Here is a 56,315-nt window from a genome sequence, read left to right as displayed (position 1 = left end):
TGTTTTATCTATTGCAATGCCCGGCGTAGTTCATGCTGCGAAAAGCGTAGCGGTAAAAGCAGACAAAAATCATCGATTGGCGAAGTCGGCAAGGAGCGCAGTGCGCTTACCTAAACATGGAGCCATTCAGGCGACCAAGGCCAAGGCTGTTCGTCAACCTGCCAAATTAAATAAAAGCGCTGGTGGCAACAATCTTAAACCCGTTTCTGGCGAGCATGGGCACTTACATACAGCCCATGCGGAGCGACACATCCAGCATGACTCTCGCGTGAGAGATATTTACACAGGCAAAAAGCAGCACGTAAACACTGCCTCCTACCGTGCTAATCGTCATGGTAATCAGGGCGGTAGAGCGCAGTCGATTATTCAACCGGCGCCAAGAGAAGCATTCATGGAGCCAAGCCAAGACTCGCTGTTCTTGGCTGATCACGGTCGTTTTGCGACTCATCGGGCCTTGGCGTTTCAAAATCCGCACACTGGGGACAAATTGAGTCTGACCTATTTTGAAAGAGGCCGTTACCTTAGCGATGCGTTGAATGAAATCAGCTTTTTGTTGCGCGATTATCGCACCGACGATGTGCATCCTATCGATCCGGAATTACTGGATCAATTACACGATTTGAAACAAATCTTGGGATTAAATCAACCGTTTGATGTTATCTGCGGTTATCGTTCGCCATTGACCAACGCTAAATTGCATGCCGAGAATTCCGGTGTTGCCAATAACAGTTTCCACATGCATGGTCGCGCGGTGGATATTCGCATTGAGCGTTTTGATCTTCGGCGTATTCATAGTGCGGCGCTGGCTATGCACCGTGGTGGAGTGGGTTATTACCCTGACTCGAACTTTATCCACCTGGATACCGGCACCTTCAGAACCTGGAAATTGTAGAGTCGTCCACTCATAAAAAAAGCGCCATTTGCGGCGCTTTTTTTATGCCTGCTCGATTTTGCGGCTTATGGATTGGTGCCGACGTCCGTACTTTTACTCATCACCAATTGATTATTCGGAGTCGAACTGGCCGTCGTCGGCGCATGGATTTTGTTCAAGGCCTTCTTCAGTTGCTCGTCCTGTCCGTAGACGTCCGGGTAGAAACGTAACTGGTTTTGGTGATCGACAAATGTCGTGCCGTAGTAAAACAGCACCGGTACCGCGCGCTTTAGCGTGACATGGCGGGTTTTGGGTGCCGACATCGCTTGTTTGATGGATTCTTTATCCCAACCGGCCTGGTCGCCCAGCACGAATTGTGCTAGTTGCTCGGGCGCCGATACCCGCACGCAACCATGGCTTAAATCGCGACGTGGGCGGTTAAACGCGGCGTGACCTGGGGTGTCGTGTAAATACACGTCCGCAGTATTTGGAAAGACGAATTTAACGCGGCCCAGCGGGTTTTTCTTGCCCGGGCGCTGGCGCGCGCGCAAATAGCTGCCGCCGCCTTTTTCTTCGCTGTTTTGGTGTCTTACCAGTTCTATGTCCTGGCTGGCTAAATAGCCTTCGTTGTTTGCCGCTTTGGGTAGAATTTCCTTCTCATAAATGGTTTTTGGAATGTTCCAGTAAGGCATAAATTCCAGATATTTCATTTCTTCCCAAAGTACCGGTGTTTGGTTGCTCTGGGATTTGCCTACTACCACTTTCATATTTAGCGGATTGGGATCGTCAATTGAATTGAAGGCCCATAACTCAAAGGCCGGGATATTAACCACAATCATTGGTCCGTCGGTAGTGTCCGGAATCCAGCGCGCGCGCTCCATGGCCAACGCGATTTGGGCGATTTTTTCGCTCGAAGATTGATTGAATAATGCAGCAGTTGCCGAGCCAATCACGCCATCGGCCGTTAAACCTTGCTGTTGCTGGACTTTTTTCACAGCAGCAACCAAATCGTTGTCGTAAGTTTTACTATCCGCGGCATTATTGTCCAGTAGGCCCATGTCCCGCAGCCGTTGACGCAGATAAACGATATGCGGATGCTTATCACCGGGACGCAGCATTTTGCCTGGCTTGAATTCCTGCGACCCCGTTTGATTCCCCAACTGCTGCAAGCGGGTCAAAATTTGTTTGAGTTGCTGGTATTGCTTGGCTTTAGGCTCAAACTGCCCGACCACCTCGGTCAACGTTTGCGATGCCAAGTGTTGTTTCAACAAACCGGCCAAATCCAAAGCGGGTTTGGGGGCAATATGTACCGGATACTCAACATCGCGGGGATCTACTTGGCCTTGCCGCAAATCGTGCAGATAACGTACCAAGGACACGGTCAAAGCCACATCGTAACCCGCAACGGCAGTGTTATCCTGATTTGGGCTGCTGATCAGCTGTTTCAGGCGGTCAACGTCATAATTGGCCGGATTCAACGCATCGTTGGATGCATTGTTTAATATGCTCAGCAAGTCGTTTAGGTTTTTTTCCGAGCGATTAGCGGTAAACCAGATCGGTTGAAATTGGGTGTTCAGATAGATTTGGCTAACAAGCTCGCTAACGCGGCTAAAATCGGCGCGCAACAACAGTGGATGTTGTTTACTGAGCAGAATGGCGCCAATCGGGTTGTCGGCGGGAATAGGATTAACGATCTCGGAAACGCTGTTTATCGAAGGTAGGCTGGTTTCCGGCGCTACAGCAGGCATATCTGCGCTCAATGCCTGCTCTGTTCCGGCATAATAAATACAGGCCGCCAACGCTAACCGAGCATACCTATGGCGCGAATCTTTTTGGGCGTGCGATTTAGTTATCATGGTTACACGAATAGGGTTCGAATTTGAAGTTTATCGTATGCTCCACGGTTAAGACAGACCGCCAAGCCAATCAATATAATATTAGTCTAATTGTACCCTGTTATGACAACAATTGACGCGGAAAGCTTGGCAAGGCTTTATCTGTTGAGTTTCTGGAGTTAATTACAGAGTATGTCATTTCTCCGGCGACTGTAACTGCCCAACCTTAAACAATGGCCAATCGGATGAGTTGGGCGGCCATTCAAGTTCAATAGCGCCGGTTTATTCTCCTCAAAATCTATATCTGCTTTAAGTTTCAAAAGACAATTTATCGGCAAATACTGTCTGCCAGTCATGACTGAATTTCTCAACGGCTGCGTCGGTGGCTGGAGTAGTCAAGATTTGCTGGGCAATATCCAGCGGCAAGGTTACGGCGCCAACGCCTAGTTTTAGTACTTGTAATACCTGATTAACGTTTTTGAAGCTGGCAACCAAAAGTTTGCCGGGCAATTGGTAGCGGTCGATCAAGGCTTGCAGATCGGCGACTACAGCAATGCCGTCAAAGCCTTGATTGTCGATGCGGTTGAGATACGGAGCCAGGTAGTCCGCACCATGCAACGCCGCAAGCATTCCTTGCTGGACATTGTAAATTGCTGTAGCCAATAGCGGGATATTATTCTTCTTCAGCTGTTTGATAGCAGTTAAGCCTGTGGTATGCGCGGGTATTTTGACGATAATGTCGAACGGCAATTCCTGGAGTTTGCGCGCTTCCGCGATGATTCCGTCAACCGAGTTATTAACCACTTGCACATGAAACCGCGCTTGCGGGCCGATGATGTCTGTCAGCGCCGTTAACAGTTCCTGTAGTCCGATACCGCTAGCCGCCATAATCGACGGATTGGTGGTAACGCCCGCCAAGGGCAAAGCTGGGCAAAGATTTTTGATGCCGGCAATGTCGGCGCTGTCTAAATATATTTCTAACATGGAACCAGGATTGTGATTTTGCTGATAAAGGCGACCAGTATAACCAGTGCTGTTAGATGGCTTTAGAAAATTACCTCGGTAAAGCGCGCGTTTGGGGTCAGTACTTGCAGTTTTGCCAGTTGATCCAGCGCGATTTTCCCATTGGGGTTTTGGTCCAACAACAGAATTTCGCGCTTTTCTTCGGTCACGATATTCAGTGCCCGGCCCTCGACGATTTTTTTGTCCTTTAAGGTCAATCTAACCTGATAGCCGTAAAGACAGGCAATTTCGATATAGTCGTGCAAATCGCAAGCGATACGGCATTCGCTCATGGCTATCTCCCCTTGAGTTTTTTGCTGATCGATCTTACCCTCGGCGTTTCTGATTGCCAATCATGTGGGGCAAATTACTTTGGATAGCGATTCATCTTCAAGACGCTTGGCGTCTATCGACATCTTGCGCGGCCTGGTCATGGTGTTGATGACACTGGATCATACCCGCGATTTTTTCAGCGACAGTCATTTCAGCCCGACCAATCTGGATAAGACTTCAGTGGCCTTGTTTCTGACCCGCTGGATCACGCATTTCTGCGCTCCGGTGTTTGTGTTTTTGGCCGGCACCAGCGCCTATCTGTGGCAGAGTCGCCGGGGAGCGGATGCGCCGTTGAGCCGGTTTTTGCTGGAGCGTGGTCTGTTGCTGCTGGTTTTGACGTGCACAGTGGAAGCCTACGCATGGAATTTTCGCGCCGATCTACGGCACATTGATGGCGGCGTGTTATGGGCAATTGCCTGGTCGATGATCGCGCTGGCCGGGCTGGTGAAGTTACCGCTGGGTTGGTGTGTGGCGCTGGGTGCGACGATGATAGCGGGGCATAACGCCTTCGATGCACTCAAGCCTGCCGACTTGGGTGGTTTTGGTCCTTGGTGGGCAATACTGCATACGGGTGATGACGTGGCATTCGGCGACGGTTGGTTACTTAATCCCTACTACCCGCTGATTCCGTGGATAGGCGTGATGGCGGTTGGCTTCGGTTTTGGAAAAGTATTGACTAACAACGTCTGGCGCATGCCGCGCCGGCTTTTTACTTTCGGTCTAACGCTGTTAGGGATGTTTTTGGCTTTGCGTTTCAGTAACGTTTACGGAGATCCCAAGCCATGGCAAAGCTATCCGGACCCGGTATTTACCGTATTATCCTTTATCAACTGTCATAAATATCCGCCGTCCTTGTTGTATCTGTTAATGACCTTGGGACCGGCGCTGCTGGTCTTGGCGCTGGCCGAGGGCAAGGCGGCGGAACGCTTCGGTTTTTTGCAAGTATTCGGCAGGACCCCGCTGTTCTTTTATCTGCTGCACTTGTACCTGATTCATGGTCTGGCAGTATTGATGGTTGCCATTACCGACGGACCGGTGGCCGCAATAATCGGCGGCGGTATTTGGTCGCCGGAATTACCGCAAGACTACGGCTATGGTTTGCCGGTGGTTTATAGCATTTGGCTGTTTATGGTGCTAACGCTGTTTCCCATCTGCCAGGGCTTTGAAACCTTAAAAGCTCGCAAGCCGCATTGGCGCTGGCTCAAATACCTGTAAATCGTATGGAGTGTTTTCCTTGGAAGCCGGCGCGCAACCAGTGGCGGCAGCTTTACTTTTTGATGTGAATGCAATAGTTTGCAAGCGACTTTACTGTCGCAATTAATCCCTTTTGGAGGTTGTATGAAATGCACTATCGGCTGGATTATTCCTACTTTGCTGACAACAGCAGCTTTGCAAGTGCAGGCTGACGAGCGGGAGGCTAGGGGGATTAACGTTGCTTTTACCGATTGCACCGAGTTTGTCGGGGTTACACCGGTCCCTGAGAGTAAAGCTCGGGCTTTGGTGCCTAGCCAATATCAATTGGTCGTGGATGACGCCGGGGCAAAATTGGTGGTGCGCATTGCCCATTGCCAAGGTGTGGCGGTGAATAATCGCCCAGCCCAAGCCGGCACGGTGGCCCACCTTGGCATCATGCTGTATTCGCCGGACGGTACCGGAACCGATCCCAATACTGCAATCAATAATTACACCCTCACCTATGCCAGCAATGTGCCTGCTTTGGTCAACGGTTTACGCAAACAAGGCGTACCTGCACAATGGGATGGCAATTTGACCTATGAAGTGACGCCGACAAGCGCAACAAACGAGTTTTACGCCGCGGTTTCTCCCGACGGTCCCGGCACTATTACATGGTTTTTACATGGGGCCGTAACCGAGCCGACCATTGCCAGCGAGTTTCTGGCAAATTGGTGGTCTTATTCCAAAAAAGGCGAAGTCAAAATGGCGACCAGCATAGGGCAGATATATTTTGACTTTGGTTCAACAGTCTCTTTCTTTACAGCCAGAGATAGCGTCATCGGCGACTTGCTTGGCGGCAATAGCGTTGCAAATTTTGCCTTAAGTTTTCGCGGCAAGTTTTCGAGCGGTCAAATGGCTGTGACCCGTACGCGGTAAAATTTTAAACAACCATTAAGCAGGTGTAGTTTCCTTGGTCTGCTTTTGTTTATTCAACTGAGTTAAAAAATAGCTTTGATAGTTCCAGCCTGGACGAGGCGGTGGTGGTTGGTGAGCGAATGGCATAATAAACCTCTGTGGTGCATTGATTAGGGATAAAAGATGCTCCCGCCGACTCAGCAACGATGCGCTCTATTGCTTTAATCGAGTCTGCGGGAGCATTAACTAGGAAATATTGAAACTAATACACTGCGAGGAAGAATCTACCAGCGAAAAGCCGACAAGCAAGAGCGCGTAAGATTTTACTGCGATGAAATACAGTCCAACTGTGCCTCGCCGTTCCGTTAGTCGATAAAGTGACTGACGGAACGGCGAGGTGTCCTAGGTTTCGTTCACCAATGTAACTGTTCGGTGAGCGTGGATTGACGTAACTTAAGCGGCCGCGAAGCCGTCTACTTGCTCGCGGGGTATTTGCAGGCCGATTAGTTTTTCAACTAAGCGCAAGGCTTGATATTCGTCTTGCGATACCAGCGAAACCGCCTGACCGTTTTGCCCGGCCCGACCGGTTCTACCGATGCGGTGTACATAATCGGCGGACGAGCGTGGCAATTCGAAATTAACCACATGCGGCAATTGGGCAATATCGATGCCCCGAGCTGCCACGTCAGTGGCTACCAACACGCGAATCTCACCGGCTTTGAAGCCGGCCAATGCGCTGGTTCTAGCGCCCTGGCTTTTGTTGCCGTGAATCGCGGCAGCCTTGATATTGGCGATGTTCAGTTTTTCGGTGAGTTTGTTCGCGCCGTGCTTGGTACTGGTAAACACCAGTACTTGTTGCCAGTCTTTGGTTTTCACCAAGTGGGTCAACAAGGCGGTTTTAGCGGTTTTGCTGACCGTATAAACCCGTTGATCAATCAGGTCGGCGGCGGCATTTTCGACGGCCACTTCAATTTTGACCGGATTAACTAGCAAATCGCCGGTTAACTTGCGAATATCGGCGGAAAAAGTCGCCGAAAACAACAGGTTTTGGCGCTTTTTCGGCAGCATGGCCAGGATTTTGCGAATGTCTTTGATAAAGCCCATGTCCAACATGCGGTCAGCTTCGTCCAGCACCAACATTTCTACTTTATCCAGTTTTACTGCGTTTTGACTGACCAAATCCAGCAGACGCCCCGGCGTTGCGGTCAGAATGTCCACGCCGCCGCGCAAACGCATCATTTGCGGATTGATTTTTACGCCGCCGAATACGACTTCGGATTTTAAGCGTGGTTGCTGATGCGCGCCGTATTTGGCAACGGATTCGGCAACTTGCGCGGCCAGTTCGCGGGTAGGCGTCAGGATCAGTGCGCGCACGGGCCGATTGCGGCCATGGTCGGTTTGCGCCAAGCGGTGTAGGATCGGTAAAGTAAAGCCGGCGGTTTTGCCGGTGCCGGTTTGCGCGGCGGCGAGTAAATCGCGGCCGGTTAATACGGCGGGTATGGCTTTACTTTGAATGGGGGTAGGGGTGGTGTAGCCGGAATCGGCAATAGCTTTTATTAAAGCCTCGGATAAACCGAGATTGGAAAATGGCATTAAGGTCTCAATGGGGAAAATAAGGGGAGAAATCTGTGTTCGGCAGTACTGCTGTCGCGATGTCCGCCCGGGGACTAATGGAATTACATATTGAAGATGAACTTTCAGCGGGCAGTCTATCACGGTTATTGGTTTAAGGTTAGGAAACCGGCGCTAGCCTGATTGAACGGCTGCTCGCGGCAGTGAAATTGATGCGCAAAAGCCGTGTTCAAATAGCCAAACTGGCCAGATCGAGTACTATGCCGCCGATTTTTTCCGCGGCGCCTAAATGGTTGGCAATACGTATGTCGATTTGCGGATGTGTGTCGCGAATCCTTTGTACTTGTTCGGGAATATCGATGCTGACGTGGCGTCCCGCTGACAGGAAATAAGGCATCACGATTATCTGCCGCGCGCCCTGGGCTATTTGTTGGCGTAAGCCTTGCTCGATAGTCGGTTCGGCGATCTCCAGAAAAGCACAGTCTATTGCCGCGAAGCGAGTAGTCATCAGCCGCAGTTTTTCTATCAGCTCGCGAATCTCAAGGTTGGAATGCTCCCGACGGCTGCCGTGCGCCACCACTAACAAATGTGTCACCGGCGTGCCTTATTCGATGTCGATATGTATTTCGTTGCGGCGCAAGGCTGGTAAAGTCCAAGGCGGATCGTATGCCGCCGAACGCGGGGCAGATAGGGGTGTGAGCTGTTGTTGTTCGAGCCAGGCCATCAATAGCTGGCTTTTTTCGTTAATTTTTTCCAGGTTCAGACTGCCGGAATAGCGCAGCACCGCGACTTTTTTCGCGGATAAGGCTTTGATGGTCACTTGGGGGTCGATTGGAGTCGGTAATGTTTCGAGACTGTAGCCTGCCGGCATCACGAAAGCCATCGTCCATTTGTTATCGACTGCCTGCTGCAACACAGGCGCGGTCATCGCAATTTGTTCGCCGGCATTTTCGCGAAATACTGGGGCGGTCATAGCCATCCGCTGCTTTTGCTGATTGCCACCAAAAATATAGCCCGCTAAGCGGTTGAAACCGATATTGCCGGCTTGCGCGTAATCCTCGTCGATGACGGTTTCGGCGATCAACAAGGGCGGATACTGCCTGATTTGCAGGTCTCCCTGTTCGGAGAGCAACTGATATTGCGGTTCGGCGCTGCTTCTAATGCCCATTACCGTGCATCCAGTTAAAATTACGCTGAGCAACGCTGCAAAAGGGTTTTTCATGTTTTTCCATGTTCGGAGCGAATGCTGCAACGTGCATCTTGACAGGCTTTGGCGCCGAACAAGGCGCCGAGCCCCAAACGGTGCCGGGCAAACCAGGCATAGAGGCTATCGAATAGCGGTCTTAGCAGCGGCCAGCGGGTAGGAGCCATCAGCCATCCTAATCCGACAGCGCTGTATGCAGCGTAAAATACCGGCATCCCCTTGATCAGCCGGCCATCAGCGCATACGCCATGGATTTCCGCCATCAATTCGTCCAGCGATTTGTCATAGTGAGCCGGGTTGAAATCCTCGGCATGAATATCTTGCAAACCCAGTTTGTTTTGCTGGTTTCGCGAGCGCAACCACGCCACTTCCTTCCGGCAAATGGGGCAGCGGCCATCGTAAAGCAGAGTGAATTCGTGTTTGCTGTTCATCGAACTATTCTGGGAAATGGCGCTAGCGTGCTTGAAATGCTGCGACTGGCACCTTGATTCATAGTCATGCAAGTCTGTATTAGTTTGTGTTCTAAGTTCACAGTTCTTGTATCGCTTTCTTGCAAAAAAAGTCCCCTCGCGATGCGCGGGCCTCGCAGATGGCGAGATACTCGCATCGAAGGGGATTGTGGGCTATGGAGCACCCCTCTGAGGACGGAACGTGTGTCAGTAATCAACAAACTTAGCACTTTGCAATGTACCAGCAGATGCGGCGTAAGCAAGGGGGCGAATGCTAAAAAACGGTAGTGTGATCTCGTCACATTCTCGCTTTCGAAGCGGCAATGGCGAATTGGCGTTTTCGTTTAAAGAGTTATGAACAGGCTATCCCGGCAATAGTTCCTGTTTTATTGTTTACCATAAAGGAATTATGAATAACGTAAATGGCTAATTGTAAATTTTCGACAGGGGATTATAGTGAAGTCGTCCTTTAAATCGACTGCAAACGGTCAAGGCGGAACAGATGAACGCTCCAGGTAGTTTTAGGAAAGACAGTAGTGCCGGTATTCAGTTTGCTACCGGTATTTTGAACTTTTCGGTGGGTGAGTTTTTGATATCTACGCTTTTGTTCGGTGCTGCGTCCATTTGTAGTACTTCGATTTTGTTGGACCCGCTAGTGCTTTAAGTTTTATGTGTGACCTCCCTCGTTGTTAAGCAGTGACTCCGGCGCTGCACACTCTATAGCCTCTATCGTTGTATTCGGTAGAGGCTTTTTTTATTTACATCGAAAGTCTATTTGCACCGCACGCGGTAAATGGCGTAGCCGGCAAAAGCCATGGTTAGAAGGTAAATTGTCACTGTAATCATTTTGTACTCCTGGTTATCTTTATTGTTGTGCGCCATTTATAACAGAAATCCGGGCACAGAAGCCTACATTTGCGTTGGCAACAGTTTTCGCATGTTAGTGACGTTGTGGATGAACGCGGTTTTCCACAAAAACTGTGGATAAGCTTGTTGGTATGCTGATAAAAGTAAGTGCAAGTCGCTGTATTTACGGAGGCGCTGTCAAATTGGCTAAAAATTGACCACGGTTACTTGATTGATCAAGTTGTCAGCACCGAAAATCGATAGCCGCAATAACCGTTTGTCGATCACTTTGCCGGAAATTTTTTCTGAGCCCTTAGTCGCTCTTCGCCTAGAATGTTCAGTCTCCGTGGCAAACTTTCAGGACATGTTATGCAAATTCTTGGTGTGGATATTGGCGGTTCAGGTATTAAAGGTGCGATTGTCGATACCTTGACGGGCGAACTGGTTTCGGAACGGCATAGAATCGATACGCCGCAGCCTGCAACACCGGAGGCGGTAGCAGCGGTTCTGGCGCAATTAGTCTTGCATTTGGGCTGGACTGGACCCGTCGGTTGCGGTTTTCCAGCGGCGATTCAACAGGGCGTGGTGCGCACAGCGGCGAATATATCCAAGGCTTTTATCGGCACCAATATCGATAAATTGTTTTCCGAAGCCACCAACTGCGAGTGCCACAACCTAAACGATGCCGATGCCGCCGGTATCGCGGAAATGCATTTTGGCGAGGGCGCCGGTCAAGCCGGCGTGGTCTTGTTAATTACCATCGGCACCGGTTTGGGAACCGCGCTGTTTACCGACGGCAACTTGCTACCCAATACAGAACTAGGGCATGTGTATCTGGAAAATGGTCTGGAGGCCGAGCGCTTCGCATCCGACGCCGCCCGAAAGCTGCAAGATTTGGGTTGGAAATCTTGGGGTAATCGCTTCAATATCTATTTGAATACGATGGAAAAACTGTTCTGGCCCGATCTGATCATTTTGGGCGGCGGTGCGAGTAAAAAATTCGATAAATTTAAAGAGCAAATAGCCATAAAAACCCCGGTTAAGCCGGCGGCGTTTTTAAACCAGGCGGGTATTGTCGGCGCGGCGCTATATGCCAAATCCAAAGTTGTCTGATCGATGGCACTTGAGTCAGTAAACCTTGTGAGCAGAAACAGCAAAACAAGGACTTTTTCAAATAGCTGTAGATATTTCCATCCTCGATAAAAATTCTGTTTTCAAGCAGACTTGACTATCTAATTACCCGCGGTAACCTCTATTGCATGAGGTTGCCGGTGGTGAAAAATTCAATTTTTTCCGTGAGAGCAATCAGACAAGATAGTCGGTAACCTCATATTTTCCGTATGCTGTAAAAGTTGATTATTCTGCCTTGTTGCATGGCAACCAGCAGGTGATTAGCGCAAATCATGGGTGGTGCTGGTGACGCAAGCTTCTAGGTCGGGAGATAGCTAGAGGCCCGTCATCAGTATCATTCCTGGTCTTCATCAATATCCCAAACAACTAAAGCTACTAGCCACCAGTGCTTCAGCTTGTTTCGAGGCCAAGCGCCTTTACTGCCCAATCCCGCCCGTGTACCATGCCGAGAACTATCGCGCCGATGTGGTTGATGAATGTGCCGGCGCCGTTATCAACTGCCGACTGAAGCGAGAAAACTCATGACGACGCTTAATATCAACGGTAAAAGCCGCAAGATAAATCTGCCGGCTGACACGCCACTGCTTTGGGCGCTGCGCGACCAACTGGGTTTGACCGGTACCAAGTACGGTTGCGGCATGGCACTATGCGGTGCCTGCACGGTGCATATCGACGGCGAGCCGACCCGTGCCTGCGTCACGCCTATTTCGGCTGTGGTCGGCAAAAAAATTGTCACTATCGAAGCTATAGAGCAGGATCAGACCGGTAAAAAGGTCCAGGACGCCTGGCTGAATCTGGGAGTACCGCAATGCGGCTACTGTCAGGCCGGACAAGTCATGGCAGCTACCGCACTGCTGAAACAGCATCCACAACCCAGCGACGCCGAGATTGATAAAGCCATGAGCGGCAATCTGTGCCGCTGCGGCACTTATCCGCGGATTCGCGCCGCGATCAAGCAGGCCGCCGGTTTGCCGGAGGGGCAATCATGAGAAACTCAGCCGAATTTCTGCAAGCAAATACCGATCAGAGCAATGCCGACGACGCTTATGTGATCGACAATGTCAGCCGCCGGACTTTTATCAAACAGTTCGCGTTGAGCGGCTTTGTGTTGGCCGTGGGCCTGCCTACGCTGCTGAGAGCGGATGAAACTGCCGAGCCGGCCGCGGCCGGCAAGTTCGGTGCTGATGCGATGCCGCACGGCTGGGTGGATAATCCCCTGGTATTTGTGGCCATTGCCGCCGATGGCGCGGTAAGCATCATCTGTCACCGTTCCGAGATGGGGCAGGGCGTGCGTACCAGCTTGCCGATGGTGGTAGCCGATGAACTGGAAGCCGATTGGTCCAGGGTGCGTGTCGTGCAAGCGCCCGGCGACGAAAAACGCTTCGGCAATCAAGACACCGACGGCTCGCGCAGCATGCGCCACTTTTTTATGCCTATGCGCCGGGCCGGCGCGGCTGCCAGACAAATGCTGGAAGCCGCCGCCGCCGCGCGCTGGCGCGTGCCGGTAACGGAAGTGCGCGCCGAGCAACACCAAGTACTGCACGTGCCCAGCGGCAAAACCTTAGGCTACGGCGAATTAGCCAAAGCGGCGGCAAAACTGCCGGTGCCAGACCGAGATACGTTGCGTTTGAAGAGTTCGACGGAATTTCGCTACATCGGCAAAGGCCGGCAAGGCGTCTACGATGGCCGGGATATTGTGACCGGACGCGCCATGTATGGCATCGATACGCAGTTGAAGGGCTTGCTTTATGCCGTGGTGGCGCGGCCTCCGGTGTTGGGTGGCAAGCTGTTAAAATTTGATGCCAGCGCCGCTCTCAAAGTGCCGGGTGTCGTAAAGATCGTTGAACTGCCCAGCAGTCCGCTACCCGCGGAATTCAACCCGTTGGGTGGTGTTGCGGTGATTGCCATCAACACCTGGGCGGCGATTCAGGGCCGCAACGCCTTGAAAATCGAATGGGACAACGGCATTCACGCCAGCTACGATTCGCTAGCCTACAAAGCCGAACTGGAAGCCGCTGTCCGCCAGCCGGGTAAAGTGGTGCGCCAACAAGGCGATGTCGATGCCGCATTGCAAGGCGCGGCCAAACGCCTGGAGGCGGAATATTATTTGCCGCATCTGGCCCAGGCGCCGATGGAACCGCCGGCGGCGACGGCTCGCATCGTCAAGGGACATTGCGAAATTTGGACCTGTACCCAGGCGCCGCAATTGACGCGGGATAAAGTCGCCAAATGGCTGAAACTGCCGGAAGATAAAGTGACGGTCAACGTAACTTTATTGGGCGGCGGTTTCGGGCGTAAATCCAAACCCGATTATGTTATCGAAGCGGCCTTGTTGTCGCAGGCGATGCAAGGCAAACCGGTGAAACTGACCTGGACCCGCGAGGACGATTTACACCATTCCTATTTTCATACCGTATCCTTGGAGCGGCTGGAAGCGGGTTTGGATGCGCAGGGCAAGCCGGTAGCCTGGCTGCATCGAACGGCGGCGCCGAGCATTTCCTCCACATTCGGGCCGGACAGCAAGCAACAGATGCCGGTGGAATTGGGGATGGGCGTGATCAACGTGCCGTTCGCAATCGATAATCTCCGCATTGAAAACCCGCCGGCTGCGGCGCATACCCGTATCGGCTGGTTTCGCTCGGTGTCCAATATTCCCCATGCCTTTGCCGTGCAGTCTTTTGTGGCTGAACTGGCGGCGGCGGCGGGACGCGATCATCGGGATTTTCTGTTGGACATCATCGGTCCGGCGCGGCGCATCGACCCGGCTAGTTTGAGCGATACCTGGAACCAGGGCGAATCGCCTGTGCTTTACCCGGTCGATACCGGCCGTTTACGCCGGGTGATCGAAACGGTGACCCGCGAAGCCGGTTGGGGCCGTCAGCTAGCCAAGGGCCAAGGTTTGGGGCTGGCCGCGCATTACAGCTTCGTGACTTATGTGGCTATCGTTGTGGAGGTCGCGGTCGATGACGCGGGTAAATTGAGCATCCCTAGAGTCGATGTGGCTGTCGATTGCGGTCCGCAAGTCAACCCCGAGCGGATTCGCTCGCAGATCGAAGGCGCTTGCATCATGGGTGTCAGTTTGGCGACGCTGGGCGAAATCAGCTTTAAAAACGGTGCGGTCCAACAGGACAATTTTCACGCGTACCAGCTCACGCGCATCGACGATGCGCCGCGCGAAATTAAAGTGCATTTGCTGCCGTCCGCCGAATTCGATACTCCTTTGGGCGGTGTTGGCGAACCGGGCGTGCCGCCGACTGCGCCGGCGCTATGCAATGCGATTTTCGCGGCCACCGGTCAGCGCATACGGCAATTACCGATACGGGATCAGCTTTTGAAGGATTGAGGACTTTTCTGGATGGCGGCCAGCTAAATTGGCTTGCCGTCCCCGGTTTTTTCCGGATCGTGAAAGCTTAAGTCCGCCGTTTAAAGCTTTGGCAAAACCGGTCGATAACCGGATGCCAGCCGAAACATGGCGGGTACTATTCAATCCAGAGGAGATAAACCATGTCATCCGTATCGGGAGTGGGTTCAACGCCGTATTTCCCCATAACCAATCAACCGAAACAGCCCGCAGCCAATCAGCAAACAGCAACGCCGCCAGTGCAAGCTGTTGTGAAAGATGCAGATGGCGATAATGATGCAAGAAAAGGCAGCAAAATCGATACCTATGCCTGATAGCGTTAGCGGTTCCAAGCAGTAAGAAAAAGCCGGGTAACACCGGCTTTTTCTTGTGTGCAATGTGTTGGAGGCAGCGAATTAGGGAGTCTGTAAAAAACGCTGCTTGGCCTCGTTTTCTTCCCGCGCTGCGTCTATCTCGCGGATGACGCTGCGCAAATCGGCCGGTTTAGCGTTGTCCTCGAAATGGCCGGTCAGGTTGGTTTCAGGATGCAAATCGCCGCTTTGATAAAGCTTCCACATTTCCTTACCAAAGTTAGTCTTCAATAACTCCGGCGCGAACTGGCCGAAATAGGCGGCCATATTGGCAACGTCCCGTTCCAGCATCGCGCGGGCGTTGTTATTGCCGGCGGCATCGACGGCTTGTGGTAAATCGATAATCACCGGCCCATCGCTGCCGACCAGCACGTTGTATTCGGATAAATCGCCATGTACCAGACCGTCGCAGAGCATACGCACGATCTGGCCGATCAGAAACGCATGGTATTGGCGCGCCAATTCTGCCGGCATTTCCAGATCGTTGAGCCGGGGTGCCGGGTGGCCGTCCGCATCGGCGACCAGTTCCATCAGCAGCACGCCGTCGATAAAGTTATAGGGTTTCGGTACTCGGACGCCGGCGTCGGCCAGACGGTATAAGGCGGTCACTTCGGCGTTTTGCCAAGCCGATTCCTGCTCTTTACGACCATAGCTGCTGCCTTTTTCCATCGCGCGAGCGCGGCGGCTGTTGCGGACTTTGCGGCCTTCCTGGTACAGAACGCTTTGCTTGAAGCTGCGCTGGTCTGCGTCTTTGTAAACTTTGGCGCAGCAGATTTCGGCGCCGCAACGCACTACATAAACGGCTGCTTCCTTGCCGCTTTTCAATGAGCCAATGACTTCGTCGACCAGGCCGCTATCGATTAAAGGTTCGAGTCTTTTCGGTGTTTTCATGAGAGTTATTATGCCGTGCTGGCTTGAGTTTAGCTCAATACTTCGACAAATTGATGGCGCCGAGCCACCGGAAACGGGCTTTCCAGCTTTAAACAGTAGAAATAGATAGCCGTCTGGCAGCAGCGAATGGTTTAAATCAGATAGGGTTCACGTCTTTATGATGAGCATGTTGACGCAAATTTAACCCGGTCTGCTTGGCCTTATTTCGGTTCGAAACTGCCAAGTGGCTCACTTTTGCCGTTTTGCTGGTACATTAGCCGGTTTTAAATAAAATGCTTCGGCAATAACCGATTTACAATCAGACATGGCCAATTCCAAACACATCATCATCGTCGGCGCCGGTCCGGGCGGCTTATGCGCCGGCATGTTATTGAGCCATCGCGGCTTTAAAGTCTCCATTTTCGATAAACATCCTAATGTTGGTGGCCGTAATCGGGCCATCACCATGGATGGTTTTACGTTTGATACCGGTCCGACCTTTTTGCTGATGAAAGGCGTGCTGGATGAAATGTTTGAATTATGCGGCCGGCGCAGTGAGGACTACATGCAGTTCATGCCGCTGAGTCCCATGTACCGATTGCTGTACGACGACCGCGAGATCAATGTCTACTCGGACCGGGAAAATATGCGCGCCGAACTGGAGCGGGTATTCGACGAAGGTAGCGCCGGCTATGAGCGTTTCATGGATAACGAGCGCAGCCGTTTCAACCGTTTGTACCCTTGCATCACGCGAGATTACTCCACGATGGCCTCGTTTTTCTCGCTGGATTTGATCAAGGCCTTGCCTTGGTTGGCATTTCCGAAAAGTGTCTTCAAAAACTTGGGCCAGTATTTCGATAAGGAAAAAATGCGCTTGGCATTTTGTTTTCAATCGAAGTATCTGGGCATGTCGCCCTGGGAATGTCCGGCGTTGTTTACCATGTTGCCTTATCTGGAACACGAATACGGCATTTACCATGTGGCGGGCGGTTTGAATCGCATTGCCTCGGCGATGGCGCAGGTGGTGACCGAGTCCGGCGGCGAGATTCATTTAAATGCCGAGATTGCGTCTTTGATTGTCGAGGATGGGGTAGCGAAAGGCGTGAAATTGCAAAACGGCGAGGAAGTGCGCGGTGACGAGGTTATCGTCAATGCCGATTTTGCGCATGCCATGACTCATCTGCTGGAACCGGGCACCTTGCGTAAATACGATCATCAACAGCTGGAAAAGCGCGAATATTCGTGCTCGACCTTTATGCTCTATCTGGGCTTGGACAAGCAATACGATTTGCCGCATCACACTATCGTGTTTGCTAAGGACTACCGTACCAATATCAGCAATATATTTAGCAATAAAACCTTGACCGAGGATTTCTCGTTTTACGTGCAAAACGCTTCGGTCACCGATGCCAGTTTGGCTCCGGCAGGCAAATCGGCTTTGTATGTGTTGGTGCCGATGCCCAATAACGACAGCGGTGTCGATTGGCAAGCCCATTGCGCCGATGTGCGCGAACAAGTGCTGGATACCCTGGGAGCGCGTCTGGGTTTAACCGACATTCGTGAACATATCGAATGCGAAAAAATCATCACCCCCGGCACCTGGGAAAGCGACGAGCACGTCTACAAAGGCGCAACCTTTAGTCTGTCGCACAAGTTTAGCCAGATGCTGTATTGGCGACCGCACAATCGTTTCGAAGAGTTGGATAACTGCTATTTGGTAGGCGGTGGTACCCATCCGGGGAGCGGCTTACCCACGATTTATGAGTCGGCGCGGATTTCCTCGAATCTAATTTCCCGCAAACACCGGGTGAATTTCCATGAAATCCAGCAAAGCGCCTGGTTGAAGAAAGCCAAGGCCTAAACGATGGCAACGATGCAGGCCGTTTCACCGGTTGATGGCAGAGTGCTGGGCGATTTTCCGGTTAGTCAGGCGGCGGAGATTCAGCAGCAGATGCTGGCTGCGCGTTCAGCCGCGCAAATTTGGGCCAAGCGTCCTGTGGCCGAGCGGGCCAAAATCTTAGCCAAGCTGGCGCCCTTGTTAATGGCTGAGCTGGATTCGATTTGCGAATTAATCAGCCTGACCACCGGTAAAGTCCGCACCGAAGCGTTGTTGGGCGAAATTTATCCTGTTTTGGATTTGGCGCGTTACTACCAAAAACATGCCGCGAAAATCTTATCCTATCGAGGTATCCCCACCTCGCCGTTTGCGTTTCCTGGCGCTACTGCGGGGATCGAACGTCGGCCCTTTGGCGTGGTGGCAGTGATTTCGCCATGGAATTATCCGTTCCAACTTTCTATGGGGTCGATGCTCACAGCCTTGTTTGCCGGCAATGCGGTGATCCTGAAACCTTCCGAATTGAGCTTGCCGGTCGGGCAACTGGTAGGCGACTTATTTAAACAACTGGATTTACCTGAAGGCCTGGTGCAATGGTTGGTTGGCGACGGCGAAATCGGCGCACAACTAATCGATGCCGTCCCGGATTTGGTATTTTTTACCGGCGGCTTGAATAGTGGCAAAGCCGTGATGCAGCGGGCCGCGCAGCATCCGATTCCGGTATTGTTGGAGCTGGGCGGCAAGGACCCGATGCTGGTGTTCAATGACACGCAAATGCAGCGCGCCGCTGATGCAGCCTTGTATGGGGCGTTTTGCAATAGCGGTCAGGTGTGCGTATCGGTGGAGCGCTTGTATGTCCAGCAAGACTGTCACGATCCGTTTTTAAAGCTGTTACAGGACGGAGTTGCCCAGTTGCAGGTTGGTCACAACCCGCAAGGCGATCTGGGGGCAATGACTACGGAACGGCAGATTGCGCTTGTCGAAGCGCATTATCAGGACGCCATCGCCCAAGGCGCGCAAGCCTCCGGGCCGCTGGAAAGGCAGGGTAATTATCTCAAGCCGGTCGTGCTGTGGAATGTGCACCATGGCATGCGAGTGATGCGTGAAGAAAGCTTCGGGCCTTTATTGCCTGTGATGGCTTTTGCCGATGAAGACGAGGCAATTCGTTTAGCCAACGACAGTGAGTTTGGCTTGAATGCCAGCGTCTGGAGTCGAGATATTACTAAAGCGGAGCGGGTCGCGAGCCAACTCGAAGTAGGGAATTGGGCGATCAACGATGTCATCAAAAATATCGGCCATCCTGGCTTGCCGTTTGGCGGCGTCAAAAAAAGCGGCTTTGGCAGGTATCACGGCGCGGAAGGTTTACGCAGTTTTACCTATCCGGTGGCTGGCATGACCAGTCGCAGCCATTTGCCCAAGGAACCGAACTGGTTTCCGTACTCAGAGCAGCGCTATCAAGACTTCAAAGGCTATATGGACTTTGTCTATGGCGAAGGTTCGCTGATACAGCGCATCAAACGCAATTGGCCGGCGCTGCAAGCGTTTAGGGAATATTCAGCCTTCGATTTAACGCAACGCTGGCAAAATCTTAAATTACTGTTGTCATGGAAACGGGACTACTGATGAAGCAAAACAATACTAAGCGCGTCGTCATCATCGGCGCCGGTCTGGGCGGTTTGTCCGCAGCGATTTCGCTAGTTAGCGAAGGCTTCGCGGTGGAGTTGGTCGAGAAGAACGATAAGGTCGGCGGCAAGCTGAATATCATGACCAAAGACGGCTTTACCTTTGATTTGGGGCCGTCGATCCTGACCATGCCGCATATCTTCGAGGCCTTGTTTACCAAAGTCGGCAAAAACATGGCCGATTATGTTGGCATCGAAAAAGTCGAACCGCACTGGCGCAATTTCTTTGAAGACGGCACGACCATTGATTTATGTGAAGACGAACAAAATCAGCGCCGTGAGTTGGACAAACTCGGGCCAAATACCGCCGCCGAGTTTGCCCGCTTCATGGCCTATTCCAAAAAGCTGGGTACCGAAACCGAAGCCGGCTATTTTGCCAAGGGCCTGGATACCTTCTGGGACTTGCTGAAGTTTTACGGCCCTATTCGTGCCTTGAATTTCGACGTGTTCCGCTCGATGGATCAGGGCGTCAAACGCTTTATTTCTCATCCCAAACTGGTCGATATTCTCAATTACTTCATCAAATACGTCGGCTCTTCGCCTTACGACTCGCCGGCCTTGATGAATCTGATGCCGTATATTCAATACGAATACGGCTTGTGGTATGTGAAGGGCGGTATGTACGGCCTCGCGCAAGCCATGGAAAAACTGGCGATCGAGTTGGGCGTGGCAATACGCTTGAACACCGAAGTCGAAGAGATCCAATATCAAGGCGGGAAAGCCACCGGCATTAAGCTGCAAGGCGGCGAGGTACTGGAAGCGGACATCGTGGTGTCGAATATGGAAGTGATTCCAGCGATGGACAAACTGCTGCATAGCTCGCCCGCTGAACTCAAAAAAATGCAGCGCTTCGAGCCAACTTGTTCGGGCCTTGTTTTGCATTTGGGGGTAAATCGGCTTTATCCGCAATTGGCGCACCACAACTTCTTTTATTCCGATCATCCGCGTGAGCATTTCGATGCGGTGTTTCATAGCGGTAAACTGTCCGACGATCCGACCATTTATTTGGTAGCGCCCTGCAAGACCGACCCGAGCCAGGCGCCGGACGGTTGCGAGATCATCAAAATCCTGCCGCACATCCCGCATATCAACCCGGATAAACCGCTGTCGGCGGAGGATTATTGGGCGCTCCGCGAGCGGGTGTTGGCCAAGCTGGAGCGGATGGGCTTGACTGATCTGCGCAAGCACATCGTCACCGAGGAATATTGGACTCCGTTGGATATTCAGGCCAAATATTATTCCAACCTGGGCTCGATTTACGGCGTGGTCGCGGACCGATGGAAAAATTTGGGCTTTAAGGCGCCCCAACGCAGCAATCAGTTATCGAATTTGTATTTCGTCGGCGGGAGTGTCAATCCCGGCGGCGGCATGCCGATGGTGACTTTGTCCGGGCAGTTGGTGCGGGATAAGATTTTGGCGGATTTGGGGCAAGCCTAACCCTGGCAGACAAAAAAATCTGGATTTGCATAAGCCCATTAAATTTAAGCCTACACTTAGTCGGCATTGTGCATGGCTCAGGTTTTGAGCCCGGCATAAATGCATCCGCGCCGGAAACGCTGTATTAAGCGGCTTCCGGCTTATTTTGTATGCTTACTGTTAGCTAGATTTTTATGCTGCTTTTTTTTCGGAATATCCCGGCTCCGACCCGTCCCAACGAATTGTATTTTTACGTGGCGATGGCGGTCAGTGAAGATTTAATAGCACAAGCCGAGCAGGTAATAACGGTCGATGTGATGGTGATTCGGGACAGGCGCACCAATCAGTTGGAACATCACGGCTTGGTGTCGGTGAGTTCCGACGAGGCCGGCATCCGCGCTATCAAGAATCTGAACGGTCTGTTATTTAATGGCTGTGAGGTTTTGGTCCGATGCTACAAGCAGCGTGATGTGAAAAATGACAGGCGCCGCAACGGCTTGCCGGTGCCGCAGGACATTATCGACAAACGCATTCAGGACCGCCGCCGCGGCGATAGCGTGGAAATTTATGTCGATTTTTCCAACGTGTTCTATCCGATCACTCTTTAAAGAGGCTGTCGTAAAAGTCTAAACAGTCCCGTCTCCCTCCGTACCCACTGGGTATAAAAGAGAAGGTTAGGATGAGTGTATACAAAACAATAGCTTATAGATTTTCACCCCCTCACCCCAACCCTCTCCCGCGAGCAGAGGGGGCTTTTACGACGGCCTCTTGAAGGCGTTGTGCAATTTTTGCATTAGGCCCTTAAAGCCAGACGCGTACGCTGTTCCGGCCATTTTCCTTAGCGGTATATAGCGCTTTATCAGCCTTAGTCAATACGCAATCCGCCGTACCGCTATCGGCATGCATCAGGGCAATCCCGATGCTGACGGTTATCGAAATCGTATGCTTATCGATAACCAGCGGTGTATCGGCTAGTACGTTACGTAAGCGTTCGGCAATTATTATGGCTGGTTCGGCGTCGGTCTCAGGCATGAATATCGCGAACTCCTCACCGCCAATCCGGCCCACGACATCTATCTTGCGCAATTCCGCGCGAATAATGCCGGCAAAGTGTTGCAACATCGCGTCCCCGGTGGGGTGTCCGTAACCGTCGTTAATCTGCTTGAAATGATCCAGATCCAGCATTAACACGGCTACCCGGTGATTATTGCGCTGCACCCTGGCAAATTCGTTTTCCAGGCGGGCCATAAAGTGCCGGCGATTTAGAAAACCGGTCAAGCCGTCGGTCGTCGCCAATTCCCAGAGCTCGGTTTGTATTCGTTTGCGTTCGCTGACATCCTGCTTGACGCCGACGAAATGCCGTATGCAACCTTGTTGGTCCTTGACGGGGGAAATCACCAGCTCTTCGTCATACAGTTCGCCATTTTTGCGCCGGTTGACGATTTCGCCACGCCAAGTGTTTCCGGACAGTATGGTGTCCCATAAATTCTGATAAAACGTCGGGTCTTGCTTGCCGGATTTGACCAGCTCGTTGGGCCGCATACCTATAGCTTCGTGGCGACTAAAGCCGGTCAGCGTTTCAAAGGCTTTATTGGCCCATTCGATATTGGCATTTACATCGGTAATGACGACACCGTGTTCCACTGTTTCCAGGGCCGACACCAGCAAGTGGTCGCGCAACTCCGACGCCTTGCGCAAGCTGATATCCTGATGGATGCCGACCGCGCGGATCGGTTGGCCATGAAAATCCCATTCCAGCACCCGGCCGGTATCGTGTACCCAGACCCAATGGCCTTGCTTGTGGAGTAAGCGATGCTCGGCGGAGTAAAGGTCGGTTTCCCCGCGCAAATGCGGATCCAGAGAGGCTTTGACGACTTGCCAATCGTCCGGATGCACCAAGCGTTTCCAAATATCGATATCGGACCCGACTTCGTCGAGCGTATACCCCAATATCGACGCCCACAGTTCGTTGAAGATCACCTTCCCGCTGGGAATATGCCAATCCCATAGGCCCAGGCTGGCGCTCTGCAAGGCCATGCCCATCCGTTGTTCGGATTCGTAAAGCCGTTTTTCCAAGCTGATCCGCGTCAACGCGTAGCGTATGGCCCTGACCAGGCTGTCGGTGTCGATGCTGGTTTTGATCAAATAATCCTGCGCGCCGCAGTCCAGAGCCTTCAGAGAAAACTCGGTATCGTCGTGCCCGGTCAGCACGATAATCGGCAGTACTCTGGTCGCTTTACGGATACGCCTGACCGTATCCAGGCCGCGCGAATCCGGTAAGCTTAAATCCACCAGCACCACGTCGATTTTTTGCTGGGCAATGATTTGTTCGCCATCCGCCAAATTTTCGCGCCAGATCAGTTCGAAACGCAGGTTGGTCGAGGCGCGCAAATATTGCCGAACCAGACTGGCGTCGCCAGGTTCGTCTTCGATTAATAAAACGCAGCAATTTGTTGCTTCGGTCATATTTATGGCTTGCTGGGTAAGCGCACTACATTGAACCAATAACCTTCGATTTGCCGAACCACCGCGATAAATTGTTCGACATCCACGGGTTTGGTAATGTACCCGTTGGCGCCAAGTTGATACGTCGCCACTACATCGCGCTCGATATCCGAGGTGGTCAGTACAATAGCCGGGATGCTGGCAAAGTCGGGTTCCGACTTGATTTTAGCCAGAAACTCGCGACCATTCATGCGCGGCATATTTAGATCCAGCAAGATCAAATCCGGGCGTGGTGCATCGGCATAGTCGGCGCCTTGCCGCCGCAAAAATGCCATGGCCTCGACACCGTCCCAGACATGATGCAGATTGCAGCGCACCCGGTTTTCCTTGAAACTCATTTTTATCAGATGGGCATCGGCGGGTTCGTCTTCCACCAGCAGCACATCGAACAGCGGAGTCGATTTATCCGTCATGCTTATTTCCTTCGATATTGGGTAGCTCGAACACCACTGCGGTGCCGCTCTGCGCCGTACTTTCAATCCAAATTTTGCCGCCGCAACTGTCAATGATGCGGCGGGCAATAGACAAGCCGATACCGGTGCCGGCCTCGCTATTGCGGTAGTTTAGGCGCTCGAAGATTTCGAAAACGCGGTGCCGATATTCCGCACGAATTCCAGAGCCATTATCGCGGACATGATAACGACTTACGTTCTGTTCCGATACGCCACCAATCTCAATTTTTAAGGCTAGATCCGGATCAGCCGGGCGGCCATGGATCAGCGCATTGTCCAGAAACAGGCTGAACAGCTCGATTAACCGCGGGAGATCGATGTAGGCATCGGGTAAGCGACTGACAGTGACGGTGGCCCCCACTGCGGCGATTTTGTCGGCAAAGTTGCGCAAAACCGTCTCCACCGCTGTTTCGGCAGACGCTGCGCTGACTTTGTCGCGGGCTTGATCGGCGGTTATGTAAAGTTGAATGTCGCGCACCAGACTCAGTAAGCGCTGGGCGTCTTGTTCCAGATAACATAGGCTGGCGTTGACGTCTTCGTCAGCCAATACCTGCGGGTAGGCGCTGAGCGAACTGCGCAGACGCTGGGTAAAACTGGTGAAGCGGCGAGTCGGTTCCATCAAGTGATGGGCGGATATTTCCGCGAACCGGCTCAGGTCGGCGTTGCTGGTTTCCAGTGCCATGCGGATTTGTCGAGGTTCGGTAATGTCGATACAGGAGCCGATATAGCCGACAAATTCGCCATTGACATCGTAACGCGGGATACCGGTATCGAGCACCCAACGGTATACACCGTCGTGGCGTTTTAGACGATGTTCTATGCTAAAAGGCAGCTGCCGATCAAAGCAATGGCTGTAGTGCTCGCGGCAGACATCGCTATCGTCGGGGTGTAGGCCCGCTGTCCAATTGTCGCCTTGCTCTTGGTCGATGCTATTTCCGGTAAAATCCAACCAGACTTTATTAAACCAGTAGTAGCGCTTGGCGGTGTCCGAGAGCCAAATCATCACCGGCGCCGAGTCCGCCATCGCCCGGAACCGGCTTTCGCTCTCGCGCAATTCGGCGGTCATGTTTTGCGCCAGGGCCATCGCCCGGCTGCGGCTGTTCACCAACTGCCAGGTCAACAGACTTAACAGCAGGCTCAGGCTTACGCTGCTGCCGGCGATAATGGCAGGCTTGTCTTGATCGACCCGCGCTTGAAAATTCGGTTCGGCGTGAATAAATAAAGTCCACGGGTGGCCGGCCAGCTCGATCTGTTGTCTGCTGGTCAATATCGGGGGAGGGCTTGCCGGCGGCGACGAGCCGTACATGCGGTTTTCTTCGTTTACCTCGTCGCCGTCGAATATTGCCAATCCCAAATCGCCTTCTTGTTCGCCGCCGATGCCGGCCATTAAGTCCTTGGTCCGGAATGGCGCGTAAACCCAGCCCATTATATTGGCGCGGCGCTGCTCTAGCGTGTCGTGCGGCAAGTCTTTTTTATACACCGGCAGGTACATTAAAAAGCCGGCTTGCACGTCTTGCTCGGTTTCCTGTAGTAACTTAACCTTTCCGGTAACACCCAGGCTGTTGTTATCGCGGGCATAGCTTAATGCCCGGTTGCGGGTGGGTTCGGAGAACATGTCGTAACTGAAGGCGCGTAGATTACGGCCGGAAAACGGTTCCAGATAGATAATCGAGGTGTAAAAATCCCGTTCGCCGATAGGATGGATGTCGTAATCGGCGAAGCCCTGTTTGCGCAGCTCGGCAACATGTCGGTCTTTCTCGATTTTAGGAATCCACAGCGAAAAGCCCACGCCCTGGATGCCGGGAAAACGTTGGTCGAGATTGAGTGCAGATACATATTCCCGATATTCGTTGCGCTCTACCAGCCCTGATGCCGCAAACAAGCCTCTGGCGCCGTATAACATTTGCTCGTAAGTTTGTAGCCGTTGCTCAATACTTTGCACCAATTGCCGGACGCGGAAATCAAAATACAGCCGGCGTTCGTTTTCCAAGTCCTGGGCCGCAATCCGCCAAGCCTCGTAGCTGGTCAGCAATGTAATTGACAAGACTGCTGCCGTCAGCCAGTGACTGTAGTACCGAGGTTTGCTCAAGCTTGGGTGTGGCGGGTCGCCAACCGAGATTTTGTGGTTATTATTCATGTCGGTTGACTATCGCTTGTGGGGGTATAACCCAAGGGAATTTCAAAAGTAAAACATGAACCTTGGCCTTCGCCGGCCGAATCCACCCAAATTTTGCCGTTGTGATGTTCGATTATGCGCCGGCACAAAGCCAGGCCCATGCCGGTGCCTTCGAAGCGCTGGCGTGCTTGCAGGCGGCTGAAGAACTGAAACAGCCGCTCAAATTGTCCAGGGTCTATACCGATACCGTTGTCGCGCACGCTGAGCCGCCAAAAGCCATCACTGACCTCGGAGTTAACGTCGATAACGGGTGCTTGGTATTCTTGGCGATAGTGCAGGGCATTGACCAGCAGGTTTTACAGCAAGCGGCTCAGTTCATCGCGGCTGGCATACAGGATGGGCCAATCGCCTTGACAACGGATGTTGGCTTGGCATTGTGCGGCCAAGGGTTCGACGAACTGCAACACTTCATCGCGGACCGCATCGCTGGCAATCCAGGATTTTTGTTGAGTCTTGCGGCCGACGCGCGAATACTCCAGCAGCGAGACGATCATTGCATCCATGCGCTTGGCGCCTTCCAGCGCAAAATTCAGATTTTGCCGCGCGTCTTCATCCAGCGATTCCCGGAGATTGCGTTCCAAAAATTGTAAATGGCCGGACACCATGCGCAAGGGCTGGCGCATGTCGTGGGAGACGCTGTAAGCGAACTGTTCCAGATCGACATTGGAACGCAACAAGGCATCGTGGCTTTGCCGTAACTCCTGCTCGATCTGTTTATGTTTGTCGATATCGACATGCGTACCCAGCATACGTTGCGGTTTGCCTTCCGGTGTGTGCGCCACCACCATGCCCTTAGCGAGTATCCACTTATGCCGGCCGTCCTTACAGCGCATGCGAAACTCCACCCAATACAATTTATTCTTGCCGTCGAAGTAGTCAGACAGGGTTTGAAGCACCCGCTCAGTGTCGTCGGGATGCAGGCTGTCCCGCCAGGCTTCAAAAGTATTGGCGAATTCATCGGGCTCATAACCTATCATCGACTTCCAGCGCGGTGAAAAAAACACCTCGCCGCTAAGGATATCCCAATCCCATACGCCTTCGTCAGCGCCTTCCAGGGCAAATTTCCAGCGGTATTCGCTGTCCGCCAGCTGAATATTTTGTTCACGGACTCGGCGCCGTTCCGCCGCCAGATAACGGTTCAACGAAAATAAACTCAAGCTGAGCAACACCACTAGCAATATGCCGGCGCTGATTGCCAGCACTGGCGTAGGGTAACGTTGCCAAATATCCGTCAACGTGAATAGCGGAACGGCGTCGAAGGGCTTGGCGCGCAAGTTCCGCAGTAATTGTTCCACCGAATTGTAATCGGCCGGAATGGTAAAGCCCTCAATCCCTGGAATACGGTCGGGGCCCATCAGTAACAAAGTGCCGGCGACTTTTTTTGCCAGTTCACGGTCTACGCTCGGCAAGGCTACAAACGGCCACTCCGGATAAAGTTGCGTCGATAACAGTGCGAAGGTCGCGGATGTTTGCATATTGAGGATTTTGATCCGCCCCAGGTCGAGCTGGCCTCTTGCGGCCAAATCCTCCAGAACGCCGCTACGGATGAAGCCTATATCGGTTTGTCCGGACAATACGGCTTCCACTACCGCGTCGTGCGGCATACCTGTGAGTACCAATTGGGATGTCTTGACAATGTCTATGCCGGCTTGGGCGGCTTCGTAAGCTTGCATCTGGAAGCCGCCCAGGGAATCTTGACTCGTGGCGGCGATTTTTTTGCCGCGTAGGTCGCCTAGCGCGTTTAGATCCCGACGCTCGGCCAGCGCGAAGATCACACCGCCGAACATCTCTTGGGAGCGGCCGTTCTCGTGCCTGACTAAAGTTGCCAGCGGCGCTGAAAAGCCATGTTGATAGCTGATATGAACATAGTGACCGGGATTGGTCAGCACAAAGTCCAAGCGTTTACTGTCTACGCCGGTTTCCAGTTCGTCATAGTTCAAGGCTTCGACGATGAACTCGCGCTCCGGGATGGCTTGGTGCAAGACTTTGCTTAGCGCTTGCCATTGCTCCAGAGTTTGCGGCTTGGGCCGATAGGCAAGCACGCCGATGCGCACCGGCTCGTCGGCTGGAACCGCAAAACTGGCTAGCAGCCACCAGCTCAGTAGTAAAAATTTGCTTGATTTAAGCAAAGCGTTTTTTGTCATTGAAAAGTTGTTACCGCGCATAATCATAAAAGCCAATACTGAGCCGGTCAGTGTCCCAGGCACTCCCTGATGCTTAGCTGGGTCGCTTTACGCGCAGGCCAAAAAGCAGCTATCCAGGCCACGGTTAACACAATTATCAGCCAGTACAGAATAGCCCAGAAGTCGAAGCTGAAATCCAGTTGTATGCCAAGCATAGTTTGTCCGAGTTGTTTGGCTAGAGGTTCTGCGGCCAGATAGGCAAGCGGAATGCTCAGAAACCAGGCCATAACGCCATGCAATAAGCCTTCGAGTAAAAACATGCGGAACACTACTTTGGAGGGGGCGCCGATGGCACGCAATACGCCTATTTCGCGAATGCGCTGCAATACACTAATTGCCAAGGTGCCGGACAGGCCGATGCCGCCGACTGCCGCAATCATGCAGGCCAAGCCGAGCAAGGTGTTCAGTACCGGTTTGAACTGGTTACGGGCAAATTGGCGTTGTTCGAGTTTGGCGAGCGTGGTGTAAACATCCAGTTGCACGCCTTGATCTTGAAAACGCTGCTGCAAGTTGCGCAGATAGTCGGCTTCGTGATTCAGATCGGCCACCGGCGTATCGAGTAATGCGAACGACGCCATATCCCGGCTATGGGTAATCCGCCGTAGGGTTTCCAGCGGAGCAAAGGCCGGTTCCACCGCATAACTATTGCCCGCCAACCAGCGATAAATACCTACAACTTGCCATTTCTCGTGATGGGTCCCTAGCGCAACGTCCAGGCTGTCGCCCGCTCGGACACCGTTCAGCGCAGCGGTATCGGCACTTAGCACCAGCACGCGCTCGCCGGCGTCGCTGGCTTGCAACCAGCGCCCGGATTCAATCAGCGGTTGATACAGGTTTGAGTCTTTGGGTAAGGCTAACATTTGCAAGCCCAGGCTGCCTTTTTGCGGTAAGGCTAGGCCGTCCTTGGTTATTTGCATGCTGGATCGTTGCCAGAATTCGATATTTTCCGTGCCGGCTGCGGCAGCGATGTCGCGAATTTTTTGTTCGGGCTGGTCGATGGTAAAACCCAGCCGCACGGCATAGCGGCTGCGGGCCATTTCCCGGTCCAGGGTTAAATTCAGCGAGGCGATCAAGCTGGTCAACACCAAAAACATCACGCCGGCAACGATCAAAACGCTTTGCGTCAGCACCAGCCTGGCTTTGCGGCGGAACAAATTCCCCAGCGCCGCGGCGGATAGAGTCGGCAGAAAACGAGCCCCGAACTTTTCTATGCAAAGATCAAAACGGTTGTAGCCAAAATCCGCGCCCACGCCATAACTGGCGATGGCCATGCGCACCGTCAGCGCCGCGCCGCGCAGAATCGGGACCAAGCCCGCCAGTAAAGGTGCCAGTAGGCCGCCCAGTAGCATGTAGATAATGGTGGGTACGGAAACCGCAAATTCACCGCAGGCTATATTGAATAAAGCCAACAGCCGGCAAGAGCTGAAATAAGCGCCTGCCAGCGCCGGCGGCATGGCTAAGACTATCGCCAGCAAAGCCAGCAACAGGATTTCCAGCAGATACAATTTGGCGATGGTTTTAGTTCTGCCACCCAGCGCTTTCATCACGCCGATTTGATCGGTTTGCTGGGTGATATGGGCCGATACTGTGTTTAAAATCAGTACGCTAGCCAGGGCTAACGAGACCAATGCCATAACTTGCAAGACGCCATTGATGCCGGCTAAAAACGGCCGGCCCCAATGTTGTTCAGGGTCTTGTAACAGGGTGACGTTGACGCCGATATGCTGCGCGGTCAGCAGGCTGCGAATTTGGTTGGCGACGCTGCGGGCGGTTTCGCTGTGGTAAGGATCGGCGATTTGCACCAATAATTGCCGAAAACTATGTGCCGGAATGCCGAATTGGGCGGCTTGGGCCGCGCCGGCAAAAAAATGCACTTGACCGCCGAATTTGGGCGGCTTAACAAAGGGGTGACGGACGATGCCGCCGATAGGCCAGGTTTGCGGGCCTTGGGTGGTTTCGAATTCGATGTTGCCGCTTTGTATGTCGCTGGACAGGGCGGAGAGGTTTTCTATTGCTATCTGATCCGCGCTTGGCCAATTACCGGATTGCAAAGCGGTTTTGTCGAAATGTTGATTGCCATAGTCGGGGCGGATTATCAGTGTACCCAGGCGCCAGTCGGTCTCGCCAGGTTGCCGGAAGTGGACGCTCAGCGGCGTCATGGTATCGACGCCGGCTACGCCAGGTATGGCTTTAACTTGCTCCAGCAAACCGATGTCGGCATCGTTACGCAAAATCAGATTGATATGCGAGGGTTGCGATTGCCGATGCGCGGCATCCATTTTACTCAGCAATAAATCGATCATACCGAACAAGGTGCCGACGCAGCAGACGCCGGCCGCGATGCTAATAATAGCAAGGGCAGTGCGGCTTTTAGTCAGCCATAAGTCGGCCCAGATCTTATACCAGAGCGTGTTCAAACCAGGTTTACCGGCTTGCTGTCCGCGTGGATCCGCCCGGAACGGATTTCCAGTTTGCGGCTGGCGGCATCGGCCAGGGTCTCGTTGTGCGTGACCATTACCAGGGTTTTGCCTTGATCGCGTAGATGCGCGAACAAATCGAACACCGAATCGGCGGTGGCCACATCCAGATTGCCGGTTGGTTCGTCGGCGACGATCAGAGGGGGGTCGTTAGCCAGCGCGCGGGCAATTGCCGCCCGTTGCTGCTGGCCGCCGGACACCTGGCTGGGCAAGCGCGCCGCCGCATCGGCCAGGCCGACCAGTTCCAGCAAATGCATGGCTCGTTCGCGGCGCTGGTTTTTGGTCAAAGAACCGAGAAAGTCCATCGGCAGCACGATGTTTTGCAGCAGATTTAGGGCTGGCAATAACTGGAAGAACTGAAACACGATACCGACATTGGCACCGCGCCAACTCGTGAGCTTTTCGTTACTGAGTTTTTGCAGTTCGGCACCGTTGACGATGACTTGGCCTTGGCTGGGGTGATCGATGCCGGTGAGCAAATTCAATAAAGTGGATTTGCCATTGCCGGACGGGCCGACGATGGCGACGAATTCGCCGGGGTAAATGTCCAGATTGATGTCGTGCAATACGGTTTGCAGCGTGCCGGCTTGCGGGTAGTCCTTATAAACCTGTTTCAGTTCTATGATCTTTTTCATAACAGCCGGCAAATTGCGGTATGTTACACGAGGCGCGGGCATCCTGGCATACCCGTCAACTCACGGATACTTCGCCGGAGGGCGATCAATGACATCGGTTCGGATTTTGTGGCTATTGCTTTGTCTGGTTTGGATAGCGGCGGAAATTAATTTGGCTCGCCGGGCTGCGCTGCAAACCGGGCGGGCTTTGAATACCGAGAGGCGTTCACAGCGCCTCTTATGGATCAGCATCTTGGCTAGTCTGGCTCTGGCATTGTGGTTTAAAAATCTGGCCTGGGCGCCGATCAGGCTTGAGTATCTGCCTAGACAAGCGTTGGCAATGGCCTTGTTTGCCTCAGGACTGTACCTTCGTTACGCTGCGGTGATCCAATTGGGCCGATTTTTTACGACTGACGTTGCGATACAACCAGAACATCGTCTGATAAAGGAAGGACCCTATCGCTGGTTGCGTCATCCGGCCTACACCGGCTTGTTGATCGCCTTGTTCGCCGCCGGTTTGGCGATGGGTGATTTCATCGCTTTGGCGATGTTGCTTGTACCGACAGTGTGGGCGTTTACCTTACGCATCGACATAGAAGAGCGGATGCTGTTGGCGGAGTTCGGCAGCGTTTATGCCGATTTTTGCAAATCTACCTGGCGGCTGTTGCCCTGGGTGTATTGAAGCCGGTAGGTCAGGGTGCGCGACAGTGTTCCCTGACTTATTCGGAGCCACTGGACTTGGATAAGTCACGTAACCGCTGGCGCGGCAACGTGACCTACCGCTATAAAAGTAAAGCGCTAGCCAACCAACTCATCCAAATATTTTTCCACATCCAACGCCGCCATGCAGCCTGCGCCGGCTGAGGTGATAGCTTGTTTGTAATGCGAGTCCATCACGTCGCCCGCCGCGAATACGCCGGACACGCTGGTTGCGGTGGCGTTGCCGTGGATGCCGCTGTTGACCACGATATAACCGTGTTCCATCTGCAATTGACCGGTAAAAATATCGGTATTGGGGGTATGGCCGATGGCGATGAACACGCCGTGCACATCCAAGTCTTTAGTCGAGCCATCCTGGCTGTTTTTAATGCGCAGACCAGTCACGCCCATCTCGTCGCCCAGTACTTCATCCAACTGGTGGTTCCATTCGATGCGAACATTGCCGGATTTGGATTTTTCGATCAGTTTGTCCGACAAGATTTTCTCGGAACGGAATTTATCCCGTCTGTGCACCACGATCACCTCGGAGGCGATGTTGGATAAATACAATGCCTCTTCGACTGCGGTATTGCCGCCGCCGATGACTGCCACTGGTTTGTTGCGGTAGAAGAAACCGTCGCAAGTGGCGCAGGCGGACACGCCTTTTCCTTTGAAGGCTTCTTCGGACGGCAGGCCCAGATATTTGGCCGACGCGCCGGTAGCAATAATCAACGCATCGCAGGTGTAGACGCCGGCATCGCCGGTCAAGGTAAACGGTTTTTGCGACAGATCGGCCGTGTGGATATGGTCGAAAATGATTTCAGTATTGAAGCGTTCGGCATGCAAGCGCATCCGCTCCATCAAGTCCGGACCTTGCAGGCCTTCCACGTCGCCGGGCCAGTTGTCCACTTCAGTCGTGGTGGTCAATTGTCCGCCTTGTTGCATGCCGGTGATCATCACCGGATTCAAGTTAGCGCGCGCGGCGTAAACGGCTGCGGTGTAACCGGCCGGGCCGGAACCTAGGATCAAAAGTTTGCAATGTTTTGCGGCAGCCATTATTTCGAGTCTCCATGCGGGTTAGGGTAGCAAAATTATAAGGGCATTCCCCCCGGGATAAAACCGATTTACCGACAGGTTTTTAAAGGCGTGGCCGGTAAAGCTAATGTGAAATCGATTTACATCATCTATAATCATGTTTTGTGACGCTTTTATTGTGAGCCGACAACTATGGTTGCTGTTGTGGAAGAGAGAGCCGCGCGAGGTTATCGCGAAATCGCATTACTGGGGTTTTCAAGTTGTGCCTTGTTTTTTTTAATTGCCTTAGTCACTTTTAATTCCAACGATCCGGGTTGGAGTCATAGCACATCGTATCAATCCATCAGTAACGCCTGCGGTTTGTTTGGTGCCTGGCTGGCGGATTTTGTACTGAGTTTCCTGGGGTTGATGGCCTACCTGATTCCGGTGATGATTTTTTGGTATGGCTACATCTTGTTTCAAGGTTCCCGCCAGGCCGGTGGGCAATGGGCGCTGGCGTCACGTTCGGCTGGTTTCCTGGCTACAACGGTTTCCGGTTCGGCGATTTTGTTTTTGCATCTGCATTTTCTGCGCACCAAAGTTGATTTACCGGAAAGTCCGGGCGGTATTCTGGGGCGGGAAATCGGCGACGCCTTGGTGCATCTGTTAGGCAACTCCGGCTCCACCTTGTTATTGCTGGCCATTTTTATGACAGGTGTGACCTTGTTTACCGGTTTGTCCTGGCTGACGATGATGGCCTTTATCGGCAAATGCGCGATGACGGCCTGCTCAGTGGTAGGACGGCAGGCGGTCGAGGTGCCTGAGCGTTACCGCGCTGATAAACCGGCGCGACCTGAATCGGCAAAAGAAGTCAAAAAACCGCGTAGTCAGCAGTCGGACGCTAAAACCGAAGATCGCGCTAAAAAGCCGCAGATTCAAGTGCTGGAAACCGCACAACCTTCAGCTGCCGCCGCAGTTAGACCCTTGCGTAGAAAAGACAGCAAGCCTGTGGATGATATGGAGCCCGGCGCCTATATCAACGCCTTGCCTACCTTGTCCTTGCTGGACAAGCGCGAAATCAAGGTTAAACGTTACTCCAAATTAGAATTGGAAGAAATTTCCCGGCAAGTGGAAGACGTGTTGCAGGATTACGGCATCGCCGCCGAAGTGGAAGCGGTATTGCCGGGTCCGGTTATCACCCGTTTTGAATTGCGTTTGGCGGCGGGCGTGAAAGTCAGCCGCATTAGCAGCTTGGCCAAAGACTTGGCGCGCGGGTTGTCGGTAACCAGCGTACGGATTGTCGAGATTATCGAAGGCAAATCGGTCATTGGTCTGGAGATTCCGAATCAGGAACGGGAAATGGTTTCGCTACGCGATTTGTTGGTATCGGACGAATTTGAACGCGCTAAATCCAAGCTCAGCATTGCCATGGGTAAGGATATCTCCGGTACGCCGGTGGTGGCCGATCTGGGCAAAATGCCGCATGCACTGGTGGCCGGTACCACGGGTTCCGGTAAATCGGTGGCAATCAACACGATGATTTTGAGCTTGCTGTATAAATCCAAGCCGGAAGACGTGCGGATGATCATGATAGACCCAAAAATGCTGGAACTGTCTGTGTACGAAGGCATTCCGCATTTGCTGACGCCTGTGGTTACCGACATGAAGGACGCGCAAAACGCCTTGCGTTGGGCAGTGGCGGAAATGGAGCGCCGCTATAAGCTGATGTCTAAAGTGGGTGTGCGCAACCTGGCCGGTTATAACCAAGCGGTTCGTGAAGCCGAAGCTGCCGGTGAGCCGATACGGGATCCGTTATTTAGACCCGAAACACCCGTAGCGTTGGACGACTATCCACTGCTGGACACATTGCCCAGTATTGTTATCGTCATCGACGAGTTGGCCGACATGATGATGGTGGTCGGTAAAAAAGTCGAAGAATTGATCGCCCGTTTGGCGCAAAAAGCTCGTGCCGCCGGTATTCACTTGGTGTTGGCGACGCAAAGGCCTTCGGTGGATGTATTGACCGGTTTGATTAAAGCCAACGTACCGACCCGGATTTCCTTTCAAGTATCCTCGCGGATCGATTCGCGGACTATTATCGACCAAGGCGGCGCGGAAGCCTTGCTGGGTAACGGTGATATGTTGTTCCTGCCGTCCGGCACCAGCATCCCCTTGCGTGCTCATGGTGCGTTTGTGGACGATCACGAAGTGCATCGGGTGGTGGAATTCTTGAAAAAAACCGGCCCGACCAATTATCTGGACGAAATCACCCAAGAACGCACCGATAGCGGCGAAGTCGCCGGCTTGGACGGCGAAGACAGCGAGTCCGATGCGCTGTACGACGAAGCGGTGGCTTTTGTCACCGAATCCCGTAAAGCCTCTATTTCCAGTGTGCAACGCCGCTTCAAAATCGGTTACAACCGGGCGGCGCGCATTATCGAAGATATGGAAAACGCCGGCGTGGTGAGTATGCCGGAAACCAATGGCTCCCGCGAGGTACTGGCGCCGCCGCCGCGCTGATTGCGATGAGTATCGTTATAGTTGGTTTGCTGGCCGTCGCTGCTGTTTCCGGCATCGGCGGCTGGTTGCTCAGTTCCAAACAAAGCCAGGAAACGCCGGTTAAAATCATGATGTTCGTGGGTTATTTCTGGCTGCTGGCTTTTGCGCAATTATTGCTGGTCGCCTTAAGCTATTTTGGCTGGCAACATTTCACGGCTTGATTTTTCTGACATGGACCTAATCCCCGAGCTGATCGGTTATCTGGCGGCGACCTTGACAACTGCCTCTTTTCTGCCGCAAGCGATTATGACCTTCAAAACCCGCGATACCGATTCCTTATCGCTAGGCATGTACAGCATGTTTACTTTGGGGGTGTTGCTGTGGTTGATTTATGGAATTTTCCTGGCGAACATAGCCATCATAGTGGCCAACGCTATTACTTTTTTGCTGGCAGCGGCTATCTTGTGCTTTAAGATTCACAATCTACTGCGTAAATGAGAATGCCGGGTCAGCCACAATGCCTTCTAGTGTTTCTAGCAATATCGAAATAAAAGCCGATACTTCCGCCGCCAATGATAGCAGCGCTTTCATTGAGAAAATTCGCCCGAATACCGGCATTTCCGAGCCTGTCTACAAGCAACTGCAAAGACGCATTACCGATATGATCCAGTCCGGCGAGCTCGGTGATGGTATTAGTCTGCCATCCGAGCGGGCTTTAGCGGAAGCGCTGGACCTCAGCCGCACCACGGTACGGCGTTGCTACGAAGAATTGCGGGCTCAGGATTGTATTGCCACCCATGGCCGCGCCGGCGTCACAGTCAAAGCGCCACCTTCGCGGATCAACCCGGAGATGGGTAAACTGAAAGGCTTCACCGAGGAAATGCGCGAGCTGGGAATTACCCCGTCCACGCAAATTCTCGAGCACAAGATTGTCGTCGATAGAACTATCGCGTCTATTTTTAATCGTCCCGCCTCTAGCCGATTTCTACGTTTGGTAAGGGTGCGCTTGGGAGACGGTATGCCGCTGTCGCGCGAAGTGGCTTGGTACGATCTAAGCGTGGCACCGGCTTTGGCTGACTGGGACGGTGCAGGATCGGCTTACCAATACCTTGAGATACACTGCGATTTGGGCTTGGTGCATGCTGAGCAATCCATAGAAGCGGTGCTCAGCGACGAAGAGGAAGCGGCCGTATTCGGCTTCGACCAGCCGGGGCCCTGCTTATTGTTGAAGCGCAAGACCTATACCGACAACGGGCAGATCGTGGAATATGTCGAAGGCACGTTTCGTGGTGACGCCTATACCTATCGGGTCAATCTGAAAATCCGGCCGAGCTAAGTTGCTGTTGGCCTTGGATTGGTATCAATAAAACTATCGATTTCAGCTTGGCTCGGCAAACACCCCAATACGCCATGATGCTTGGCAACCCAGGCACCGCAGGCGCAGGCTCTGCTTAAGGCCTCAGTTAAGCTCAAATTATTCAGCAAAGCCGCCGCCAGACCTGCGCTGAAAGCGTCACCAGCGCCGGTGGCGTCCAGTGCGGCAACAGGCCAAGCCGGTTGATATACGACGTTATCTTTCGTTAAGGCCACGCATCCCGCTTCAGCTAGCGTTACCACCAGCAGTTCCCCCGACCAGGCAATTTGTTCTGCCCAGTTGCATAAGCTATTCAACCAGCGCTCCAGGCTGATTTCTTTATGGCTTAGGCCGAATAATGAAGCGGCTTCGGTTTCGTTTACTACCAAAATATCGCTTAACTTCAACAAGCCAGGAGCAGGTTGCCGCCAAGGGGATGGATTAAGCATGGTGCGGATGCCGCGCTGACGTGCGATCTCGAACGCTTTGCGAATAGCAGCTTCCGGGATTTCGAACTGGGCGTAAATCAAATTTAGGTCGGGAAGGGCGGCTAAGGTCTGTTCGACATGTTCCTTATTCAGCAGGGCGTTGGCACCGGGATAGACGGCCAAAAAATTCTCGCAATTCGGACCTATAAAGCCGACACCAAAACCGGATTGTGGTCCTGTCCTTAGAAGCCAGCGGTCGTCCAGTCCTTCATTCTTCAGTAATGTAATCACACTGTCCGCAACAGCATCCATTCCCAGCGGCAATAGCATTGCCACTTCAGCGCCTTGTTTATGCGCGGCTAAGCCGACATTCAAACCCTTACCGCCGTGCTCCTCAATCATGCCGGTAGCTTGCACGGATTCGCCCGAATAGGGCAGGCGCTCAACGTGCAGGCAGTGGGCATGGACATAGCTGGCTAAAACTAGGATGGGCACGCAAACTCCAATTCTCGGAAAAAATCTGTGAAATAGTACCGAAATAAATCCAAGAATTTACGATTGACGCAAATATTTCTATCTGGTATTTCTATGGTACCTAAATTGAATACCAAAAAGAGGGTCGTCATGAAACGTCAATACATCATAGCTGGGCTATTACTTTGCAGCTCACCCACGCTACATGCTTATACAACATTCGCCAGCGCAGGCGCTAAAGTAGGAGGGCATTCGTATCCTGATCCATCGCCGTACACGGTATTGCCGTTTGCAGATGGTCAAACCGATTCTCATACAAACGCAGTGTCACACGCTTATGGTTCGGTTTACGATCAAGGGTTCGATGCCAACACCGAATCAGGCTATTCCTATAGAAGACAAGCAATAGCTTTAGCCGACGCTAGTCCAGGCATATTAAAAGCCTACGCCAGTGCCGGTTATTTTTTAGATGGCCCAAACCCACCTAATAATCTTGGTGTGGTTGGAGTTGGCAATGCCGAATTCACAGATACTTTCTCTATTTTTTCGAGTAAATTTTTCATCGACATTAATATCGAATATCACTTAAGCGGCAGTATGCAGGGATTGGCTAAAGTCAAAGGCGGTTTGAGAGTTTCTTCGTACGATGACACTTTTAACATCAACGCAAGTGAGGCCATTGCTTCTCCGCTGAAGTTTGACTGCTCATCAAACATTAACTCGTGTACCGGCAAAGCCACTGTTTCAGTCCCTGCCAATTGGGATATATCCATTTCCGGTTTTTTGGAAGTGCTTGCTGCAGCCAATAGCGATCCGAATTCACAAAAATACGGCGATGCTGTCGCCAATTACGGCAATACTGCCCGGATATTTATCAGCGCGGTAGATCCCAGAAACAAAATTGTCAGTGGCAGTGGCTTTGATTATTCCCCAGTTTCAGTTCCTGTTCCGGCATCCATCTGGCTATTTGGCAGCGGCATTCTGGGTTTCGTATGTCGGCTAAGAAAGTCCTTATGGCGGTACCGCCAGTTTGCATTTTTCAACAATTTATATAACCCGAGGTTTAAATGAATCGATTCCCTATTTTGTTGCCCATGTTTGCCATATTGGCTTACATGCCTGCGGCCAATGCGTACACCACATCCTTGACCGTGATCGCCAGCGCGAATGCCGCTTACGGTAGCCAGTCCTACGATGCGGATTCCAAGGTGTTAGACAATATCAATAGCCCTTCATCGTATGCGGTCGATGCGCTTTATCAAGTACCCAGCACGAGCGGATCAGGTGGTTACGTTGAGACATACCGCTCATCTGCCGGCGGTTTTGTCAGCCCCGGCGTATTGAAAGCCAGCGCCAGCGCCAGTGCGACGGCCTATGCTGCGAATGTCGCCAGTGGCAGCAGCAAAGTTATGTTTGGGGATAATTTTAGATTGGTGGGCCCCAGCGGTCGGAATATCGATCTGACGTTGACTTATTTAGTGTCAGGAGCGCTGTCCGGCACCGCTGCCGCTAGCGGTTCCGTCCAACTAAGCACGGGTGACCGGATCTCTTTCACTGAAAACGGTTATACGCCGCGTAGCTTCAGTTGCTCATGGGTGGCGTCCTGTAACGGCGTGGCGACATTTCCGGTGCCGGTCAATACCTTGATTTCGCTGGACGCCATCCTGGAAGTCGGGGCGGGCGCCAGCAGCTATTTCAAGCCAACCCTAACCGAGTCCTCCGCCAATTTTGGGAACACCGGTTTGGTGTATCTCGGTATTGCCGACAGCCGTTATCAGTTGCAGAGCGGCAGCGGTTTTAGCTACGCCCCCGTGCCGTTACCTGCCGCAATTTGGACCTTTGCTACCGGTCTGTGTGCATTTGGTCTTTCTAATTTGCGCAAGCGGGTAATAGGCTAGTTCAATACCCGATTGTCGCTACTCAAGCACGGCAAAAGTATTCGAAACCGAATCCTTTGCCGTTCCGGAACGTTCTAAGATCGGCAGCGGTGCCGTAATCCCGCTTCTGCCTCTCGGCCGCTGATAAGTTGTTACAATGCTCTACCAATTTAAACAAGCTGCCGATACATGGGCCAGAGAAGCATAATTAATGAAAACCAGAGATAGAAGACACGGAGTAGTATTGGTACATACCGGCGAAGGTAAAGGTAAGTCCTCAAGTGCGTTTGGCATGGTGTTCCGCGCCGCCGGTTGGGGCATGAAAGTCTGTGTGATTCAATTCATCAAAGGCCAATGGCAAACCGGTGAGCAAAGGGCCGCGACGCGTTTCGAAGAAATAGAATGGCACGCCTTGGGCGACGGCTTTACCTGGGATACCAAGAACCCGGAACAGGATATTAAAACCAGCCGGGAAATTTGGGAATTTAGTAAACAAAAAATCCTCTCCGAAGAATTCGACCTGGTGATCCTGGACGAAATCAATTACTGCTGCGGCTATGGCTGGATAAGTGGCCAAGAAATCGCCGATTTCATCAAAAACGAAAAACCGGCCTGGCTGCATCTGGTGATGACTGGCAGGAATGCGGCGCCGGAAGTCATTGAGGCCGCCGACACGGTCACCGAGATGACCAGAATCAAGCACGCTTATGCCGCCGGCATTAAGGCCGAGCAGGGCGTGGAATTTTAAGCTGAAAAAAAACCGGGCTTCTGGCAGAATTGCCGGTTTTTAATCTAGGCATCAAGACCACTATGCAACAAGCAAAAAAACTTATCGAACAGTACTATCAAGCATTCAACAGCGGCGACATGGATACCTTTCTGAGCTTGTTGACCGACGACGTGGTACACGACATTAACCAGGGCGACCGCGAGCAAGGCAAGGCCGCTTTCGGCGAGTTCATGAAAAAAATGAATCACCACTATAAAGAACAGTTGGTGGACATGGTGATTATGGCTAACGAAGACGGCACGCGCGGTGCGGCCGAGTTTGTGGTATTGGGCGAATACCTGAACACCGACGAAGGCTTACCGGAAGCCAATGGCCAAACCTACCGGTTGCCGGCCGGCGCGTTTTTCGATATCCGCGACGGCAAAGTGGCGCGCATCACCAACTACTACAATTTGGGCGATTGGATTGCGCAGGTTGATCCGCAGTAAGGCTTTTGTCAGGCGCATTGCCGATACCGGTCAATTGGCATAGAATCCGAAAGGTGACAATTCGGATTCGCCGAAAAAATAACTACAAAACAGAGGAGAGCAACAATGGGTGAAACACAGAAATTGATGATCGCTGTCGTGGGGGTGTTTGTAGCCGGTTTTATCATGGTGGGCGTCAGCAAGGATCAATCCAACGAGGATAAAGAAGCAGCCGCGCAAATTCGCACGCTGGTGGCTATGCAGGAAATGGCTACGCAAAAGTGTCCTAAATTGATCGAAAACAAAACCGGAACTCAGGTTTATTTCCCGTCCAAAACCGATACCGACAAAACGACCTATGTAACGATGGAATGGATAGGCGAGAAAGACTCCAACTTCAAAACCGCATCATGCACCTTGCATTTGGCATTAGGCGGCGTCTCGAAGTTGATTATTGATGATAAGGTTTTGATTGACAAAAAGTTTTAATTAAAGGCGGCGTTTTGCGCGATAGCTGGAAACGTCGTCTTGTCTCCAATCGGATCGGTTAGCGGCGAAAGGTGTCGTTAGCCGATTTGTCAGTGTTTTTCTGAACATCGACGCCGGGTGTGGTCGTCGTCATTCGCAAATTAACCATCGTAACAGAACCGGCGATACGGTCGGCCGTTTGCCAATCATGTTTGCAGGTAAAACAGCTAGCGCATCGCAGTGACGGATGCTCGGTTTGCCGGAAATCGTAAAGTCAGTAAAGGCGCAATCGATCAGAAGCGCGCAAGCCGGGTTTGATGTTTTCGAGGTGGAAGCAGGAATATGACGTTTCGCGGATGTTTCAGACTAAAAACACAAGAATAATAATTAACTAGAGGTGAAAAGATGGCGGATACGACCATCCTAAAAGGTGTTTTAAAAACCTGGAAAGACGATAGAGGTTTTGGCTTTATTCAGCCGGATAATGGCGACAAAGATATTTTTGTACATATTTCCTCTTTAAAAGGTATGGCCCGCCGTCCTGTGCGCGGCGATGTAATGTTTTATGAAGTTGCCCGTGATACCGGCGGTAAATTAAAAGCCGTCAATGCCCGAATCGAAGGCGTGGCTTACGAGCAAAAATCCGCGAAGCCTAAAATCTGGTTGTGGCTGCTGGCGCTGGTACTTGGTTTGGTAAGCGCGGCGGTAGCGGCTTATTTTTTATAACGCGCCGAACAGCTGTCATCGGTAGCAAATACTATTGACCGATATTTTTAACCAAAAGAGTAAAACATGGACTGGCTACACTATTTGACCGACATTCTGCTGCACATCGATAAACATTTGGCCAATATCATCAGCGACTACGGCACGGTGACCTATGCCATTTTGTTTTTGGTTATTTTTGTGGAGACCGGTTTCGTGGTGATGCCGTTTTTGCCCGGCGATTCCCTGTTGTTTGCCGCCGGTGCGTTCGTGGCGATGGATGCTTTCAATCTGCCGATATTGCTCGGCGTCTTGGGGGCTGCGGCGGTGCTGGGCGATACCGTCAACTATTGGATAGGCCGCAGCATTGGTCAGCGCGCCTATTCGCTGAGCTGGGTAAACCGCGAACATCTTGATCGCGCCCAAGCGTTTTACGATACCTACGGCGGAAAAACCATCGTGCTGGCGCGCTTTGTGCCGATTGTGCGCACCTTTGCGCCGTTCGTGGCCGGAATAGGGAAAATGCCTTACAGCACGTTCATTTTGTTTAACATTGTCGGCGGGGTCGCATGGGTGTTGATCTGCGTATTTGCCGGCTATTTCTTCGGCAATATCCCGTTGGTAAAGAAAAACTTCGAGTTAGTGGTTTTAGGCATCGTGCTGATTTCGATCTTGCCGATAGTGCTGGAAGTTTGGAAAGCCCGTAAACAAGCCAAGCCATAAGGTCGCATGATGGTAGAGATGAACGATTCGCAAAAATGGTTTGTACTGGCCTTTATATTGGCCTTCGGCGGCCTGTTGTATGTGTTGGCGCCGGTGCTGATGCCCTTTGCGTTCGCGGCTATTCTTGCCTACCTCGGCGACCCGTTGGTGGATAGGCTGGAAACTCTGCAATTTCGCGGTTGGCGTTTGAATCGGACGCTGGCAGTCATCGTGGTTTTTTCCGGCATCATCTTCTTCATAGCGGCGCTATTGATCGTCATCATCCCGGCGCTGGAGTATCAGATCGGCGAATTCATCGACAAACTGCCGTCTTATCTAAACTGGATAAACAAATCGGTCGTGCCGGTTTTACAAAAATATCTGGGACGTACCGTTAGACCGTTGCGCGAAGATCAGTTAATCAATCTGATCAAGAGCCATTGGCAAGACGGCGGCGGTGTTGCCGAAAATCTGATTCAATCGGTCTCCCATTCCGGCGCCGTGATTGTCGGTTGGGTGATGAATCTGGTGTTGATACCGGTAATTACTTTCTATTTGCTGCGCGATTGGGACGACTTGGTGGCGCGGATCCACGATTTGTTTCCACGCCGCTTTGCCGGCACTGTCACCAAACTGGCAAGCGAAGCCGACGATGTGCTTGGCGCGTTCATGCGCGGCCAGTTTTATGTGATGCTGGCATTGGGCATCATTTACAGCGTCGGCTTGTGGTTGGTGGATCTGGAGCTGGCCTTGGTGATAGGTATGTTGGCCGGTTTGGTCAGCTTTGTGCCGTATATGGGCGCCATTACCGGTATCGTGTTTGCGTGTATCGCCGCGCTGCTGCAATTTCAGGATGCGATGCATTTATTGCCGGTTTTGATTGTTTTTGCGGTAGGGCAGAGCATGGAAGGCATGCTGTTGACGCCCTGGCTGGTCGGAAACAAAATTGGTTTGCATCCGGTAGCGGTGATGTTTGCCGTGTTGGCGGGCGGTCAGCTGTTCGGGTTTTTAGGCGTATTGTTGGCCTTGCCGGTGGCGTCGGTGATTATGGTGCTGTTGCGGCATATCCATGAGCGCTATACCTTCAGCGGTTTTTACAGCAAGGGTTAGTGTTCGCCATGCGCAGTGCCTCGTTATTTGCGGCATTATTGCTGGTCTCGACGCCGGTGTTTGCGACCGATAGCCGCAGAGAGCAGGACTTCGCGACGGCCATTCAGCAACAATTGTCCATGGGGCAGGCGGTTTGGTTGAAATCCGCAGACAAAAATTTTCTGGCGCTCTACACCGAAGCCGAAAAGACCGACAATAGTCAGACGGCAATCGTGCTGCACGATATGGGCGAACATCCCGATGCCAAGCCCTTGATTCATCGCTTGAGAACCACGTTACCGATGCATAATTGGGCTACGCTTGCTCTACAAATGCCTATCAGGGAAAGCGGTGCGCAGTCCGAAGACTATTACCCGTTGTTCGACGAGGCGCGTGCGCGCATTGATGCGGCTGTGGAGCATCTCCTGAAAAACGGTGCGAAGCATATCGCGATTGTCGGCTATGGCATGGGCGCGTTAATGGCCGCTTATCGGCTCGGCGATAAACCCAATGATGTGACGGCGTTGGTATCGATTAGTTTGCCGGTGCCGCAAACGACCGCAATGCCGGCGCAAAGCCTGGATTTGATTAAAAAAGTGCAATTGCCTTTTTTGGATGTGTATGCCGAGTTTGATTTACCGGCAGTGCTCGATAGTGCCCGGCAGCGGCGCATGGCCGGCAAGGATAATCCGGTGTATCGGCAGATAAGAATGGATGGCGAGGATCACGGCTATCAACAAGATTACGATTTGCTTGTAAAGCGCGTATATAGTTGGCTGACCACGACGGTCAGCGAAGATTAATAATTATTACAAAGGGTGTAACACATGCTTTTATCCGAGGAATTAGTCGCGGAAATTAAATTTTTATCCTTGTTCAATCTGGAGTCCGTACAAGAAGGCGTCAAGGTGCATGGCAATGCCGATCCGGTGCTGATTGCCGCGGCGCAACGCCTGTTCGACAAAGGTTTGGTCACCCAGCATGACGGCGGCTATCTGACCGACCTGGGTATAGAAGTGGCGGAACACGCCCAACGGATGTTGACGATATTGCAGTCTAACTAACTAAATTTCAAAGGCCTAGCTCGAACAACCATTTCAAGGACACGTAAAATATCAGGACTATGACCAAGCTATAGCCGAGAAAGCGGGCGGGTTTGTTCAGGTTGTGGCGTACAAAGCCATGGTATTCGCCTTGAGCCTTTAATTGCCGGTACAGCGCGCGTTGGTTTAGGGCGCGTTCTTGCTGGTATTCGTCGAATAATTGTCTGGCTTTATCGACGTCATCGCGTTGATAAAGCCAGATGGCCGGCATGGAAATACCCCAGTTGCCTGCCGAGGTTTCATAAAATTCAATGTCGTTGTCGGCCAGTAACTGCCGAACATCGTCTGCTTCGTCCGTGGGTACGCCTCTTAGCGAGAAAAATAAAATCGTCATAGCCAGCCGTATGGTGTGAGAAGCGCAGATTATAAATCAATAAGCATTCATCGAGAGCCGAGCACTATCTTCAGAATGAATCATTCGAACCCATTTCCACTGCCTGCTCAAACCTCTGTTGTTTTGCTGGAGGATGCTGGAGCAAACTCAAATGCGGATAGTTTGCAGGGCGTGTTGCGCGCGCAGGATTTTCGCTGTGCGGTGGCGACGACTACGGAAGAGGTGATTGAACTGCTGACAAGCGCCACGGTGGATTTACTGATTATTGCCTGTCGCGATTGGCCCTGGCGACAGGTAGCCGATATGCGCGATGCGGCCGATTCCTACTTACCTATCATTTTGATTGCCGATGATTTGACCGACACGCTACTGGATCATTGCGCGACGGTTGAGATCGACGCAGTAATTTGTCGACCGGTCAATCAGCATTTATTACTGTTAAAAATTCGGTCGTCCTTAAAACTGCGCATGTTGTATCAGCACGAGCACGCGCAAAAAACCCAATTGCTCGACTATTGGCAGACATCCGACCTCGAACATGAAGTCGCGGCGAAACTGTTCAATGATGTGTTAAAAGCCGACTTTCTGGAAACCGAAGCCGTGGCCGTGGTGATGTCGCCCATGGCCTTGTTCAACGGCGATTTGGTTTTGGTTGCCAAAACGCCGGAGAATCATTTGCATGTGCTGTTAGGCGATTTTACCGGCCATGGTTTGTCGGCATCGATCGCCGCCACGCCGCTGGCTGATATTTTCTATGGCATGACGCGCAAAGGTTTCGATATTAACGAAATCGTCACCGAGATTAACGCCAAACTGTATCGAATGTTGCCGGCTAACCGCTTTCTGGCGGCTACCGTGGTAGCGCTTTATCCCGAGTCCTCGTCGATGAAAAGCATTACCTGCGGGCTGCCTGAGCACTTTTTAGTCAACCATGCCGACAACCGTTTTTTGGCGATACCCTCCCTGAATATTCCGCTGGGTATTCAGCCGTCGATTGAAATCGAAGAGCAACTGCATCGGGTAAGCGAGAACGAGCGTTTATACCTGCTTACAGACGGTATTTTTGAGGCGGAAAACGCCGAAGGCGAGCTGTTCGGCGGGGAACGCATCCTCAACGCTATCCGGCAAAGTAAATCCGAGGACATCAGAAACTTACAGGCCAGCCTTGAGGCACACACAGGCGGCGCGGTGCAAAAAGATGACAATACTTTGGTTATTTTGAGCTGCGCGGTCGATAGCGTGCCCTGGGGGCGCAGAGAGGTGCGGCTGCCCCGGCAGCGTATTGCCGCGACGACCTGGAAGCAGGTCATGGAGTTTGACATCGATAGTTTGCGACTTATCAATCCGGTGCCGGTAATGGTCAACACTGTAATGGAAATACAGGGTTTACAGAATTATCGCCAGGATATTTTCATGATAGTCAGCGAATTGTTCGCGAATGCGTTAGACCACGGCGTGCTGGGTTTGGATTCCGATTTGAAGAGCAGTCCGGAAGGTTTTATGCGCTTTTATGCGATGAAGGACGAGCGCTTGCAACAGCTCCAGCGCGGCAGAATCCGTTTATCGTTTATACATCAAGCGACCGAGTCGGGTGGTCGCCTGGTCGTTAAAGTCCTCGATAGCGGCAACGGCTTCGATTGGCGGCGGCGCAACAGCATGCGGAAGCGCGACGAGGCCTACTGCGGTCGCGGAATTATCATGCTGGAGACTTTATGTAGCAGTCTGGTTTACCACGGTTGCGGAAATCGAGTGACCGCCGTTTTCGATTGGCAACATTGACGAGGGCTTAGCGTTGACAAGTTCCGCAATAGTAACTGGCGCGTTGCCCTATTTTGAGTTGCTGAATCGGTTCCTCACAGCGCAGGCAGGCTTGTCCGCCACGACCGTAAACATTTAGGGATTGCTTAAAATAACCTGGTTTGCCCTCGGCATTGCTAAAGTCGCGCAGCGTGGTGCCGCCTTTGTCGATGGCTTGTTGCAATACGGTTTTGATCGCCGTCACCAACGCTTCGCACGCCGGCGTATCCAGTTCTCCGGCGGGACGAATCGGCTTTACGCCGGCCAAGAATAAAGCCTCACTGGCATAAATATTCCCTACCCCCACCACGACATGGCTGTCCATAATCAAGGATTTGATCGGCACCGCGCGGTTTGCCGCCCGTTGCCGCAGATAGCTTGCATCGAATGCCGTCGATAATGGTTCAGGCCCCAGCGTTGCCAGCAGGGGATGTAACAGCGGGTCTTCGGCAGTCCATAAGGCCGCTCCGAATCGGCGCTGATCGTTAAAGCGCAATACCGTATCGTCGGCAAAAATAAAGTCGATGTGGTCGTGCTTGCGAACAGTTTGCTCGGGCGTGGTGATCCGCAAATTCCCCGACATGCCCAGATGCAGGATCAGCGTACCTCGCGCAGTGGCTAGCAATAGGTATTTGCCGCGCCGTTCGACGCTGAGCAAGGATTGGCCGGGTAAATCGGTTGTCAGCGACTCAGGAACCGGCCAGCGCAATTGGGGATGACGAACGATGACGGATTTGAAAACTTTTCCGGTGATATGCGGCGCAATGCCGCGCCGACTGGTTTCAACCTCGGGTAGTTCCGGCATGTCGGCGTCAGATTTGGGTGAGTAGAAACTTGGCTTCGTCCTGGATTTTTTTGCGGAAGAACAATAACTTCCAGCGACTGCCGCCGCATTGCCGCCACAACAAGGTGGCGCGAATGCCTGCCAACAGCAAAGCGCGAATTTTGTTCACCGTACTTTGATTACCCAGATATTGCTGATCACCTTGCACCATGATGCGTGGCTGCATGGTACTGATTGTGCTGTGATAGACGTCGGCCAGATTGGCCAGCACATTTTCATGCAGTATGCCGAAATGTTCGGCTTGAGCCTGGGCCTTACTGACACCGGCCTGTATGGTTGTTTGCATATCCGGCTGCTTGATCAGTTGTTTTTGCAAATAGACGATCTGCGCGGCGTAACGGGCTTGCTCCGGACTAGCCAGCACCCGGCTGCCGAGTTGGGTCGTGAGCTGTTGCAAGCCGTGTTCGATACCGATCAAGCCGCCGTAGACATCGACTACGCTGTCTGCATCTATTTTCAGCAGACTTGCGATGCTGGCTTCCAGTGCCGAGTTTGGGCAAGTACCGGTGCCGGCAAGCTGATGCACCAAGGAGCATGCCTGGGCGATGCCGGCCAGCGCGATGGTTTGGTTACTGAGCGTGTTCAGGGACATATTACTTACAAGCTGTGGTCAAACAATCGGCTTTAACCGGGTGGCCGTCTTTGATCCACGACTGGATACCGTTGGATAAATGATAGACATTTTTCATGCCTAGTTGCTCGGTGAGGATTTGGCCGATCTTGCCGCTGCGATTCCCGGAACGGCAAACCAAAATGACTGGCTGGTCCGGCGACGATTTTAGTTTTTCCAGGTTGGCCAACCATTTTTCCTGGTCGAAGTGGCCGTTGCCGTCAAACGATTCCAGTTTCTGGCTATTGGCGATGACACCGGTGGCTTGCCATTCCGGCGCGGTGCGCACGTCCACGACTAGCGCATTGTGGTTTTGCTGCATGCTTAGCAGTTGTTCCGCAGTCACCTTACCGAGCTCGGTGGCGTAAAGATGGGCGGCGAACAGACAGCCCAGCCAGAATAAAGTCAGTCTCAGTTTCATGATGATGTCGATAGGTGGGGTAAATGGCTCAAGCGGCCAAGAAAGGTAAAATGCGCGTCGCCCACCAGTCTATGCTCTCCAGATAGATGTTAGCGATACGCTCGGGATTTATATCGCGGAAGGTGCTAAGGCCCGGCTCCCAGCGCTCGTAGGCGATGCAGAATTGTAACGCTTCGCCGGCGTTGCCGCGATATTTCAAAATAGCATCGTCGACATCTTCCGTCAGCGGCAATTGCTCCAATACTTTGGTCGCCGGCATGTCTAGCAGGCTGTCCAAACCCGACAGCATACCAATTAAAAAATAGTGCTCCTGATCGTCTTTAAGTTCTCGCGCTATCAATTCGCACATTTTGGCGCGGATCAGCACGTTTTGCAGCACCGAGGACGGTTTGCCCGACATGGAGGATAAGGCCAGAATATTGACCCAGCGTTTGATCTCGACCAATCCCAGACAGGCAATTGCATGCTGAATGGATTCTATTTTTTGCGGGAGGCCAAAAAATGCGGAATTTAAATAATGCAGCAATTTAAAACTCATCCCGACGTCTTGCGAGATAATCTTGCCTATTTCCGCAAAACTGGCATCCGCCTTATTGACGGTGGACAGCAATTGGATGGCGGCGGTTTGGCTGACGCCTAGCCGCTTGCCTTCCACGATATTGGGTTTGCTGAAGAAAAACCCTTGAAACAGCTCGCAGCCCCATTCGCGCAAGGTTTCAAACTCCTGATGGGTTTCGACTTTTTCCGCCAGTAATTTAAGTTTATAGGGTTTTAGCTGTTCAATCAGTTGTCGGGTGCCGTCCAGGCCGTCGGCCATCACATCCAGCTTGATGATGTCGGCAAACTCCAGCAATGGCAGCCATTCGGGTGACAAGACGAAGTCGTCCAGCGCGATGGTATAGCCCAGTTGCGATAATTCTTTCAGGTTGGCGACGATGTTGTCATCGATAGCCACACTTTCCAGTACTTCGATGACGATGCGCTCTTTGGGCAAATGCAGCGGCGTTTTGTCGAGTATGTTTTGCGTGGTGAAATTAATGAAGGCTTTGTGCGGGCCGACCAGTTCGTTCAGGCCGATTTCCAACAGCGTATCGGTGATGACTTGATTAGTGGCGTTGGCGGCACCATCTTTCAAACTTAGATCAAAATCCTTGCCCCTGAATAAAATCTCGTAGGCGAAAGTGTCCAGATGGCGGTCCAGAATTTGCTGTCGGCCAATCAGAAAATCTGTCATTTATTTACGGGCTCCCGATCATTGCACTATCATGCGAGTAGGTCGCGCCTTATACCATGTTCAAACAGATTAAGTCGAGAATGGCCGGCCAGTCTTAATTTCAATCATAAGGAGATAATTATGTCCGAATCAGCGTCATTGACAGTAAGCGGTATGAAATGCGGCGGTTGCGAGAGCAGCATCGTCAGCAAGGTATCGGCCATCGCCGGCGTGGTAACGGTGCACGCCTCGCATAAAGACAAACGGGTCGAGGTCGAATTCGATCCGGCGCAAACCGATCTGGATGAAATCGAAGACGTTATCACCGACGCCGGTTTCAAGGTCGAATAAAGCCGCGTCGGCGTTCGGCCACGGATCAACACGATATTGCTCGGGAATCCTCATCATGACTTTAGATCAATCGACGAATCAGCACCAGGACATACGCCTTTCCATACTCGGCATGCGTTGTGCCGGTTGCGTCAGCGCGGTGGAAACAGCCTTGCAATCGGTACCGGGGGTTGCGTCCGTTGTCGTCAATTTTGCCGACCACTCCGCTACTGTCGGCGGCAATCCGGACCATCAGGCCATGAAGCAAGCCTTGAAATCCGCCGGTTACGATGCGGCGGTGATGGAAGGTTTGGAAGACCCGAGCGAAGAGGAAAAGCAGGAAGAAGAGCGTTATCGCGATTTGCTGCGCAAGGCAGGCGTGGCCGGCGCATTGGGTCTGCCCTTGATGGCGGGCGCGCATCTGGACTTGTTTCCGGCGATGGGTAGTGCCGCCGGCACGGTGTTTTGGTCCGAAGTGGCCTTACTGACGCTGGCGGTGATGTTTTATTCCGGCGGGCATTTTTTTCATAGCGCGCTGAAATTGCTGTTGGTCAAGCAAGCCAATATGGACACGTTGATCGCGCTGGGCACCGGCTCGGCGTGGTTGTATTCTTGTATTGTCATCGATTATTCCAGTCAATTGCCCTCACTATCGGCTCATGCTTACTTCGAAGCCTCGGCGGTGATCTTGGCGTTCATCAACCTGGGCAGTGCGTTGGAAACGCGCGCACGAGGTAAAACCTCGGCGGCGATACGCGCGCTGATCGGTTTGCAACCCCGCACCGCTCGCGTGGTGCGTGAAGGTCAGGAGATCGATATCCCTATCGAACAAGTCGGTCTTGGCGAAACCTTGCGGGTTAGACCCGGCGAAAAAATCGCCGTGGACGGCGTGGTGTTGGAAGGACACTCGACTATCGACGAATCCATGCTGACCGGCGAATCGATGCCGGTTGAGAAAGTGGAGGGTGCCAGTGTCGCCGCCGGCACCATCAATCAGCAAGGCAGTTTTTTATTCAGCGCGACCCGCATTGGCCGCGATACTGCTTTGGCGCAGATTATTCAAAGCGTACGACAAGCACAGAACAGCAAGCCGGCGATTGCCAAACTGGCCGACAAGATTTCCGCGGTGTTTGTCCCCACAGTGGTGATTATTTCCGTGCTGACTTTTTTAATCTGGTTAAGCATCGGTCCCGATCCGGCCATGGGTTATGCGTTTGTCACATCGATGACGGTGTTGGTGATTGCTTGTCCGTGCGCGTTGGGTTTGGCGACGCCGATTTCGGTGATGGTCGCGGTCGGCCGAGCGGCGCAAATGGGCATATTGATCCGCAAGGGCGAAGCATTGCAAAGCGCCGGCAAACTAACTTGTCTTATTTTGGATAAGACCGGCACCGTAACGGCAGGTAAGCCCAGTCTGGCTGAAGTGATCGCTTTTGGCGATTACGACGAAGCTCGAGTGTTGCAGTACGCCGCCAGTCTGGAATCGGGTTCCGAACACCCCTTAGCCGCAGCGATACTGACTGCCGCTGAGCAAAAACAGTTAACGCTGGACAAGGTCAGAAAATTTCAGGCAGTGGCCGGTCATGGAATTGTCGGCCGCATCGCCGATCAGCAATGTTTGTTCGGCAATGCTGCGTTGCTGGCGGAATACGGCATCGACGAGAGCAGTCATCGCGACAAAATGGCCGAACTGGCGGCAAAAGGCCAGACGCCTATGTTCTTGGCGGTGGAAAACACGGTGGTTGGCATTGTGTCGGTCGCCGACCCGATTAAACCCGATTCCGCCGCAGCGGTGCAGCAATTACGGCAGCGCGGTATTCGCGTACTGATGGTCACTGGCGACAACGAGATTACGGCGCGGGCTATTGCAGGGCAGGCCGGTATCAGCGAAGTTCGCGCGCAAGTGTTGCCGCAAGATAAAGCCGCCGTGGTCAAGGCCTTGCAACAGCAAGGCGAAATTGTCGGTATGGTCGGCGACGGAATCAACGATGCGCCTGCTCTGGCGCAAGCCGATGTCGGTTTTGCCATCGGCACCGGTACCGACGTGGCTATCGAAAGTGCCGATATTGTGTTGCTGCAAGGCTCTTTGTTAAAAGTGTCCGAGGCGATGGCCCTTTCGAAGTTGACGGTCGCTAACATCAAACAAAACCTGTTAGGTGCGTTTTTCTACAATACCATCGGTATTCCGGTGGCGGCGGGTTTGCTGTATCCACTGTTTGGCATATTGCTGAATCCGATGATTGCCGGTGCGGCGATGGCTATGTCGTCGGTAACGGTAGTCAGCAACGCCAACCGTTTGCGCTGGATTAAACTGGACATCGGATAGGCGCGAGACATGAATAGCGTACCTAAATCCTCTGCGCAAACGTTCAGTGTTGCAGACTACGTGGGTTGGCCGGACGACCAGCGCTGGGAGTTAATCGACGGCGTTCCGTACAACATGAGTCCGGCGCCGAGTATCAAGCATCAAAATGTGGTGATAACGATTGCCGCGAAGTTAAAAACCGCTTTGAAGGGCAAGCCCTGCAAACCTTTCATAGCACCCGTGGACGTAATTCTCTCCGAGCATGACGTCGTGCAACCGGATTTGTTAGTGGTCTGCAACCCGGAAAAGATCGGCGAAAAAGCCATACACGGTGCCCCGGATTTGGTGGTAGAGGTGTTATCCCCCAGCACGGCGCTGAAGGATATGCGTGAAAAGAAAGCGCTCTACGAACGTGCCGGCGTGAGGGAATATGTGGTGATCGACCCGTTGGAAAATTATGTGCAACGATTTTTTCTGGGCGCGGACGGCCGCTATGCCAATGCTGACGTATTCGGTGTTGAAGAAGATTTGCCCCTGTTGAGTTTGCCGGAGTTGATTCTGCCCTTGGCGGAGATGTTTGAGTTGTAACGACGCGCTATTAGCTTCGATGCCGAAGCGAATAGCGCGGTTGGCTGCTTACAACTTGAACTGTGAAATCGTGGTGTGCAAATTACCGGCGATTTTTTGCAAATGATGGGCTTCTTGTGCTGTTTGCTCAGCGTCCCTCGAGTTGTTGATGGTGACGTCATTAATCGAGTTAATGTTTTGATTAATGTGCTCGACCACAATTTTTTGTTCTTTCACCGCGTCGGAAATATGCGTATTCATGGTGGAAATTTGCGCCACCATGCTTGAGATATTATCCAGCAACTCGCCGGTACTTTCGATCACTTCAACGGTCTCTTTAGCCTGATTCCGGCTTTCCGACATGGCTTTTACCGCTTCCCGCGAGCCTTGCTGCAAGCGTTCTATCATCGCTTGAATTTCATGCGTGGAGTCCTGGGTCCGGCTGGCCAGTGTGCGCACTTCGTCGGCCACTACCGCAAAACCACGGCCTTGTTCGCCGGCTCTGGCAGCCTCTATGGCGGCATTTAGCGCCAATAAATTGGTCTGGTCGGCGATGCTCTGAATCACATCCAGCACCGAGCTGACATTCACGCAATTTTGTTCGACATTACCGATTACCGTACTGGCCCTGTCAATATTGTTCGACAGCGCGTGAATAGATTGCACGGTATTGGTCACCACCGCTTTGCCATTGTTGGCGGCCACGCTGCTTCTCTGCGCAGTTTGCGCGGCGTTGGCGGTATTGTTAGACACTTCTGTGACTGTCGCGGATAGTTCCGTTACTGTCGCCGCGACCTGGTCGGTACCCATTTGCTGTTTCAGAATATCCTCTTGCACACGCTCGGACATTTGGCTCAAGCGGTTCGAAGCGGTGTTTAACTGATCGGACTCCATCGCCACTTGCCGCATCAAACTGTGTAACACGCTTAAAAATTCGTTGAACTGGGTGACGATAATGCCGACTTCGTCGCTGCCTTCGTGCGGAATGCGCCGGGTCAAATCGCCGCCGCCTTGTCTTAGCAGATATAACGATTTTTGTAGAGCGGTCAATGGCGGCTCTATTTTGAAATAAAGCATGCTTAAACAGACCATCACGAACAATAGCAACACGATGGAAAAAGCAATTCTCGATAGGCTGTAATCGTGCAAAGACGAACTTAATTGCTCTTTGGCTAGGGTCAGTTCCCGGTCAAGTTGCTCGGTAGTCCTGTTTAATTCGCCGGTTAGGCGGACAGCTGTATCGTCAAGCCCCGTGTTCGGTGCTTTCATGGTTGCCGTGCCGGCCTCGTTGCCCAGATTGATATAGTCCCAGCCCATTTTTACGCCGGCATCATGCATGTTCTGGATTTGCTGTCTTAAGCTTGCCAGTTGCGTTTGCAAACTGGGGTAAGACTGCGCCGCCTTGTCGATATTCTCGAATGCCGCGTCCAAATTTTGCTTGGCTTCCGCAAAGCCGCCATCACTGTGCGTGGCGCCGACGTCGGTAAGAAATTGCTGAATCTGCACAACATGAAAACGCACATGAGACAAATAGTCGGAGGTGTTTTGTTTTTGAGTCGCTGCCTGCAAGTTTTCGTCTATGGATTGAAAAGCGTGCCATAGCGAAAAGACGAACAATAGATTGGCAAATGCCAAGGCGGATGCAATTAAGATCAGGGAAGATTTGATCGAGGTATTTTTAAACATGGGATTTGATGACAATTATTTTTCTAGTTTTTCTAAATCAGTCACCAACGCCGCCATTGCCGCTACAGCGTGGTGTTGGGTTTCTGACAGTGCGTCGCCGTTGTTTAAGGCGTACAAGCCGATTTGCCGGTTGAGTTCAGCAATTAAGCGGGTGCGATGGTCCCGGCGGTTGCGGAGCTTGGCAACCATATTCGAGAACGATAGCGCCAAATCCTGTAGCTGATCGTGTTCCCGCAAGTGCGTGACGGTATCGAGTTTGCCGTCGCCGACCTCTTGGCAGAGGGTTTCGAAGCGGTATAAAGGGCCGGCGATTTTGTGCGAGGCGTACAGAACGGTGCTCACCGCAATGCCGCCGGCAACCAAAATGGCTACCAAGTTGCCGATTAAAATCGATACGCCCAGTCGTTCCGCGGCGTTGACGATATTGGCGTGCGCCGATTGGGATTGAGCTTGCAGATCGCCGCCGGTCATCCAATAAATCAGGAGTGCCGAACACAATCCGGCGAGCAATATCAGCGCAAAAGCGCCGAGGATGAAACGGCCTTGGAAGTCCTTTTTTATAAAAATTTGGCGGCGTTTGGTAACGGTATTGTTCATTTTCAGGAACCTTAGTTGACGTTATGACAAGTTAAACAGAGCTCGCCGTCGCTGTTGTTACGGCGTAGTAAAAAGCTTTTTTTCAGCCTTTCAGCATTCATCAGTTTATCCATGAAACTGTGGCTGGCTTGCGGCCGGTCGCTATCCAGCTTGCCGTGCGTGTAGTGACAGGTTAGACAGGTAATGTCGTTTTCCTCGTTAAGCGGCAAGTCGGCGGGTACCGGAAAGTCGATATTCAAGCCCACTTTGTGGCCTTGGTTGGGATTATGGCACGAGGAACACATGGCCACGCCGTCCTTGCTGAAGGTGGCTTGATCGGCTGTTATATTTTTGCTGTTGAAAATGCCGTCCTCTTTCAGCTCCGGCGTCGTGGTGTGGCAATTACTGCACCCCGCTTGCGGCGATTGCTTGGAAATAAGGTGCGGATTTTCGTCGGCGGTATGGGCGCCGCCGACGAACATCAGCAAAAGTGCGCCGGTGCCGCCGGCCAATAAGCATTTGTATAGGAGCTTGTTCATGATTAAAAAGACATGACGATTTGGGCTATGCCCAGTTTTCTGTCGAAATAACGCTCGGCTGTTTCCGTGCCCAGCGAATCGTTGTATTCAAATTTGACCCGCAAATGATCGCTAAATTTATAGTTAAAGCCCAGGCTAAGCATGGAGATGTCGTTGATCGCCACGGTGCTGCCGTCGAAGTCCAGGCCAAGGTCTTGTGAAGGTTGCCAGCGGCTGTAGCGGGCGAACGC

General features: G+C 52.4%; 56 protein-coding genes (2 of these 56 cut by a window edge). 30 read left to right on the top strand and 26 right to left on the bottom strand.

What is annotated here, in order from left to right:
• Window positions 1-892, top strand: the 3' portion of a protein-coding gene (locus A1332_RS04750) for a YcbK family protein (protein ID WP_064007406.1). It extends 92 nt beyond the left edge of the window; the window shows 892 of its 984 coding nt (coding positions 93-984); the start codon falls outside the window, past its left edge; the stop codon is at window positions 890-892.
• Between the two features lie 65 nt (window positions 893-957).
• Here the strand turns inward: A1332_RS04750 and A1332_RS04745 are convergent, their stop codons facing one another.
• The 3 genes from A1332_RS04745 to A1332_RS04735 all read right to left on the bottom strand — a co-directional run bounded on the left by A1332_RS04745 (window position 958) and on the right by A1332_RS04735 (window position 4,001).
• Complete coding sequence (locus A1332_RS04745) at window positions 958-2,727, bottom strand: L,D-transpeptidase family protein (RefSeq protein ID WP_231890211.1); 1,770 nt, start codon at window positions 2,725-2,727, stop codon at window positions 958-960.
• A gap of 288 nt (window positions 2,728-3,015) precedes the next feature.
• A complete protein-coding gene (locus tag A1332_RS04740) occupies window positions 3,016-3,690 on the bottom strand; it encodes a transaldolase family protein (RefSeq protein ID WP_064007404.1) in 675 nt (224 codons plus the stop codon).
• A 62-nt stretch (window positions 3,691-3,752) separates the two neighbouring features.
• The gene (locus A1332_RS04735) at window positions 3,753-4,001 is read right to left on the bottom strand and encodes a Rho-binding antiterminator (RefSeq protein WP_064007403.1); all 249 of its coding nucleotides are present in this window, start codon (window positions 3,999-4,001) and stop codon (window positions 3,753-3,755) included.
• 79 nt (window positions 4,002-4,080) lie between these two features.
• Between A1332_RS04735 and A1332_RS04730 the strand changes: the two genes are divergently transcribed.
• Window positions 4,081-5,256: a DUF1624 domain-containing protein gene (locus tag A1332_RS04730; RefSeq protein WP_064007483.1), complete on the top strand. Its 1,176-nt coding sequence runs from the start codon at window positions 4,081-4,083 to the stop codon at window positions 5,254-5,256.
• Window positions 5,257-5,379: 123 nt separating this feature from the next.
• Window positions 5,380-6,153: a hypothetical protein gene (locus A1332_RS04725; RefSeq protein ID WP_064007402.1), complete on the top strand. Its 774-nt coding sequence runs from the start codon at window positions 5,380-5,382 to the stop codon at window positions 6,151-6,153.
• 432 nt (window positions 6,154-6,585) lie between these two features.
• Here A1332_RS04725 and A1332_RS04720 read toward each other — a convergent pair whose 3' ends face one another.
• From A1332_RS04720 to A1332_RS04705, 4 genes are all read right to left on the bottom strand, one after another.
• Complete coding sequence (locus tag A1332_RS04720; protein ID WP_064007401.1) at window positions 6,586-7,725, bottom strand: DEAD/DEAH box helicase; 1,140 nt, start codon at window positions 7,723-7,725, stop codon at window positions 6,586-6,588.
• Window positions 7,726-7,933: 208 nt separating this feature from the next.
• On the bottom strand, window positions 7,934-8,299 hold the full coding sequence (locus tag A1332_RS04715; RefSeq protein ID WP_064007400.1) for a sirohydrochlorin chelatase: 366 nt from the start codon (window positions 8,297-8,299) through the stop codon (window positions 7,934-7,936).
• 9 nt (window positions 8,300-8,308) lie between these two features.
• Window positions 8,309-8,926, bottom strand: coding sequence for an SOUL family heme-binding protein (locus A1332_RS04710; protein WP_064007399.1), 618 nt, complete (start codon window positions 8,924-8,926; stop codon window positions 8,309-8,311).
• Window positions 8,923-9,339, bottom strand: a complete 417-nt coding sequence (locus A1332_RS04705; protein ID WP_064007398.1) for a thiol-disulfide oxidoreductase DCC family protein — start codon at window positions 9,337-9,339, stop codon at window positions 8,923-8,925. The genes A1332_RS04710 and A1332_RS04705 overlap by 4 nt, the downstream gene beginning before the upstream one ends.
• A 1,233-nt stretch (window positions 9,340-10,572) precedes the next feature.
• Between A1332_RS04705 and ppgK the strand changes: the two genes are divergently transcribed.
• The 4 genes from ppgK (at window position 10,573) to A1332_RS25220 (ending at window position 15,009) form a co-directional block, all read left to right on the top strand.
• Window positions 10,573-11,316, top strand: coding sequence for a polyphosphate--glucose phosphotransferase (gene ppgK / locus A1332_RS04700; RefSeq protein WP_064007397.1), 744 nt, complete (start codon window positions 10,573-10,575; stop codon window positions 11,314-11,316).
• Window positions 11,317-11,855: 539 nt separating this feature from the next.
• Window positions 11,856-12,323, top strand: a complete 468-nt coding sequence (locus tag A1332_RS04695) for a (2Fe-2S)-binding protein (RefSeq protein ID WP_064007482.1) — start codon at window positions 11,856-11,858, stop codon at window positions 12,321-12,323.
• Window positions 12,320-14,677, top strand: coding sequence for a xanthine dehydrogenase family protein molybdopterin-binding subunit (locus A1332_RS04690; RefSeq protein WP_064007396.1), 2,358 nt, complete (start codon window positions 12,320-12,322; stop codon window positions 14,675-14,677). The genes A1332_RS04695 and A1332_RS04690 overlap by 4 nt, the downstream gene beginning before the upstream one ends.
• Before the next feature lie 161 nt (window positions 14,678-14,838).
• On the top strand, window positions 14,839-15,009 hold the full coding sequence (locus A1332_RS25220) for a hypothetical protein (RefSeq protein WP_157203939.1): 171 nt from the start codon (window positions 14,839-14,841) through the stop codon (window positions 15,007-15,009).
• Between the two features lie 81 nt (window positions 15,010-15,090).
• Here A1332_RS25220 and A1332_RS04685 read toward each other — a convergent pair whose 3' ends face one another.
• The gene (locus tag A1332_RS04685) at window positions 15,091-15,936 is read right to left on the bottom strand and encodes a PA4780 family RIO1-like protein kinase (protein WP_064007395.1); all 846 of its coding nucleotides are present in this window, start codon (window positions 15,934-15,936) and stop codon (window positions 15,091-15,093) included.
• 304 nt (window positions 15,937-16,240) lie between these two features.
• Here A1332_RS04685 and A1332_RS04680 point away from each other — a divergent pair, with 304 nt between their 5' ends.
• From A1332_RS04680 to A1332_RS04665, 4 genes are all read left to right on the top strand, one after another.
• Complete coding sequence (locus tag A1332_RS04680) at window positions 16,241-17,776, top strand: phytoene desaturase family protein (RefSeq protein WP_064007394.1); 1,536 nt, start codon at window positions 16,241-16,243, stop codon at window positions 17,774-17,776.
• Between the two features lie 3 nt (window positions 17,777-17,779).
• Entirely contained in the window at window positions 17,780-19,372 is a 1,593-nt protein-coding gene (locus tag A1332_RS04675) for an aldehyde dehydrogenase family protein (protein ID WP_064007393.1), read from the top strand.
• Window positions 19,372-20,868, top strand: coding sequence for a phytoene desaturase family protein (locus A1332_RS04670; RefSeq protein WP_064007392.1), 1,497 nt, complete (start codon window positions 19,372-19,374; stop codon window positions 20,866-20,868). Before A1332_RS04675 ends, A1332_RS04670 begins: the two co-directional genes overlap by 1 nt.
• 173 nt (window positions 20,869-21,041) lie before the next feature.
• Window positions 21,042-21,455 carry an RNA recognition motif domain-containing protein gene (locus A1332_RS04665; protein ID WP_064007391.1) on the top strand — a complete coding sequence of 138 codons (414 nt, stop codon included), beginning with the start codon at window positions 21,042-21,044 and terminating at the stop codon, window positions 21,453-21,455.
• Window positions 21,456-21,648: 193 nt separating this feature from the next.
• Here the strand turns inward: A1332_RS04665 and A1332_RS04660 are convergent, their stop codons facing one another.
• The 7 genes from A1332_RS04660 to A1332_RS04630 are packed head-to-tail and all read right to left on the bottom strand — an operon-like array spanning window position 21,649 to window position 31,275.
• Window positions 21,649-23,313, bottom strand: coding sequence for a diguanylate cyclase (locus A1332_RS04660; RefSeq protein ID WP_064007390.1), 1,665 nt, complete (start codon window positions 23,311-23,313; stop codon window positions 21,649-21,651).
• 2 nt (window positions 23,314-23,315) lie between these two features.
• A complete protein-coding gene (locus A1332_RS04655; protein ID WP_064007389.1) occupies window positions 23,316-23,765 on the bottom strand; it encodes a response regulator in 450 nt (149 codons plus the stop codon).
• On the bottom strand, window positions 23,755-25,941 hold the full coding sequence (locus A1332_RS04650; RefSeq protein WP_064007388.1) for a CHASE domain-containing protein: 2,187 nt from the start codon (window positions 25,939-25,941) through the stop codon (window positions 23,755-23,757). The genes A1332_RS04655 and A1332_RS04650 overlap by 11 nt, the downstream gene beginning before the upstream one ends.
• Window positions 25,938-26,270 (bottom strand): sensor histidine kinase, encoded by a 333-nt coding sequence (locus tag A1332_RS04645; RefSeq protein WP_269454641.1) that lies wholly within the window; start codon window positions 26,268-26,270, stop codon window positions 25,938-25,940. Before A1332_RS04645 ends, A1332_RS04650 begins: the two co-directional genes overlap by 4 nt.
• 6 nt (window positions 26,271-26,276) lie before the next feature.
• Window positions 26,277-28,124 (bottom strand): PhnD/SsuA/transferrin family substrate-binding protein, encoded by a 1,848-nt coding sequence (locus A1332_RS04640; RefSeq protein ID WP_197491394.1) that lies wholly within the window; start codon window positions 28,122-28,124, stop codon window positions 26,277-26,279.
• Between the two features lie 47 nt (window positions 28,125-28,171).
• Window positions 28,172-30,580: an ABC transporter permease gene (locus A1332_RS04635; RefSeq protein ID WP_064007385.1), complete on the bottom strand. Its 2,409-nt coding sequence runs from the start codon at window positions 30,578-30,580 to the stop codon at window positions 28,172-28,174.
• The gene (locus tag A1332_RS04630) at window positions 30,577-31,275 is read right to left on the bottom strand and encodes an ABC transporter ATP-binding protein (RefSeq protein WP_064007384.1); all 699 of its coding nucleotides are present in this window, start codon (window positions 31,273-31,275) and stop codon (window positions 30,577-30,579) included. Before A1332_RS04630 ends, A1332_RS04635 begins: the two co-directional genes overlap by 4 nt.
• A gap of 88 nt (window positions 31,276-31,363) precedes the next feature.
• On the opposite strand from A1332_RS04630, the gene A1332_RS04625 reads away from it, so the two are divergent.
• A complete protein-coding gene (locus A1332_RS04625) occupies window positions 31,364-31,936 on the top strand; it encodes a methyltransferase family protein (RefSeq protein WP_064007383.1) in 573 nt (190 codons plus the stop codon).
• 116 nt (window positions 31,937-32,052) lie between these two features.
• On the opposite strand, the gene trxB is transcribed toward A1332_RS04625, so the two are convergent.
• On the bottom strand, window positions 32,053-33,009 hold the full coding sequence (trxB, locus tag A1332_RS04620) for a thioredoxin-disulfide reductase (RefSeq protein WP_064007382.1): 957 nt from the start codon (window positions 33,007-33,009) through the stop codon (window positions 32,053-32,055).
• A 171-nt stretch (window positions 33,010-33,180) separates the two neighbouring features.
• Between trxB and A1332_RS04615 the strand changes: the two genes are divergently transcribed.
• From A1332_RS04615 to A1332_RS04600, 4 genes are read left to right on the top strand one after another with little or no spacing between them, the layout of a single operon-like run.
• Window positions 33,181-35,487 (top strand): DNA translocase FtsK, encoded by a 2,307-nt coding sequence (locus A1332_RS04615; protein ID WP_064007381.1) that lies wholly within the window; start codon window positions 33,181-33,183, stop codon window positions 35,485-35,487.
• Between the two features lie 5 nt (window positions 35,488-35,492).
• Complete coding sequence (locus A1332_RS04610) at window positions 35,493-35,687, top strand: hypothetical protein (RefSeq protein ID WP_064007380.1); 195 nt, start codon at window positions 35,493-35,495, stop codon at window positions 35,685-35,687.
• Between the two features lie 10 nt (window positions 35,688-35,697).
• A complete protein-coding gene (locus tag A1332_RS04605; protein WP_064007379.1) occupies window positions 35,698-35,964 on the top strand; it encodes a SemiSWEET transporter in 267 nt (88 codons plus the stop codon).
• 19 nt (window positions 35,965-35,983) lie between these two features.
• Window positions 35,984-36,802 carry a GntR family transcriptional regulator gene (locus A1332_RS04600; protein ID WP_197491393.1) on the top strand — a complete coding sequence of 273 codons (819 nt, stop codon included), beginning with the start codon at window positions 35,984-35,986 and terminating at the stop codon, window positions 36,800-36,802.
• On the opposite strand, the gene A1332_RS04595 is transcribed toward A1332_RS04600, so the two are convergent.
• On the bottom strand, window positions 36,799-37,743 hold the full coding sequence (locus tag A1332_RS04595) for a PfkB family carbohydrate kinase (protein ID WP_157203937.1): 945 nt from the start codon (window positions 37,741-37,743) through the stop codon (window positions 36,799-36,801). The genes A1332_RS04600 and A1332_RS04595 overlap by 4 nt on opposite strands.
• Before the next feature lie 129 nt (window positions 37,744-37,872).
• On the opposite strand from A1332_RS04595, the gene A1332_RS04590 reads away from it, so the two are divergent.
• The 10 genes from A1332_RS04590 to A1332_RS04545 all read left to right on the top strand — a co-directional run bounded on the left by A1332_RS04590 (window position 37,873) and on the right by A1332_RS04545 (window position 44,824).
• Window positions 37,873-38,793: a PEP-CTERM sorting domain-containing protein gene (locus tag A1332_RS04590; protein ID WP_197491392.1), complete on the top strand. Its 921-nt coding sequence runs from the start codon at window positions 37,873-37,875 to the stop codon at window positions 38,791-38,793.
• Window positions 38,790-39,620 carry a hypothetical protein gene (locus tag A1332_RS04585; protein WP_064007376.1) on the top strand — a complete coding sequence of 277 codons (831 nt, stop codon included), beginning with the start codon at window positions 38,790-38,792 and terminating at the stop codon, window positions 39,618-39,620. The genes A1332_RS04590 and A1332_RS04585 overlap by 4 nt, the downstream gene beginning before the upstream one ends.
• A gap of 190 nt (window positions 39,621-39,810) precedes the next feature.
• A complete protein-coding gene (gene cobO / locus A1332_RS04580; RefSeq protein WP_064007375.1) occupies window positions 39,811-40,347 on the top strand; it encodes a cob(I)yrinic acid a,c-diamide adenosyltransferase in 537 nt (178 codons plus the stop codon).
• Between the two features lie 62 nt (window positions 40,348-40,409).
• Window positions 40,410-40,817, top strand: coding sequence for a ketosteroid isomerase-related protein (locus A1332_RS04575; RefSeq protein WP_064007374.1), 408 nt, complete (start codon window positions 40,410-40,412; stop codon window positions 40,815-40,817).
• Window positions 40,818-40,922: 105 nt separating this feature from the next.
• A complete protein-coding gene (locus tag A1332_RS04570) occupies window positions 40,923-41,285 on the top strand; it encodes a hypothetical protein (protein WP_064007373.1) in 363 nt (120 codons plus the stop codon).
• 384 nt (window positions 41,286-41,669) lie between these two features.
• Complete coding sequence (locus A1332_RS04565) at window positions 41,670-41,990, top strand: cold shock domain-containing protein (RefSeq protein WP_064007372.1); 321 nt, start codon at window positions 41,670-41,672, stop codon at window positions 41,988-41,990.
• Between the two features lie 66 nt (window positions 41,991-42,056).
• Window positions 42,057-42,692 carry a DedA family protein gene (locus A1332_RS04560; protein ID WP_064007371.1) on the top strand — a complete coding sequence of 212 codons (636 nt, stop codon included), beginning with the start codon at window positions 42,057-42,059 and terminating at the stop codon, window positions 42,690-42,692.
• An 18-nt stretch (window positions 42,693-42,710) separates the two neighbouring features.
• Window positions 42,711-43,781: an AI-2E family transporter gene (locus A1332_RS04555; RefSeq protein ID WP_064007480.1), complete on the top strand. Its 1,071-nt coding sequence runs from the start codon at window positions 42,711-42,713 to the stop codon at window positions 43,779-43,781.
• Between the two features lie 8 nt (window positions 43,782-43,789).
• Entirely contained in the window at window positions 43,790-44,563 is a 774-nt protein-coding gene (locus A1332_RS04550) for a DUF3530 family protein (RefSeq protein ID WP_064007479.1), read from the top strand.
• A gap of 24 nt (window positions 44,564-44,587) precedes the next feature.
• Complete coding sequence (locus tag A1332_RS04545) at window positions 44,588-44,824, top strand: TIGR02647 family protein (protein ID WP_064007370.1); 237 nt, start codon at window positions 44,588-44,590, stop codon at window positions 44,822-44,824.
• A gap of 7 nt (window positions 44,825-44,831) precedes the next feature.
• On the opposite strand, the gene A1332_RS04540 is transcribed toward A1332_RS04545, so the two are convergent.
• The gene (locus tag A1332_RS04540; protein WP_064007369.1) at window positions 44,832-45,197 is read right to left on the bottom strand and encodes a DUF6164 family protein; all 366 of its coding nucleotides are present in this window, start codon (window positions 45,195-45,197) and stop codon (window positions 44,832-44,834) included.
• Window positions 45,198-45,272: 75 nt separating this feature from the next.
• Here A1332_RS04540 and A1332_RS04535 point away from each other — a divergent pair, with 75 nt between their 5' ends.
• Entirely contained in the window at window positions 45,273-46,976 is a 1,704-nt protein-coding gene (locus tag A1332_RS04535; protein ID WP_064007368.1) for an ATP-binding SpoIIE family protein phosphatase, read from the top strand.
• A 7-nt stretch (window positions 46,977-46,983) separates the two neighbouring features.
• On the opposite strand, the gene mutM is transcribed toward A1332_RS04535, so the two are convergent.
• The 4 genes from mutM to A1332_RS04515 are packed head-to-tail and all read right to left on the bottom strand — an operon-like array spanning window position 46,984 to window position 50,103.
• Complete coding sequence (gene mutM, locus A1332_RS04530) at window positions 46,984-47,799, bottom strand: bifunctional DNA-formamidopyrimidine glycosylase/DNA-(apurinic or apyrimidinic site) lyase (protein WP_064007367.1); 816 nt, start codon at window positions 47,797-47,799, stop codon at window positions 46,984-46,986.
• A gap of 7 nt (window positions 47,800-47,806) precedes the next feature.
• Window positions 47,807-48,430, bottom strand: a complete 624-nt coding sequence (hflD, locus tag A1332_RS04525) for a high frequency lysogenization protein HflD (RefSeq protein ID WP_064007366.1) — start codon at window positions 48,428-48,430, stop codon at window positions 47,807-47,809.
• 1 nt (window position 48,431) lies between these two features.
• Window positions 48,432-48,869: a rhodanese-like domain-containing protein gene (locus A1332_RS04520; protein ID WP_064007365.1), complete on the bottom strand. Its 438-nt coding sequence runs from the start codon at window positions 48,867-48,869 to the stop codon at window positions 48,432-48,434.
• A gap of 28 nt (window positions 48,870-48,897) precedes the next feature.
• Entirely contained in the window at window positions 48,898-50,103 is a 1,206-nt protein-coding gene (locus tag A1332_RS04515) for an EAL and HDOD domain-containing protein (protein WP_064007364.1), read from the bottom strand.
• A gap of 120 nt (window positions 50,104-50,223) precedes the next feature.
• On the opposite strand from A1332_RS04515, the gene A1332_RS04510 reads away from it, so the two are divergent.
• The 3 genes from A1332_RS04510 to A1332_RS04500 are packed head-to-tail and all read left to right on the top strand — an operon-like array spanning window position 50,224 to window position 53,305.
• Entirely contained in the window at window positions 50,224-50,433 is a 210-nt protein-coding gene (locus A1332_RS04510) for a heavy-metal-associated domain-containing protein (protein WP_064007363.1), read from the top strand.
• 55 nt (window positions 50,434-50,488) lie between these two features.
• Window positions 50,489-52,738 carry a heavy metal translocating P-type ATPase gene (locus tag A1332_RS04505; RefSeq protein ID WP_064007362.1) on the top strand — a complete coding sequence of 750 codons (2,250 nt, stop codon included), beginning with the start codon at window positions 50,489-50,491 and terminating at the stop codon, window positions 52,736-52,738.
• A 9-nt stretch (window positions 52,739-52,747) separates the two neighbouring features.
• A complete protein-coding gene (locus A1332_RS04500; RefSeq protein ID WP_064007361.1) occupies window positions 52,748-53,305 on the top strand; it encodes a Uma2 family endonuclease in 558 nt (185 codons plus the stop codon).
• A 48-nt stretch (window positions 53,306-53,353) separates the two neighbouring features.
• Here A1332_RS04500 and A1332_RS04495 read toward each other — a convergent pair whose 3' ends face one another.
• The 4 genes in view from A1332_RS04495 to A1332_RS04480 are tightly spaced (at most 15 nt apart) and all read right to left on the bottom strand, a layout consistent with a single transcriptional unit that may run on beyond the window.
• On the bottom strand, window positions 53,354-54,970 hold the full coding sequence (locus A1332_RS04495; protein WP_064007360.1) for a methyl-accepting chemotaxis protein: 1,617 nt from the start codon (window positions 54,968-54,970) through the stop codon (window positions 53,354-53,356).
• A gap of 15 nt (window positions 54,971-54,985) precedes the next feature.
• Entirely contained in the window at window positions 54,986-55,567 is a 582-nt protein-coding gene (locus A1332_RS04490; RefSeq protein ID WP_064007359.1) for a hypothetical protein, read from the bottom strand.
• Between the two features lie 11 nt (window positions 55,568-55,578).
• Entirely contained in the window at window positions 55,579-56,085 is a 507-nt protein-coding gene (locus A1332_RS04485; RefSeq protein WP_064007358.1) for a cytochrome c3 family protein, read from the bottom strand.
• 2 nt (window positions 56,086-56,087) lie between these two features.
• Window positions 56,088-56,315 carry the final stretch of a hypothetical protein gene (locus A1332_RS04480; RefSeq protein WP_064007357.1) on the bottom strand. Its footprint extends 1,245 nt past the window's final position, so 228 of the gene's 1,473 nt are visible here — the last part of the coding sequence; its start codon lies off the right edge, out of view; it ends in the stop codon at window positions 56,088-56,090.

The organism is Methylomonas methanica, from assembly GCF_001644035.1.
GTDB classification, from domain to species: Bacteria; Pseudomonadota; Gammaproteobacteria; order Methylococcales; family Methylomonadaceae; genus Methylomonas; species Methylomonas methanica_A.
The sequence above is the reverse complement of the archived record's forward strand: the minus strand, read 5'-3'. Positions and strand labels throughout refer to the sequence as shown.

Excerpts from the sequence above, each read along its gene's own strand:
- A1332_RS04495 (WP_064007360.1), bottom strand. The coding sequence starts at position 54,970 with ATGTTTAAAAATACCTCGATCAAATCTTCCCTGATCTTAATTGCATCC.
- A1332_RS04605 (WP_064007379.1), top strand. The coding sequence starts at position 35,698 with ATGGACCTAATCCCCGAGCTGATCGGTTATCTGGCGGCGACCTTGACA.
- A1332_RS04520 (WP_064007365.1), bottom strand. The coding sequence starts at position 48,869 with ATGAAACTGAGACTGACTTTATTCTGGCTGGGCTGTCTGTTCGCCGCC.
- A1332_RS04490 (WP_064007359.1), bottom strand. The coding sequence starts at position 55,567 with ATGAACAATACCGTTACCAAACGCCGCCAAATTTTTATAAAAAAGGAC.
- hflD (WP_064007366.1), bottom strand. The coding sequence starts at position 48,430 with ATGTCCCTGAACACGCTCAGTAACCAAACCATCGCGCTGGCCGGCATC.
- A1332_RS04560 (WP_064007371.1), top strand. The coding sequence starts at position 42,057 with ATGGACTGGCTACACTATTTGACCGACATTCTGCTGCACATCGATAAA.
- A1332_RS04735 (WP_064007403.1), bottom strand. The coding sequence starts at position 4,001 with ATGAGCGAATGCCGTATCGCTTGCGATTTGCACGACTATATCGAAATT.
- A1332_RS04505 (WP_064007362.1), top strand. The coding sequence starts at position 50,489 with ATGACTTTAGATCAATCGACGAATCAGCACCAGGACATACGCCTTTCC.
- A1332_RS04515 (WP_064007364.1), bottom strand. The coding sequence starts at position 50,103 with ATGACAGATTTTCTGATTGGCCGACAGCAAATTCTGGACCGCCATCTG.
- A1332_RS04535 (WP_064007368.1), top strand. The coding sequence starts at position 45,273 with ATGAATCATTCGAACCCATTTCCACTGCCTGCTCAAACCTCTGTTGTT.
- mutM (WP_064007367.1), bottom strand. The coding sequence starts at position 47,799 with ATGCCGGAACTACCCGAGGTTGAAACCAGTCGGCGCGGCATTGCGCCG.
- A1332_RS04640 (WP_197491394.1), bottom strand. The coding sequence starts at position 28,124 with ATGACAAAAAACGCTTTGCTTAAATCAAGCAAATTTTTACTACTGAGC.
- A1332_RS04675 (WP_064007393.1), top strand. The coding sequence starts at position 17,780 with ATGGCAACGATGCAGGCCGTTTCACCGGTTGATGGCAGAGTGCTGGGC.
- A1332_RS04585 (WP_064007376.1), top strand. The coding sequence starts at position 38,790 with ATGAATCGATTCCCTATTTTGTTGCCCATGTTTGCCATATTGGCTTAC.
- A1332_RS04630 (WP_064007384.1), bottom strand. The coding sequence starts at position 31,275 with ATGAAAAAGATCATAGAACTGAAACAGGTTTATAAGGACTACCCGCAA.
- A1332_RS25220 (WP_157203939.1), top strand. The coding sequence starts at position 14,839 with ATGTCATCCGTATCGGGAGTGGGTTCAACGCCGTATTTCCCCATAACC.
- A1332_RS04655 (WP_064007389.1), bottom strand. The coding sequence starts at position 23,765 with ATGACGGATAAATCGACTCCGCTGTTCGATGTGCTGCTGGTGGAAGAC.
- A1332_RS04725 (WP_064007402.1), top strand. The coding sequence starts at position 5,380 with ATGAAATGCACTATCGGCTGGATTATTCCTACTTTGCTGACAACAGCA.
- A1332_RS04545 (WP_064007370.1), top strand. The coding sequence starts at position 44,588 with ATGCTTTTATCCGAGGAATTAGTCGCGGAAATTAAATTTTTATCCTTG.
- cobO (WP_064007375.1), top strand. The coding sequence starts at position 39,811 with ATGAAAACCAGAGATAGAAGACACGGAGTAGTATTGGTACATACCGGC.
- A1332_RS04600 (WP_197491393.1), top strand. The coding sequence starts at position 35,984 with ATGCCTTCTAGTGTTTCTAGCAATATCGAAATAAAAGCCGATACTTCC.
- A1332_RS04650 (WP_064007388.1), bottom strand. The coding sequence starts at position 25,941 with ATGAATAATAACCACAAAATCTCGGTTGGCGACCCGCCACACCCAAGC.
- A1332_RS04660 (WP_064007390.1), bottom strand. The coding sequence starts at position 23,313 with ATGACCGAAGCAACAAATTGCTGCGTTTTATTAATCGAAGACGAACCT.
- A1332_RS04565 (WP_064007372.1), top strand. The coding sequence starts at position 41,670 with ATGGCGGATACGACCATCCTAAAAGGTGTTTTAAAAACCTGGAAAGAC.
- A1332_RS04665 (WP_064007391.1), top strand. The coding sequence starts at position 21,042 with ATGCTGCTTTTTTTTCGGAATATCCCGGCTCCGACCCGTCCCAACGAA.
- A1332_RS04685 (WP_064007395.1), bottom strand. The coding sequence starts at position 15,936 with ATGAAAACACCGAAAAGACTCGAACCTTTAATCGATAGCGGCCTGGTC.
- trxB (WP_064007382.1), bottom strand. The coding sequence starts at position 33,009 with ATGGCTGCCGCAAAACATTGCAAACTTTTGATCCTAGGTTCCGGCCCG.
- A1332_RS04740 (WP_064007404.1), bottom strand. The coding sequence starts at position 3,690 with ATGTTAGAAATATATTTAGACAGCGCCGACATTGCCGGCATCAAAAAT.
- A1332_RS04485 (WP_064007358.1), bottom strand. The coding sequence starts at position 56,085 with ATGAACAAGCTCCTATACAAATGCTTATTGGCCGGCGGCACCGGCGCA.
- A1332_RS04575 (WP_064007374.1), top strand. The coding sequence starts at position 40,410 with ATGCAACAAGCAAAAAAACTTATCGAACAGTACTATCAAGCATTCAAC.
- A1332_RS04720 (WP_064007401.1), bottom strand. The coding sequence starts at position 7,725 with ATGCCATTTTCCAATCTCGGTTTATCCGAGGCTTTAATAAAAGCTATT.
- A1332_RS04590 (WP_197491392.1), top strand. The coding sequence starts at position 37,873 with ATGAAACGTCAATACATCATAGCTGGGCTATTACTTTGCAGCTCACCC.
- ppgK (WP_064007397.1), top strand. The coding sequence starts at position 10,573 with ATGCAAATTCTTGGTGTGGATATTGGCGGTTCAGGTATTAAAGGTGCG.
- A1332_RS04550 (WP_064007479.1), top strand. The coding sequence starts at position 43,790 with ATGCGCAGTGCCTCGTTATTTGCGGCATTATTGCTGGTCTCGACGCCG.
- A1332_RS04510 (WP_064007363.1), top strand. The coding sequence starts at position 50,224 with ATGTCCGAATCAGCGTCATTGACAGTAAGCGGTATGAAATGCGGCGGT.
- A1332_RS04710 (WP_064007399.1), bottom strand. The coding sequence starts at position 8,926 with ATGAAAAACCCTTTTGCAGCGTTGCTCAGCGTAATTTTAACTGGATGC.
- A1332_RS04705 (WP_064007398.1), bottom strand. The coding sequence starts at position 9,339 with ATGAACAGCAAACACGAATTCACTCTGCTTTACGATGGCCGCTGCCCC.
- A1332_RS04670 (WP_064007392.1), top strand. The coding sequence starts at position 19,372 with ATGAAGCAAAACAATACTAAGCGCGTCGTCATCATCGGCGCCGGTCTG.
- A1332_RS04615 (WP_064007381.1), top strand. The coding sequence starts at position 33,181 with ATGGTTGCTGTTGTGGAAGAGAGAGCCGCGCGAGGTTATCGCGAAATC.
- A1332_RS04570 (WP_064007373.1), top strand. The coding sequence starts at position 40,923 with ATGGGTGAAACACAGAAATTGATGATCGCTGTCGTGGGGGTGTTTGTA.
- A1332_RS04610 (WP_064007380.1), top strand. The coding sequence starts at position 35,493 with ATGAGTATCGTTATAGTTGGTTTGCTGGCCGTCGCTGCTGTTTCCGGC.
- A1332_RS04625 (WP_064007383.1), top strand. The coding sequence starts at position 31,364 with ATGACATCGGTTCGGATTTTGTGGCTATTGCTTTGTCTGGTTTGGATA.
- A1332_RS04745 (WP_231890211.1), bottom strand. The coding sequence starts at position 2,727 with ATGATAACTAAATCGCACGCCCAAAAAGATTCGCGCCATAGGTATGCT.
- A1332_RS04555 (WP_064007480.1), top strand. The coding sequence starts at position 42,711 with ATGAACGATTCGCAAAAATGGTTTGTACTGGCCTTTATATTGGCCTTC.
- A1332_RS04695 (WP_064007482.1), top strand. The coding sequence starts at position 11,856 with ATGACGACGCTTAATATCAACGGTAAAAGCCGCAAGATAAATCTGCCG.
- A1332_RS04500 (WP_064007361.1), top strand. The coding sequence starts at position 52,748 with ATGAATAGCGTACCTAAATCCTCTGCGCAAACGTTCAGTGTTGCAGAC.
- A1332_RS04540 (WP_064007369.1), bottom strand. The coding sequence starts at position 45,197 with ATGACGATTTTATTTTTCTCGCTAAGAGGCGTACCCACGGACGAAGCA.
- A1332_RS04680 (WP_064007394.1), top strand. The coding sequence starts at position 16,241 with ATGGCCAATTCCAAACACATCATCATCGTCGGCGCCGGTCCGGGCGGC.
- A1332_RS04690 (WP_064007396.1), top strand. The coding sequence starts at position 12,320 with ATGAGAAACTCAGCCGAATTTCTGCAAGCAAATACCGATCAGAGCAAT.